We start from the raw sequence: 56,324 nt of genomic DNA on the forward strand, positions 1-56,324 counted from the left end.
CGGTACCGCAGGCTACCGCGTCGTCGACGGCAACGGGAACGAGTACATGGTCTCTGCGGCACACATCTTCGGCGACTGTGAGATCGAGTCCTTCGACGAAGCCTACCAACAGAACGAGGGGGTGGGGTCAATCGTCGGTGGCGTGTACGAGAAGGACTTCGTCGTGTTCGACGACAGCGCCGGGAACGCCGACATCGAGAACGCCATCCGGGAGCCCGACGGGACGGAGCGACCGATTGCCGGGTGTGCGAGCCGTGAAGAGATCAGTAACCGTGTCTCCAACCCAGTCGACGGGTACAGTAAGGTCGGAGTCTAGCGGTAAAGAGACCGGGGAGATCGGCACGAACCTGACTGTCGACCGTCTCTGTGAAAGCACGAGGGACACCACAATCGAGGGGAGTAGCAACACGGTTGCGGGCGACTCGGGTGGGCCGTACTACTCGACCGAGAACGGAGATGCGTACCTTCTCGGGCACCACTCGGTCGGTGCCACCATCGGTTCCTCGGGATTCCAGTGCGGAGAGGAGGTAACTGTCAGACTACGGAGTATCGGACTACCCTGTCACTGGGTGGCAGCGAAGACACAGTACTCTATCGTCTCCAACTGAGCCTACTGTTGGACGACTGTTCCGTCGGAGATCGCAACCGGGAGACGGGTCGAGTGCTCTCTTCTGTTCGTCTCCACCGTCACGGTGATGCTACTGGGACAGTTCCCGACCAGTTCAGAGAGCGAAACCGACGGCTCTCCGACGACGTTACCCTCTTCGTCGTACGTCGTGTCGTGAGAGACACCGACAACTTTCCCGAACGGAAGACCGACAATACCTCTCGTCGGGCCAGGGTCCGCCTCCTCGACAGGACGCTCGAGTACGTAGTTCACTGCTGCGGGTGTGGAGAACTCTGCTGTGCTCTCCCAGGATTCACTCCCGTACCGCTCAAACGATATCTCGTCTGCTCGCTCTCCACCGGGGGAAACGACGACTTCTGCCGAGTTGCCGCGTGCCCGTGTCCAGTTGGGATCGAGTAGAGTGTCTACTCGCCAGTGGTAACCCAAAATTCCAACGGGAATCGAACCGATACCACCGAGCACCAACTCCCGTCTGTTCACGAGCTACGTAGTGTCTAATATAGTAAAAGAATTTGTTAATTCGTCTCGAAGCTCTACTGTCACTGCTACTATCCGATCCCTCCCGATCGCAGTAGAGATCTGAGTAGACACGACGCCCACCGCGGTATTGAAGACGACCGGCCCACTCCCCTCCGAGCGTGAGCGACGACGACGCGCCGGCGCGGTACGACAGACTGGAGCGACACGAGACGGCGGGCGACCGCAACTCGCTGTGGCACTGGCGAGAGGCCAAGAGCCTGTTCGAGGTGGCGCGCAACTACGTGGTGACGTGGCTCGTCAGGGTGTCGCCGAGCCTGACGCTGAAGAACAGACTGCTGTTGGCGCTGGGGGTCACCGTCGGCGAGGGGGTGTCGTGGGGGTTGGAGGCGACGCCAGACGTGTTCTGGCCCGAACGGATCACGCTGGGCGACGACGTGATCGTGGGGTACGACGCGACGATCCTCTGTCACGAGTTCCTCCAGTCGGAGTACCGCGTCGGCGACGTGGTCGTGGGCGACCGGGCGATGATCGGCGCCGGTGCGGTGATCCTGCCCGGCGTCGAGATCGGCGCGGACGCGCAGGTGGCGGCCAACTCGTTGGTGACGGAGGACGTGCCGCCGGAGACGACCGTCGCGGGGGTGCCGGCGGAGCCGGTCGGCCGCGACGAGGACGGCGAGGGCGGCGGCGCGGAGTAGCCCGCCTGCTCACTGCCGGACGCGAGCGACGCCGTCGCGCACGGCCCGACGGTTGGGGACGAGGTACACCATCTCGTCCGTCTCGACGTGGGTGACGAACACGTCGATCTCCTGGACGACCCCCTCCACGTCGCCGATCTGGACCCGGTCGCCGATTCCGTACGGCTGGGTCAACAGGAGGTACAGCCCGGCGGAGCCGGACGCGAGGAGGTCACGGAGGGCGACGGCGGACAACACGACGGCGGCCGCGAGGTAGCCGCCCAACAGGACGATCAGCGCGGTCGTGGCGACGCCGATCTGCGCGAGCGCGATCAGGGCGGCGACGTAGACGACGCTCCACTTCGTCAACAACGGGAGCAGCCCCACCTCCGGGATCTTGACACCCCGGAGTCGTTCGTCGACGAGCAGTCCGGTCTTGTCGCCGACGATCAGCCCGGCGACGAGCACGAGCACGGCGACGAACACCCGCGGGAGGAAGGCGACGGCGACGCCCCAGAGGGCGGTGACGGACTCGACGCCGGCGGTCGTGAGCCCGACGACGACGAACACCAGGAACACGAAGTACCCGCTGAGACGCGCGAGGATCGTCACGGTGGAGACGCCGAACCCGCGGACGGTGCGTTCGAACGCCGTCCCCTCGATGCTCTCGGAGACCCCCAGCCGTTCGAGCAGTCTGCGGTTGAACGAGACGACGGCGTAGCTCACGACCGCCCCGACGGCGAGGACCACCGCCAACACGACGACCTGGAACGGGAGCAGCCGGAGGATTCGATCGATCGTCTCCAACTGAGCCGGGGCGGCCGCCGTGGCCGCGGCGGTGTGTGTCGCCATCTGTCAGTACTCCTCCGGATCCAGCTCCAACACGAGTTCACCGCTCTTGAACGCTCGCACGAGCCCGTCAGACTCCGACAGAGCGATCGAGACGGCGTTCGTGTCGCGGGTGATCGCGGCCGCGGCCATGTGGCGCGCGCCCAGCCCCTTCGGGATGTCGACCCCCTCGGCGGCGGGTTCGAGGTAGCGGTACGAGGAGACGATCTTGCCGGAGTCGGAGATGACGAACGCGCCGTCCAGCCGGGAGAACTCCTTGAGCATCACGTCCACGATGGGGTCGCCGACGTGGACGTGGCTCTTCTCGAAGGGGTTGTACGACAACGGCCGGGACTTGTTCATCGCCTTGCCGGCGTCGCCGACGACGAACAACGCCCCGACGGGCTTGCCCTTCTGACCCTTCTTTCCGAGCTCGATCGCCACCTCGAACACGTCGCGGATCACCTCCGACTCCGCCCGCGAGTTGACGAACAGATCGTAGATTCCGGACTGCATCGACTCCTCGACGGTGACACGGACGGTCGCGTCCGGGCTGTCGGTGAACACGCCCAGCACGCAGAGGATCGTCTGGCCGGTGGAGACGAGTCCGCGGTTCATCGCGCCCTCGATTCCGAAGCGGATCCGGTCGCGCACGTCCCGGAATCGGAGCGGCAGCTCGACGAACGACTCCGCACCGACATCGTCCGACGGGGCGACGACGACCGGCTCCTCGTCGGCGTCCCGGAAGTCGTCGTACAGCGACTGTGCCGGCGAGAAGAGGAACACCTCGTCGACATCGGTGAGGATGTCCGCGAGGAGGTCCGGAGAATTCATCATACCACACCCTCCGGGGCGGCCGACAAATCGTTTGCGGGAGCGTCAGACGCTTGTGGGGCGATCACACGCCACACTCGACACGATCGAGGGCAGACGAGCGGCCGTCCGGGACGACCGACCGAGCGCCCCCCGTCGGTCGTTAGACGAGCGAGCCGGGCAGACGAACGAGTCGGACGGGCGGGCGAGACCGGAAACCTTCTTGTCACCGAGTCACCTACGGACTGACAGAATGAGCACACCGACGCAGCGACGGGTGGAGTCGCTCGTCTCCGGCGACCCGGAGATGCGCGACGCCGTCCAGACGGTGTTGGACGCCGCCGCCAACGGCGAGGTCCAGTGGGTGGAGGTGCGCGACGACATCTCCAGTGGCCAGTGGGGCCGTCTGATCGAGAAAGGGGTCTTGGAAGACGGGGAGTCCGGGTTCACCCTCGCCGACCGTGACGCCGTCGAGGAGGCGCTGTCGGACGACGACGACGGGGCGGAGATCGACGGCGAGGCTGCCTCCTGGACCACCTACGACAAGCTCGCGGCCGTCGGCACCGGCGCCTTCTTCGTCGGCTACGCGTACGCGCCAGTCCGGAACGTCGTCGGCGGCGCGATGGACACGGTGTTGGGACCGCTCCAGGCGACGCTCCCCTTCTACGCCGTGGTGATGGTGATCGCGGTGTTCACCGGGCTGTACTCCACGCTCCTGCGGGCGAACCTGATGGACATGGACCGGATGTCCGCCTACCAGGAGAAGATGCAGGAGATCCAAGACCGCCGGAAGGCCGCCAAGGAACGCGGCGACGACGAGGCGCTCCAACAGATCCAGGAAGAACAGATGGACGCGATGGGCGACCAGCTCGGGATGTTCAAAGAACAGTTCCGCCCGATGGTGTGGATCATGTTCCTGACCATCCCGGCGTTCCTGTGGATGTACTGGAAGGTCGGCATCCGCGGGGCCGCCTCCCACGGGGAGTTCTCGGCGGTGGTCATGCCGCTCGTCGGCGAGGTGACGTGGACCGCGTCCGTCGTCGGCCCGATCCAGACGTGGATCGTCTGGTACTTCCTGTGTTCGATGGCGTTCACCCAGCTGGTCCAGAAGGGCCTGAACGTCCAGATGTCGCCGACCTGATCGGCGGTCTCGCCGTCGTCTCCGTCGCCGCAGTTCGGGTTCACTCGCGCTTCGAGTCGGGCACTACCGACGACGATCACACGGGCGAGCCACAGCTCTCCGGACGCGTCTCGGTTCGGGTCGGCCGCCGACGAGAGACGGCGGCGGCGGCACAGAACTCGGGTGGGTCTCGTGGCGGTCCGGCGCCACCGTCAGTTTCACCTTACCGAGTCACCAGACACGGACGATGACCGACCGCAGCGGCACGGACGCGGCGACGGAGCGGCGGAAGCTCCGCCCGGACCGGGAGACGGCCGACGACGGGCCGGTGGGCGAGGCGCTCGTCGACGGCTTCGACGCCGCCTCGGAGACGCTGCTCGCGTCGATTCCGTTCCTCACCGCGACGGCGATCCGCGACGACGCGGCCTACTCCTTCCTCGTCGTGTTCGCGCTCGCGGGACTCGCCGTCGGGCTGGCGACCGTCCGCGGGGACAGAGTCGAGCGACTCCCGCCGTGGCCGCCCAACACGGCCCGGAGTCTGGTCGTTCGGGTGGGGTGGTACAACCTCGCGCTCCCAGTGACAGTCTGGATCGCCGGCAACGCCGCAGTCGGCCCCGGCGAGGTGGCCTGGGCCGACGGGCCAGTGTTCGTGCCCGCGGCCGTCGCGGCGGTCGTCGCCGCGCTCGCGGGACTGGCGGTGCCGTCGTTGGTCGCGCGTGTTCGGTGAGACCGGACGGCAACGCTTTTCGCTCGGCCGGCCCGCCGGTGGTGTATGCCAGATTCGCCGACGGACGAGGTCTCGGCGTTGTTCGACCCGGATCGGTGGGAGGCGGTCGCGCCCGGCGAGTTCGACGACGTGACCTACCACCGCGGGACGGACACGGACGCCGTCAGAGTCGCCTTCGACCGCCCGGAGGTCCGCAACGCCTTCCGTCCGGGGACGGTCGACGAACTGTACGCCGCCCTGGACCACGCTCGCAAACAGGCAGACGTGGGCTGTGTGCTCCTGACCGGCAACGGGCCGTCGCCCGACGACGGCGGCTGGGCGTTCTGTGCCGGCGGCGACCAGTCCGTCCGCGGGGAGTCCGGCTACGAGTACCGTGGCGACGACGAGGCCGAGGACACGGACGACGAACTCGTCCGGGAGGCGAAGGCGGGGCGGCTCCACGTCCTGGAGATCCAACGGCTGATCCGGTTCATGCCGAAGCCGGTGATCGCGGTCGTGCCGGGGTGGGCCGTCGGCGGCGGCCACTCGCTGCACGTCGTCTGTGACATGACACTCGCCAGCGACGAGCACGCGAAGTTCCTCCAGACGGACCCGGACGTCGCCAGCTTCGACGGCGGCTTCGGCTCCGCGTACCTCGCGCGTCAGGTGGGCCAGAAGAAGGCCAGAGAGATCTTCTTCCGCGGGAAGACCTACTCCGCCGCCGAGGCCGCAGACATGGGGATGGTCAACGAGGCGATCCCCCACGAGGAGCTGGAGGACGTGGCCCTGGAGTGGGCCGACGAGGTGGCGAGCAAGTCTCCGACCGCGATCCGGATGCTGAAGTACGCCTTCAACATGGCCGACGACGGCATGGTCGGTCAACAGCTGTTCGCCGGCGAGGCGACCCGGCTCGCGTACGACACCGCCGAGGCGCGCGAGGGCCGTGACGCCTTCCTGGAGGGCCGCGACCCGGACTTCTCACAGTTCCCGTGGCACTACTGAGAGGAAGGGTCAACGGAGTAGAGAGACGCAGCAAACGTGACTGAACTCTTCACGGACGGGTCCGCCGACCTCGGTCACCTCGACGGAGAAGCGGTCGAGGACTCGGCGGGCGTCGGCGGCGAGCTTCGCTCCACCGTCGCGGTCGTCGACGACGCCGACGCTTCGCCGTTCGAGGGGTAGCCGTCGCAGCCCGTTCTCGCTTCGTTGGAACCCCCGCCAGCGTCAGATCCCTCCAGCGTCGCATCTGGCGACGCCGGAGCACTCTCGATTTTGGCCAACCAAAAAATATCTTACGTAGACCACAAACATCTTTGCCGAGACTCGTCTACGTCGAGACATGACTCGAGAGACGGAGGCTCGGTGCCGTGTGCTCGGAGGTGGTTCGGCGTGGTGACGGCCGCGGAGCTCACGTTCGTCGGTGTCGCGGGGCTCGTGACGGCGCTGGCGACGGGCATCGGCGCGGTGCCGTTCTTCCTGTTCGACGAGATCGGTGACCGGTGGAACGTGGCCCTGTGGGGGTTGGCGTCCGGGATCATGCTCGCCGCCTCCGGGTTCGGACTGGTCGTCGAGGGGCTGGCTGCCTCGAACGGGTTCCCGACGCTGTTGCTCGCCGGCCTCGGGGCGGGCGTGGTGCTCGTGGTCGTCGCCGACGCCGTGCTCGAACGGGTCGAGATCGGCGACGACACGGGTGAGCCGTCGGGTGCGCCCGCGACGGAGGCGGACACGGCCGAGCGCACCGACGGCGGACAGCCGAACGCAGACGTGCCGCTGGCGTCACGGGCCGTCGCCGACGGTGACGCCCGCAAGCTCCTGTTGATCCTGGGCATCCTGACGGTCCACTCCTTCCCGGAGGGGGTCGCGGTCGGCGTCTCCTTCGCCGACGTGGGGTTGGAGGGCGGCGTGCCGATCCTCGGCGTCACCGTCCCGTTGCTGGCGGTGTTCATGACCGTCGCCATCTCGATCCACAACGTCCCCGAGGGGGTGGCGGTGTCGATCCCGCTGCGGTCGATGGGCGTCGGGGAGACGCGGATGGTCGGCGCCGCAGTGTTGTCCTCGTTGCCACAGCCGATCGGCGCCGTGATCGCGTTCCTGTTCGTCTCCTGGGCGCGGGCGTTCCTCCCGTTCGGGTTCGGGTTCGCCGCCGGCGCGATGGTGTTCCTCGTCCTGACGGAGTTCCTGCCGGAGGCGCTGGAGATCGGCGCGGATCTGGAGGGCGACGGGTACCGCGAGCTCGTCGCCGGGCTCGTCGCCGGCGTGGCTTCGATGCTGCCGTTGCTGTTGTACTGACTGGAGCCGAAAGGACGCGGTTTATCACCGCGCCGGTCCGACCGCCAGGCATGAGCCAACGCAACGACATCCCGCCGAAGACCGTCGGCGTGGAGCTCCGCGAGGAGGGGGTCGCCGTGGAGTACCTCGACGGGCGGGTGACCCTGTACCGGGGTGTCCCCGAGACCGTCACCGGGCGGCTCACCGCCGGCCCGGGGAGGGACGTCCACGTCCTCGTCACGGACCCGACGGAGACGGAGGGGGTGATGCTGTACGTGAACGACCTGAAGACGGCCGGCGAGATTCTGGCCGACACCGGCGTCGGCCGAGTGATCCTCGCCGAAGACGAGACGGAGAGTCTGTTCCCGGGCGTCACCGCGACCCGGCTGTCCGGCCAGCGGACCGCGATCTCCGCCGACCCCGAGGTCGCTCGCGGTCGCGTGTTCGTCTTCCTGGAAGACCAGTGGTCGGAGGACAGCTACGAGTTCGTCGCCGACGCCGACACGGAGACGGACACCGAGCCGTCGCCGGCGGAGACCGACCCCGACGACGACGAGACCGACGACGGCTGGATCGACGACCCCGTCGTCGACTGACCTTACTGGAGGTAGGAGGGGTCGTCGTTGCTCGTGCAGTTCGACTCGTGTCGCTCGGCGTCGTCCGCGTTGTCGAACAGGAGGCCACACTCCTCACACTGGAACCAGGTCATGTCCTCCCGTTCCGTCTCTGTCACCATGTTTGGCCGTGAAGACGCCCAGAGTAAAGACGTTCCGGGCAGTCGGAAACTCGGCGCTTATCACCGTGGGTCACGGAGTCGTCGTATGGCAGTTTACCGGAAGGAGACGCGGATCGCGGCCCCGTTGTCCGAGGTGTGGGAGTTCCACTCACAGATCTCCGGGTTGGAGGCGCTCACGCCCGGGTTCCTCGGGCTCACGGTCGACCGTATCCTCGGCCCGGACGGGGAGCCGAACCCGGCGGTGTTGGAGACCGGCTCCCGGATCGAGATGGCGCTCCAGCCGCTCGGCGTCGGGCCGCGCCAGCGTTGGATCGCCGAGATCTCCAGCCGCGACCACGACGGCGACACCGCACAGTTCGTCGACACGATGGCCGAGGGCCCGTTGCCGACCTGGCGTCACAGCCACAGCTTCCGCGCGGACGGCGACGAGACGGTGATGCTAGACGAAGTGACGTACGAACTGCCGGGCGGCCGCGTCGGGGCGGCGCTGGGGCCGCTCGGCGGCGTCGGCTTCGAGCCGATGTTCCAGTACCGCCACTGGAAGACCAGACGACTGTTGGAGTGAGCTACGTCTCGAACTCGAAGCGGGCGCCGCCGTCGGCCGACTCCGTCGCCTCCACCTGCCAGCCGTGTGCCTCCGCGACCGTCGAGACGATGGCCAGGCCGAGCCCGGCGCCGTCGTCTTCGGTCGTGTTGCCCCACTCGAACAGCTCCGGCGAGCCGCCGTCGGGCAGTCCCGGCCCGTCGTCGGCGACGTAGAAGCCGGCGTCGTGGTCGTCGACGGTGATCTCGACGCCGGAGCCGCCGTGTTCGACGGCGTTGCGGAACAGGTTCTCGAACACGGACGCCAGTCGTCCCTCGTCGGCCGACACCTCGCCGCCGGACTCGACAGCGAGGGCCGCGTCTCTGGTGTCGACACGCGACCACGCCTCTCTGGCGACCTGTTCGACCGCGACCGGCTCCGTGTCGCCGATGTCGCTGCCGTCGCGGGCGAGGGTCAACACGTCGTCGATCAGCTGCTCCATCCGGTCTAAGGCGTCGGCGACCCGGTCGAACCCCTCTTCGTGGCCGTCGCGGGCGAGGTCGAGCCAGCCGTCCGCGACCGCCAACGGGTTGCGGAGGTCGTGGCTGACGACGGAGGCGAACTGCTCTAATCGCTCGTTCTGGCGGCGGAGCTGTCGTTGCTGGCGACGGCGCTCCACCGCACGGGTGACCAGCTCCGACACCGTCTCGATCAGATCCACCTCCTCGTCGGACCACACCCGGCCGGCCGGGTCGTCGAACACCGTGACGCCGATCACTCGGAACCCAGAAGAGAGCATCGGCGCGACGACACCGGAACGGCCCCGAGGCTCGACCACCTCGCGCGCGCTGGGGTGGGTGCCGGGGTCGCCGTACTGGACGGTCTCGAACCGGCTCGTCCGCTCCAGCCACTCCGCGTGGTGGTCCTCGTCGAGCCGCGTCGGCAACGGGTCGTCGACGTCGTCGGCCGTCCAGTCGTGTGCGCGTTCGTACGCCGTCTCCTCGCCGATGTACGTCGCCGCCCGGCCGACGTCCATGAACTCCGCGACCGTCTGGAGCGTGAACGTCACCTTCGTGTCCAACTCGTCGGGCGTCGCGGACATCAGGTTCGTCGCCGCGTCCAGGGCGATCTCGCGGAGCCCGGCGCGGTACTGGAGGTGGCCGTCCGTGTCGCCGGCGGCCGAGCGGCGCCCTTGGACGGCGTTGCGTACCCGCTCTGCCAGCAGCCGGATCGTCTCCGGGTCCCCCTCCTTGGCCATGTAGTCCGTCACCCCCGCTCGGAACGCGTCGCGGGCGGTCTCCTCGCCGCCGCGGGCGGTGAACAGGACGAACGGCAGCGCGGAGTGGCGCTCCCGAATCTCGTCCAACAGGTCCAGCCCGTCCCGCCCGGGCATGTCGTAGTCGGAGACGACACAGTCGACGGACTCCGTCGCCAACACGTCCAACGCCTCCGTCACCCCCTCCGCGAGAGTGACGGACAACGCCGGCTCTCCGTCGTCACCCTCCAGCCAGTACTGCACGAGGTCGGCGAACTCCGGTTCGTCGTCCACGTAGAGAACACTCACCGCCCCCGTGCCGGCCATATCAACATTCGTGTGACAGCCGAACAAAAACACACCGACTCGCCTATCGTCCGTGATACCGGTGGATCGTCGACCCACGCCGTCCGACGGGAGCCACAGATCAGTCGGGGTCGTCCGCAGCGGCGCGTTCCCGGGCAGTGACGGCGATCCCGGCGAGCACGATCACGCCGCCGACGGCCGTCACCGGGGTCGGCACCTCCGCCAGCAACAACGCCGCCAACACCGTGCTGCCGACCGGTTCGCCGACCAACGAGACGGACACCACGCTCGACTCGACGTGTGCCAGCGCCCAGTTGACCACCGTGTGGCCGACGAGCCCCGGCCCGACGGCCATCCCGACGAACAACAGCCACTCCCGACGGGCGTACCCCAGCAGGGGGTGGCCGCGGGCGACGGCGGCGCCGAGCAGCACCACCGTACAGACGCCGTAGACGACGACCACGTACGGCACGACGGGGAACCGTTGACGCAGCGACCGCCCGGCCAACACGTACACCGTGTAACAGACGGCGCCGACGAGCGCCAGCGCGTTGCCGAACGTCGGTCGCGGGCCGACGGCCGTCCCGCCGACGAGCGCGTCGCCCCCGGCCAACAACACGGTCCCGACGAGCGCGACGACGATCCCGGCGACCGTCCGGGCGGTCACCCGTTCGTCCAACAACGCCCACGCGCCGACGGCGACGAAGATCGGCTGCGACTGGACGAGCGTGACGCTCGCGGCGACGCTCGTCCACCGCAGGCTCTCGAACCAGGCGGCGAAGTGGAGCGCCAACGCCGCCCCGGAGACGACCGCGACCGCCAGATCGCGGCCCCGGAGCCGCCGGAACGCCCGGCGGTCGGCAGACCGACCGACCGCCAACGGAACGAGCAGGAGTGTCGTGAACAACACGCGGTAGAACGCTTTCACCAGACTCGGCGCCCGGCTCCACTCCACGAGGATGGCGCTCGTCGACACCGCGAGCACGGCGACCGAAAGCGCCGTAAGCGGCGGCACCCGCTCGGCGACGGCCGCGAGACGCCCCTCCGAGGCGGTGGTCACGGTCACCGTCGGGCGGGCGGCGACAAAACTCCGACGGAGCCGGCGGACTACTCTGCCGGGTGGCCCGCGTCAGGTGGCGTCACTCGCGTCGGGTAGCGTCGCTCGCGCCGGGTAGCGTCGCTCGCGTCGGGTCGTCCAGTCCGTGTCGTCTGCGACGGCCTGCGTCGTCTGGGTCGGGTCGCACCGTCTGCGTCGAGCCGCACCACCTGCGTCGAGCCGCACCACCTGCGTCGAGCCGCACCGTCCGCGTCAGTCTACGCCGTCTGCGTCGGTCCGCGCCATCTAGGTCGGGTCCCGCTGTCCGGCCGGTCTGCCCCGTCCGCACCAGCCCACCTCGTCTCCGTCAGTCGGCGTCGTCCGTCTCCGCCTCGTCGACGACGGCCGCCATCGCCGCCTCGGCGTCCGCCGGCGTGTCGAAGTCGTGGAAGTGCTCCCCCTTCTCCCGGGTGAGCACGTTCAGCGCGGCCGCGGCGCCGTCGCCGGCGGAGATCACCGCCTGCCACTCCTCGGCCCGCACCATCGCCCCGGTGGCGTACGCCCCCGAGACGGAGGTCTCCATCGTCACGTCCACCGTCACGACCCCGTCGTCGTCCGTCTCACACCCCAACGCCGTCGCCAGGTCGCGGTCGGCACCGGTCGCCAGGATCACGTAGTCCGCGACGTGTGTCTCCTCGTCGGTCGTTACCTCGAACGCGCCGTCCGTCTCCGTCACGTCCGTCACCTCGGCCTCGCGGCGCTCGGCCCCGACGTCGTCCACTTGGTCGCGGGCGACCGACAGGAAGCTCTCACCGTCGACGGAGTTCACCCCGAGGTAGTTGAACAGGTGTGCGCTGTGCAGCCAGGTGCCGTCCGTGTCGAAGACGGTGGTCGCCAGGCCGTTCTTGGCCGTGAACAACGCCGCCGACAGTCCGGCCGGTCCGCCGCCGACAACCGCGACGTGTGTCATGTGTCGCTGTGACGCGACCCGGCGGCATAAGCCCGACGACGGCCCCGCCGTCACTTCCCGTCCAGCTCTCGGGCGACGACGTTCTCCTGAATCTCGCTGGTGGTTGGGTGATCTGGCGTCGCGGTAGAACCGTTCGACTTCGTGGTCGTTCACCGAGTCCACGCCGCCGTGGAGTCGGACAGCGGTGTCGGTCACGTCGGCGGTCACGCGGGGGTTCTCGGGGGTGAGCCCCCGTGACTCGACTCCGAACGCTTCTTCGCCGGCCCCGTGCAACGCCCGACGTGAACTACCTTCCGTACGCCGTGGTCGCGCTGTTGGCGTACTCGTTCGTGCCCCCGTTGATGCGGCAGGGCACCGCCGGGGCGGGCGCGGTGCCGAGCAACGTCGCAGTCTTGGTGTCGAACGGGATCTTGATCGTCGTCGCGCTCGGGCTGATGGCCGTCCAGGGTGAGTCCGTGGGGCCACACCTCCGGAAGCCGGAGATGCGGTACGTCCTCGCGGGCGGCGCGTTCCTGGCGGTCGGGATCCTCGCGTACTACCGGGCGCTGTCGCTCGGCCCCGTCTCCGTCGTCACCCCGGTGTTCGGGACGTTCCTCGTCCTGTCGTCCGTCGTCGGGATCACCATCCTCCAGGAGTCGTTCACGCCGCGGAAGGCGCTGGGAATCGCGCTCGCGGCGGTCGCGGTCGTGCTCGTCGCCGGCGAGTGAGCTCCGGCGACGAACGGCACAGACCCCCGGAGCGACCCCGCACGGGAGCCGACGGCACAACAGTACGGGAGACGGAGAGAAAGGGTGAAACCTCGACTCCCACTACATCGGGGTATGAGTGCCGAGACGATCGAGATGACCGTCCGCGACGCGGAAAAGCGGGACGCGAGCCGAGGAATCGCCCGCGTCCCGCCGGCGACGATGTCACGGTTGGGCGTGCTCTCCGGTGAGACGGCGATCATCGAGGGGGACCGCGAGACGGTCGTGAAAGTGTGGCCGGGTGGCACCGGCGTCGACGACGGAGAGATCAGGATCGACGGCGACACCCGGACGAACGCGGGCGTCCGGATCGGGGAACGGGTCACCGTCAGGCCACAGTCCGTCAGCGACGCCGAGGCGGTGGCCCTGGAGGCGCCGGCCACGCTCGCGAACGTCGACATCGACGAGGAGACGCTCCGGCGGGCCGCCAAACGCGACCTGGAGGGCAGGCCCGTCACTGCGGGCGAGCAGATCCGACTCCAACACCTCGGCGGCAACGTGTTCGTCGTGGAGGACACGGTGCCGGAGGGTGCCGTCCGGGTGACGGAGTCGACGGAAGTCCGTATCCACCGCTCCGACGGCGAGGAGACGGCGACGGCCGCCGACACGGAGTCGGGCGACCGGCGTCCGGAGCCGACGACCCAGACCGGCAGGGAGGCGGCCGACCACCGCCGGACGGTCACCTACGAGGACATCGGTGGGTTAGACGAGGAACTGGATCTCGTCCGAGAGACGATCGAACTGCCGTTGGCGGAGCCGGAGGTGTTCGCCCGGCTCGGGATCGAGCCGCCGAAGGGGGTACTCCTCTTCGGCCCGCCCGGCACCGGGAAGACGCTGATCGCCGAGGCGGTCGCCAACGAGGTGGACGCGGAGTTCATCTCCGTCTCCGGGCCGGAGATCACCTCGAAGTACAAAGGCGAGAGCGAGGAACGCCTCCGGGAGCTGTTCCGGGAGGCCGACGAGAACGCCCCGAGTATCGTCTTCTTCGACGAGATCGACTCCATCGCCGGCCAACGCGACGACGGCGGCGACATGGAGAATCGGATGGTCGGCCAGCTGCTGTCGCTGATGGACGGGTTGGACGCCAGCGAGGACGTGATCGTCATCGGGGCGACGAACCGCGCGGACGCGCTAGATCCTGCACTGCGGCGTGGCGGCCGGTTCGACCGCGAGATCGAGATCGGTGTCCCGGGCGAGACGGGCCGTCGAGAGATCTTCGAGGTCCACACCCGCCGGATGCCGGTCGCGGACGACGTGGACCTAGACCGGCTGGCGGCCCGGACACACGGGTTCGTCGGCGCGGACGTGGACTCGCTGACGACGGAGGCGGCGCTGACGGCGCTGCGGCGCGCCCGCCGCGACGACAGCGACGTGGACCTGGGTGACGTGACAGTCACCCGGGCGGACTTCGAGTCGGCGATGGCGGAGGTGGAGCCGTCGGCGATGCGGGAGTACGTCGCCGAGCAGCCGACGACCACCTTCGACGACGTGGGCGGGCTGGCGGACGCGAAGCAGGCGTTAGAGCGGGCGGTCACCTGGCCGTTGGAGTACGGTCCGTTGTTCGAGACGGCCGGCGCCGACCCGCCGACCGGGGTGCTGCTCCACGGCCCGCCCGGCACCGGGAAGACGATGTTGGCTCGCGCCATCGCCGGCGAGTCAGAGGTGAACTTCATCCAGGTCGCGGGGCCGGAGCTGTTGGACCGCTACGTCGGCGAGTCGGAGAAGGCCGTCCGAGAGGTGTTCGAGCGCGCCCGCCAGGCCGCCCCGAGTATCGTCTTCTTCGACGAGATCGACGGGATCGCGGGCGACCGAGAGCTCGGCGGCGGCTCCGGCGTCGGCGAACGGGTGGTCTCACAGCTGTTGACCGAGCTGGACCGCGCCGGCGACGACCCCAACCTGGCCGTGCTCGCGGCCACCAACCGGAAGGAGTCGTTGGACGACGCACTCCTCCGGCCCGGGCGGCTGGAGCGACACGTCGAGGTGCCACGCCCGGACGAGGCCGCCCGCGAGGCGATCCTCCGGGTCCACACCGCCGACACGCCGATCGCCGACGACGTGGACGTGGCCGAGATCGCGGCCGCGACGGACGGCTACTCCGGCGCGGACCTCACGGCCGTCGCCCGCGAGGCGACGATGCGAGCGGTCGAACGGGTCGCCGGCGCCTACGCCGCCGACGCCAACGACCACGCCGACGAGATCTCCGTCACCCGCGAGGACTTCGAGACCGCCTTGGACGTGGTCTCCCCGTCCTGACAGCCGCCTGAAGAGAGTATTGGCTGTTAGTGATCTGGTTGTACCCCTCTCGATGCTGTTAGAACGTCGTGTAAGGTGGTACCACGACACACAGTGTTGTATGGACACGATGTCGGAGACGACGGCAGTCGCGTCGACGGTCGTCGGCGACGACGGTCACGACGGTGTCGCGCGCGAACGACTCCACGCGGCAGACGGGGTCGAGCTGTTCGCGGTCGGGCTGACGGGCGACCGAGGGTGGCGGCCGACCCGCGAGGCGCCGGCGTACGGCTACGTGCTGCGGGGGCCGGTGGCGCTCCGCTGGGAGTCGGCCTCGCGGACCGTCGCCGGCGACGAGTTCTTCCAGGTGCCGGCGGGGGCGCCGCCGGTCGTCACCGCGCCGACCGACCAGCCGGCGACGCTGCTCGTCGCCTTCGACCGGACGGAGACGGACGGGGCCCCGCCCGACCGGCCGCGACGGGCCGCTCGGAGCGACGTGGTCGCGTCGGCGGGCGGGCAGACGGTGTCGGCGAGGACTGCCGTCCCCGGCCACGAGCCGTCGGCACCGGCGGCCGGCGACTCACGAGCGCGGGCGGACGCCGTGTGTGTCGCCGGTCGGGACTCGTTCGCCTCCGCGGGCGAACTGTCGAACGTCCGCCGACACACGCCGTTCCCGGACCAGCCCGTGCGGATGGTGCGTGGCCACTCGGAGGGGGAGATCGTCTCCGAGTGGCACCACCACGCGGACAACCACGTGTTCGGGTTCGTCCTCGCGGGCGACGGCTACGTGGAGTGGGGTCGCGGCGAGGGTGAACGACTGTTCGTCGAGGCCGGCGAGTGTTTCCACGTCCCCGCCGGCTTCGTCCACCGCGACCGCAGCGACAGCCCCGACTCACAGGAGTTCGTGCTCTGGCTCACCGGCTCCGACCCCCGGACCGTCACCGACGGCGTCGACTGTCGAGACTGATCGTCCGACTCGCCGGACCCCGACCGTCCGGGTTACGCCTCTGCGTCTACGTCGCCGAAGGGGAGGAAGCTGCCGTTGATGTCCCACTCGTGAATACAGTACGCCACGCCGGACTCGTCTGCGACCCGCCAGGAGGTCGCCGCCTCGTCCCACCGCTCTCGTCGACCGCACCGTTCACAGTGTCGCTCGTCCGGGTGTCTGACGCTCGGTGACATTAGTTACCACGCCTATAGGACTACTTCGTGAATAAATCTTGCTAAGGAGTCGAGCCGGCACGGTCGCTCGCGGCTGTCGGACGATCACCGCAGACGACTGTTCGGTACGGCAGCCGGCGGCCGCGCTCGAACACTGTCGACGGTCCGTACGGCAGCTTCGGTCGGAGCCGGAGCCCGACTACACTGACGGTCGGCCGTCGGCCTCGACCAGCGCGAGGACGCGCCCGCCGGCGGCGCCGGCGAACAGCCAGCCGTCCGTCGCGGCGGGGTCGGTCGCCACGCGGCCGTCGTACCGCCACAGCGGGTCGCCGTCGTGAGAGAAGCCACGGAGCGACCGCGTGTCCAGTCCCCTGACGATCAGACACTCCGGGGTCGCCGTCACGCTCGTCGCGTTGCCGACGGTCCGTGACCACCGCCGGCGGCCGTCGGCGACGGAGACGGCGGTCAAGCGTCCGTCCGCGACCGTGTACGCGGTGCCGTCGTGGACCGCCGGCGCCACGTTCGTCGACCCGCTCGGGTGTCGCCACAGCTCCGTCCCGTCGGCGAGCCGGAACGCTCGCAGGCTCGACCCCAGCGAGAGGACGACCCGACCGTCGCCGACCGCGGCCGTCGACTGCACCCGGTAGTCGTCGCCGGTCACGCGCCACCGTTCGCTCCCGTCTGCCGTCTCGAAGGCGTACAGCTGGCCGTTGGCGCCGGCGACGACCGCGCCGTCCCCGACGGTCGGCACGCCGGGGAGGAACGGCTCCGGCCGGGTCGCGGTCCACAGCGTCTCGCCGGTCGTCGCCGACAGCACCGTCAGCGTCTCCGAGAAGGTGCCCAGGAACACCCGGCCGTCGGCGACGGTCGGCGAGCGGGGTGTCCCGCCGACCGACCGGCGCCAGACAACGCGTCCGGTGTCGGCCGCCAGCCCGACCGCCGAGCCGGCGCGCGTGCCGACGATCACGAGTCGTCTGCCGTCGTCGGCGGCCGTCACCGCGGGCGTCCCGCCGACCGCGCCGTCCAGTTGGGTCCGCCACTCGACGCGGCCGGTGTCGGCCGCGAGCGCGGACACGACCCCGTCGGCGCCGCCGACGTAGACGCGGTTGCCGACGACCGCCGGGGTCACCGCGACGCCGCCGGCGTCGCCGGTCGCCCGCCACCGCCGTTCGCCGTCCGCGAGCCCCACTGCGGTGTCACCGGCCGTGACGACACCGTCCGCGACCGCGGGCGTGCCGGCGACCGGGGCCGTCCACTGCCGTTCACCCCCTGGCCCGACGGCGTGGAGGGTCCCGTCGACGCCGAGCAACAGTCGGTCCGCCGTCGCTCGGAACGGCACGGTGCTCGGTGGCCCGCTCGTGAAGTTCCAGGTGCCGCGGTAGCGTCGCCGCCACCGTCGGCGGCCGTCGTCGGAGCGGTGGGCCGACAGCGTCACCCGGAGCCGGATCACGTCCGTCGGCGGCGGCGTCGGCGTGTCCGACCCCGCTGCGGTCCGGTCGCCGGGTGACGACGACAGGTCCGTCTCCAGGCTCGTGGCCGCGACGCCGAAGCGGCCGACCGCTGGCGGCGCGGCGACCGGCGCCGGGGTCGTCGTCTGCCACTCCAGACGCCCGTCTGTGGCCGACAGCGACACCAGCGTGTCGCCGCCGGCGACGGCGACGGAGCCGTCGCCGACTGCCGGTCGCCACAGTCCGGACTGCCTGCCGTCGTCCGGCGCCGCCCCGGGGAACGGGCGTCGCCACGCCGTCCCCTCGCTCCCGACGGCGGCGACCGCCGGCTCACCCTCTCGGCGGACGCCGACCGCGACCGGGTCGCCCGGCGCCGCGGCCGTCTCGACGGTCCCCTCGGGTGCCGCCCGCCACCGTCGCTCCCCGGTCGCGGCCGTCAGGGCGAGTACGCCGTCGGCGGTGGCGACGAGGACGCGCTCGCCGACGGCCGTCAGTCCGACGACGGACGCCCCGAACCCGCGGCGCCACAGCGGGTCGCCGTCGTCGGGCGACAACGCCGTCACCCGGGATCCGTCGGTGACGACCGCCGCCGACGGCGTCGCCGCCGGACACACCGCGGGGTCGACCGGGGCGGAATCGATCCACGCCAGCCGGCCGTCCGACAGTCGTCGGGCGTACACCGTGTCTGCCGCCGCTGGGACGACGGCGATTCCGCCCCCAGCCGCCGATGGCCCGCCGGTCGTCACCGCCGTCGGCCGGCTCCAGGCGACGGTCGGCGCCGTCGTCGGCCCGCTGTCGCCCGTACCGGTGTTTCCCGCGTCCCCGCGGTAGCTCTGCCAGTCGCCGTCGCGTGGCGTCGGGGTCGGCTCCGGCGTCGGCTCGCCCGTCGGCGAGTAGGGCTCGTCGACGGCGGTCGTCCCCTCGCGGGCCTCACAGCCGGCGAGCCCGGCCAGCGCCGCGGCCGCCCCCAGCCGCAGAAGCGCGCGTCGACTCCGTGTCACGCCCGAGTCGTCCAACGTCACCGGCGTAAGCCTTGTGTGGTCGGGGGTGTCGGCTCACCCGCCGAGGGCGATCCGCTCGCCCGTCTCGATCCCGGAGGCGAGCGCGGCGTGGACGCGCGCCTCGCCGGCGACCCAGTCGCCGGCAGGGTAGAGCCCGGCCTCGGCGGCGGCCCGGCGGGGTCCGGGCAGCAGTTGGTCCTCCACGAGTGCGTGTTCCCAGCAGACGGCGTCCGCCCACGCCGGCGCCGCCAGCCACGGCTCGCCGATCACCTCGCTCGCGGCGTCCGCGAGCCGTCCGGCCGCCCACGCCGGGTCTGCGTCGGCGTGTGTCGCCGACCACTCGTGGCCGCCCTGGGCGATCACCACCTCACCGTCCGGGACGTGGCCGGGCTTGCACGACTCTCGGGAGAACCACGAGGCTCTGGTGCCGTCCGCGGTGCAGACGAGCGCGTAGTAGGGTCGGTCCAGCTCGCGGTCGTACCCCAGCGCGGCGCTCCAGACGGTCGCGTACGACACGTCGCGGGCGGCCGCGACCAACTGCTCGCGGGCGGGGTCGTCCCAGTCGGAGCGGGCCAGCAGTTCCGCGGTGGTCGGCGCCGGCGGCGTCACGACGACGGCGTCGAACCGGCCGGTCGCGGGGTCGGCGTCGGCGCGCCACCCGTCGGCCGTCCGGACGAGTCGCCGGACCGGCGCGCCCGTGTGGACGGTCGCGTCGGCGGCGTCCAACAGCCGGCCGACGAGCGCCTGGACCCCCTCCGGTGTCGACCACTTCGCCTCGTCGTCGTCTCGGCCGGGTGACACCGTCCCGGTCTCGTCGAAGGTGTCCACCGGCGGCGGCGTGTCCGTCGGCGACGCGGCCTCTCGGAGGAACGTCGCCGGGCGCTCTGCCGTGTCTCTGACGTAGTTCGCGCCGTAGTCGTACACGACGCCGTCGTGCGTCGCGGACGCGGCACGACCGCCGACTCGGTCGCGCGCCTCGAACACGACCGTCTCCGCGTCCGTCGCCGCCAGCGTGTAGGCGGCGCCGGCGGCCGCCGCACCGGCGCCGACGACTGCGACTCGTGTCACAGGGTCGACAGGGTCGTCTCGGGGGTAAACGACGGTGGCCGTCCCGGCGCGTGGGAACGCCGCCAGCCCCTTCCGGACGCGCCCCCAGAAACGGACGTGAGCGAGCGACAGACGCGACGGCTCCGCGACCGGGGCCACGAAGCGGCCGGCGACTGTCAGTTCTGTGGCCAACGGGTCGGTCCCGACGAGACTGTCCCGGTAACTGTCGACCGCGACGGCGACAGACGCCAGGAGACGTTCTGTCGGTACTGCGCCGAGTCCGTGTTCGGCGACGCCGACGCCGTCAGCCTCGGCGACGACTCGCGTGCGGCCGGCGACGCCACGGACGGTGTGACAGTCCGCCGAACGGACACGGACGGTGCGACAGTCCGCCGAACGGACACGGACGGTGCGACAGTCCGCCGAACGGACACGGACGGTGCGACAGTCCGCCGAACGGACACGGGCGACGACGGGCTCGTCCCGCCCGCGCCGGACCTCGGGGAGGGCACGGGCCGGGGTGTCGGTGGGACGATTCTGGCGTACCACCGGGCCAGCCTGGCGTTCCTCTGGCGGATCCACGAGAGTCAACTCCGGATCACCGAGCGGGTGTTCGAGGAGGTAGACGTTGAGACGCTGCTCCTAGTCGGGTTCGTCCTGACGGCGGTGACGGCCTGGATCGGTATCGGCGCCGCGGCGTTGGTCGCGCTGGCGTAGCTACTCCGTCTCCGACAGCGCCTCCCGCAGTCGGTCTTGGACGGTCGGCGGCTGGGCGGCGATCCGGTCGCGGGCGTCCGCGAGCACGGTCGTCGACAGCGCGAGGATACCCAGGGCGGGGTCGTCCTCGCGGAACGCCGACGGCGCGGCGTCACGCACTCTGATCCACCCTCGGCCGGCAGTCTCCGTCTGGAGGTACGCCGCCCGCGACCGCGCGGTCAGTGCCGCCGCCCGGTCGAACGACGTGACGACGGGCGTCACCCCGTCGAGGTGTGGCGCCGCGATGGCGCCCAAGTCCGTCTCGAGGGCGTCTTCCGTCTCGCCGAGGAACTGCTCTAAGTCACCTCGTGCGGCCGCGACGGCCGTCAACAGTCCCACCGGGACGCCGTCGGCGTCGTCGTCACAGGCGACGACGGTGATCCCCTCGTCGACCAACACTCCGCCGTAGGTGACCCGTGCGGTCCGGAGGTCGTCGGCGACCGCGGCGCGGTCCGTCCAGTCGTCGGTCACGACGGGTGCCCGTCACAGCAGACAGTGTAGCCGACCCGTTCTGCCGCGAGTTCCGTCGCACGGTCGGTGACGGCCGCGGCCGACGCGAACGGGCCGTGTTTCCCGACGGTGTCGCCGTCGACGACGACCGCGAGCGTCCACCGGCGGTCGCCGTCCGGCCCCTCGCGCGGCTCGACGCGGAGCCGCCGGTCCGACAGGACGGCGACGACCGCGGTCCCGTCGCGTCGGAGTGTCGCGTCCAGTCGGTCGCCGAGTGTGTCGGCGACCCCGGTAGCGGCCGCCGTCACGGTGTCGGTGGTCACGACTACACTCCGGGCGCGAGACTGGTAGCGGTTTCGGCGAAGCCGGCCGGCGGCTCCGGACTCGTGACTCTGCTGTCCGCCCGCCAGACGACCGCGTACCCGTGCGAGACGGCACCACGACCCGTGCATCGGCAGGTTTACCCTCGGAGATGCCCACAATTCGAACGCACTATGACCGACATCGAATCCACCACCGTGAACGAGGCGGGGTTCAGCGCGACGAGTCAGGCCGGCGACTTCAACATCGACACGGACGCGACCGGGGAGACCGGGCCGGACCCGAACGCAGTGTTAGTGTCGGACTACGCCGCGTGCTTCACGTACGCCTTCCGTGCGGGCGCCCAGCGTAACGGCTTCGACGACCTGGGCAAGCTCCAGACGGACGCGGAGGCCGACCTGAACGACGAGGACGACCTCACGGGGATCCGGTTCACACTCCACGCCGAGGCCGACCTGACGGACGACGAGGCAGAGGAGCTGCTCGGCTACGCCGAGGAGATCTGCCACGTCCACGCCGCGCTGAAGGAGTCGCTGTACGCCGACGTGACCGTCAACGCCGGCGCCTTCTGAGCGACAGACGACGACGCCGCACGGCTTCCGTTTCTTTCGGGCACGCCACCTCGGTAGCGGCGGGTGCGAGGGGCTTAACCGCTCGGCTCTCCTACCCTGAGACGTGACAGAGACCGAGACCGCCACCCTCGCCGGTGGCTGCTTCTGGTGTGTCGAGGCGGCGTTCAAGGAGCTCGCGGGCGTCCACGAGGCGGAGTCCGGCTACACCGGCGGCCACGCCACGGACCCGAGCTACGAGGCGGTCTGCCGGGAGGAGACCGGCCACGCCGAGGCCGTCCAGGTGACGTACGACCCCGACGAGATCGCGTACCCGGAGATCCTGCGGGTGTTCTTCACGATCCACAACCCGACGACGGTGAACCGACAGGGGCCGGACGTGGGTGAGCAGTACCGCTCTGCCGTCTTCTACCACGACGACGAGCAACGCGAGATCGTCGAGTCGTTCGTCGAGGAGCTGGAGGCCGAAGGAGCGTACGAGGACCCGATCGTCACGGAGATCGAGCCGTTGGAGGAGTGGTACACCGCGGAGCCGTACCACCAGGACTACTACGAGAACAACCCGAACGACCGGTACTGCCAGTTCAACGCCGACCCGAAGATCCGGAAGGTGCGCGAGAAGTTCGGCGAGCAGTTGGCGACGAACTGAGAGCGATCTGACGGTCAGTCTGGTTCGTCTCGGAACCGTCCGGCTCCCGGCTCTGCCGGGGGCCAGGTCGACGGGTTCGAAGTCGTCGTCTGCCCCGACGATCAGTTTCGCTCCCGCCTCGCTGGCCGTCGGACAGCCTCCCGGCGGCGCGGACTGACCGCCGCGGCACGATCCGGTGCCCGACCTCTCTCGGACGAATCGCGGCGCGACAGCCGAAACGGTGGTAACTTGTACGGCTCGGCACAGGCGTAATCGAGTGCAACCACGAGTGACCGACTCGCCCGTCGCGTTCGGGACGACGGTCCTGGCGAACCTCTCGCCGCTCGCGGGCGTGGCGTTCCTCGGGTGGGACGCAGACACACTCGCGTTCGTGTACACGGTCGAGGTGGTGTTCGCGGTGTCGTTCGCCGGGGTGAAGGCCCTGTTCGCCCGGCAGCCGCCGGCGTACGACGACTCGGAGTCGGACGAACGGACGCTCGACGACACGGGTGAGGGGGGTCCGACCGGCCCGGGTGATCTGGTCCGGAGACGCGGGAGCGTGCGGGTCGCCGCGTGGCTCCCACCCGTGTACCCCCGGAACGTGCCGTTCGTCGCCGACTGGTTCCTGGTGACACTGGTGTTCGCGGCGCTCCTGCCCGCGTTCCTGGCGCGGGTGGTCGACCCGCTCGGGGAGTTCGTCGGTCCGGCGACGGCGCTGTGTGTGGTCTCGCTGGTCGTCTCGCACGTCCTCGCGGCCAGACAGCGGTACTTCCGGCGGCGGCAGTACGAGACTGTCTCTGCCCGGGGTGTCGTCAGGGTGCCGGTACAGGAGGCCGCGGTCGTGCTCGGCGTGGTGGCGGTCGCCGGGGTCGAACTGACCGCGACCGGGTTCGTCGTCGTCGCCGTCGCGGTCAAGACCCTCGTCGACTGTGGGCAGTACCGCGACGGCGGGCTGTTCGGCTACTTCACGACGCCGTCGGCGGACAGGTCACTCCGGACGGTCGACGATCCGGACGCGCCCGCGACCGAGGAGATCCGTCCGGATCGGCGGGCCGTGCTGACGAACGGCCTCCTCGCGGGCGCGTCGAAGGCGCTCGGGGTCGCGCCGCTGTACCTGTTCTTCTGGCTGGGGGTCCTGCTCCTCTCGGACGGCGGTCCCGTCGACGTGACCGCCGTGACCGTGCTCTCGTTCGTGATCGCGCCGGTGATCGTCGCCGGGCTGGAGACGACGGAGTACACCCTCACGCACGGGTGGCTGTCGTACCGACGGTGCGACGGGACGGTCGTCGCGCACGACGAACTCACGGACACGGCACAGTGGGCGACACCGGTCGGTGGGTTCCGGCGTGCGGAGTTGGCCGACGGCCGGCTCGCCGACCGGGTGTTCGACACGCAGACGCTCACGCTGGTGTCGACGGAGGTCGACGAGGAGCTGTGTCTCGCACACGTCCGGTCGGCGGCCCGAGCGGCCGTCGCCTTCGAACTGCCGTTGGCGACGACCGCGTACGAGCCGTTCCGGTCGCGGTTCGCCGCCGTGGTGGTGACGCTGGCGGTCGTCACCGTCGCCGCCGAGGTGGCGGTCGCGTTCACCGTCTCCGGAGAGGTGTGGGAGAGCCTCCTCGTGGTGTTGCTCCCGTTCGTCGTCCCGACGACGGTGTTCGGGTTCCAGCGACTGTGGGCGCGAGCGTACTGACGACGGCGTCGGTCGGTCGCGCACACTGGGGTCGCGGCGGGCGGCGTCCGTGCAGCGGGCCTCGTCGGGGCGTCGTGGTGGACGTCTGCAGAGTCCGTGACAAAAGTACTAAATCGACGCCCGAAGCAACGCTAGTAACCACGACGGGGGCCGTGGTGGCTCCCACCCGACCACAATGACACGGCAGTCACCATCTTACCGCACGAATCGGAACCTGTTCTCCAACCACTACCTCTCGAATCGGCTGCGGGAGACGGACCAGTGGACCGAGCCGGAGACCGCGGCGGTTCGGGACGCCTACGAGGAGATTCGCGGGCTGTACGAGGACCGTGCCCACCGCGTGGACGACTACAGCGAGGCACAGTTGGAAGAGGAGTTCATCAAGCCGGTGTTCGACGCGCTCGGAATCCAGTACAACGTCCAGCAGACGGTCAGCGACGTGAACCGGCGACCGGACTACGGCTTCTTCGAGACGGCAGCGGCGGCAGACGTGGCGTTCGACCGCGAGGACCCCTACGCGGAGGCGGTCGCGGTCGCGGACGCGAAGTTCTGGGGGCGGAAGCTGGACACCCGGGGGGACAAACTCCGGGAGTTCGAGAACCCCAGCTACCAGATCCACGTCTACCTCGAAGAGACGGCGGCGTCGTGGGCGGTGCTCACGAACGGGCGGCAGTGGCGGCTGTACTACGGCCCGACGAGCCACCGGCTGGACTCCTACTACGAGATCGACCTGCCGGAACTGCTGTCACGCGTCGCCGAGGGCGGGGAGGGGAGTCTGGAGGCGTTCCGGGAGTTCTACCTGTTCTTCCGACACGAGGCGTTCGTGCCGGACGAGCGTGGCGACTGCTTCCTGGACGACGTGTACGAGCAGTCGAACCGGTTCTCCGAGGAGTTGGGGGCGGACCTCCAGGACAACATCTACGAGGCGATTCGGGTGTTGGCGGCGGGGTTCCTCGACACGAACGACGATCTCGACAGAGACGATCTCGACGACGAGACGTTGGATCTGATCCACGACAGTTCGCTGATCTACCTCTACCGGCTGATCTTCGTCCTGTACGCGGAAAGCGAGGAACGGGATCTGCTCCCGACGGACAACGAGGTGTACGAGTCGCAGTTCAGCCTGAACAGTCGCAAGGAGACGGTCGCGGCGGAGTTGGACGCGACGGGGACGGCGTACCACGACTGGCAGACGCGGCTGTGGGAGGAGTTGGACGACCTGTTCACGCTGATCGACCAGGGGAGCGAGGCGATGGGGATCCCGCCCGAGAGTCTCCAGGTGCCGGCGTACAACGGCGGGCTGTTCGACACGGACCCGGGGGCCGACGCGGACGAGGAGTCGCGGTTCCTGGCGACCCACGAGGTGGACGACTCGCATCTGGCGCGGGTGATCGACCTGTTGAGCCGCCAGGAGACGGGTGACGGCGCGGGTGCGAGCCCAGGAGCGGGCACGGACGCGGAGGCGGGCGCAGTCGGCAGTCCGGAGAAGACGTTCGTCGACTACTCCTCGTTGGACGTGCGGCAGTTGGGGAGTATCTACGAGGGACTCCTGGAGTACGAGCTGAATCTGGCGAGCGAGCCGAAGACGCTCGACGACGACGGCGACAGCGAGACGTACGAGTCGGCCGGCGCGGACGCCGCGGACGAGGAGATCGTCGTGGAGCCGGGTGAGGTGTATCTCACGACGGACTCGGGCGAGCGGAAGTCGACGGGGTCGTACTACACGCCGGAGTACGTGGTGGAGTACATCGTCGAGGAGACGCTGGGGCCGCAGGTGGACGCGATCCGCGAGGAGCTGTTGGACGAGCACGTCGACGCGACGGGCGACCGGGGGTTCGCGGAGCGGTTCACCGAGGAGATCCTGGATCTGACCGTGCTCGATCCGGCGATGGGGAGCGGCCACTTCCTGGTGAACGCGGTGGACTACCTCGCGCGGGAGATCATCGACGCCCGCGAGAAGCAGGATCGGCAGGCGGTCGACGACGACCGCGCCGAGGACATCGAGATCACGACCGACGACGGTGAGCGCCGCGACATCAACTGGGCGCGTCGCCAGGTGGCCAAGCAGTGTCTGTACGGCGTGGACGTGAACCCGTTGGCGACGGAGTTGGCGAAGGTGTCGCTGTGGCTCCGCACGCTCGCGGCCGGCAAGCCGCTCGCGTTCCTGGACCACCACCTGAAGACGGGCAACTCCCTCGTCGGGTCGAACATCTACGAGGTGTTGTCGAACGGGGACAGTGGGCAGGCGACGCTGGACGACTTCCGGGCGGCGCGGACGCGGACGCTGTCGCACGTCCAGGGGCTGATGGCGGATCTCGTCGACATCGAGAACGACGATCTGGCGAGCATCAAGCAGATGCAGGCGACGTACGAGGAGATGCGCTCGGACCCCCTGTACCGCCGGTTGTTCGAGCTGGCGAACGTCCACACCGCCGAGCGGTTCGGCCTGGACGTGCCCGACGACGCCTACCGGAGGATGGCCGGCGCGATCGAGTCCGAAGCCGAGTGGAACGAGACTGTGACCGGTGAGGACTGGTTCGTCTCCGCGCAGGCGATGGCCGACGAGGAACTGTTCTTCCACTGGGAACTGGAGTTCCCCGAGGTGTTCGTGAACGGTGACGGACGGGCTGGGGGGTTCGACGCCGTGATCGGGAATCCGCCGTGGGGTGCATCCATCTCTAAGCCCACGAAGGATTACATAGCCGAACAACTCAGCCTGAACCCATCTGCGAGTGATACATTCGCTGCGTTCACGAAGCTGTCTGGAAATCTCGACTGTGAAGACGCTCGGTTTGGAATGATCCTGCCGAGTGGGTGGCAGACCTCTGATAAATACGCAGAGTTCAGAGAGTGGACGGTCGAGAACTACAGTCTGTCAAAGATCGTGAACTTACCGTACGACGTGTTCAGCGAAGCGTACGTAGACACTTCGATATTTGTTCTCGACAGACAGGCCAGCAGAAAAACCGAAGGTGAAGTCGGAGTAATAAATTACGGAAGGAAAGAACGGGTGAACGAGATTGACAACGACGAGGACGGCTTGGAAGCTGTCGACTACAGTCGTTGGTTCGCGGAGGCACTAGATCCAGAAGACGAGTTCGAGTTTATATCGTATCTGCCGCCGAGAGAGCTGAGTGTAGAAGAAAAAGTAGCAGAACGTGGAGTCCCCCTGAGAGAGATCGCCGACGTGCAGCGTGGCATCACGCCGTTCGATCTCGCTAAAGAACCCGGACAAAATCGTTCCCCAGCGCTTGACGGCGATCTTCGTCGATACAGATACACGTTCACCGGGAACAGCTACGTTGAGTATCACGAAGACATTGCAGAGTACAAGCCAGAGCGGTATTTCCAGGGAGACCGGCTCATTCTTCGAGAACTGATTAGCCGACAGTTCCGGCTACAGCTTGCTCGCACCGATCAGGACTTTGTGACGAACAAGTCCTATCAGAGTATTCTACTCGAAGACGAGAGTTACCGCCTGGGCTATCTGCTCGGTGTGTTGAACTCGAAGCTCTTGTCGTTTTACCACATCAAACAGTCTGCTGTTGCCCTCAGAGACGACTTCCCGAAGATCGTTCTGTCAGAGACGAGGAGCCTGCCAATCCCCGAAATTACAGACGAAGAATCGAGTGAAATCTCTGTGGACCCGTCTCAGGTGCAGTTTGACTCCGAAACGGAAGAGATCAAGCTGAACGGAGACACGACGGTGAGTGTCGGCACAACGCAGGAGACACAGAGAGTGATCTCCGAACTGACGACTCACCTGATGGATTTGAGATCCAACTACGAGGCGCTGAATCTCGATCTGGAGTCGTATCTCGGTGAGTACCGAACTGGGCCTACTGTAGACGATCTCGGCTTCGTACAGATCTGCGAGGGGAAGTCATTAATCAAGGAGACGACGGAGCAACGGCCGAATCTCATGGCAGGGAGAGCCGTAGTTAATGTCGAGAGCGACAACTCTGTCGAAATTAAAATCTCTGGAAGATTCAAGCCAGACGACGACCGCGACGTGGAGACTGACCAGTGGGGGTACACGGAGTCTAAGCCAATTCCCGCCCTACGAATCACTGACCTGACCCAGAACGAGGCTCTGCTGTTGAAGAATTTCGTCCCGGTGGCGGTCGACAGAGGACTATCGAACTTCCGGAAGGAGGCAGCTAAGTCGATCTCTCTCGTGGACCGACTACTGAGACTAGAACTGCCGGAGATGAATGATGTCCGTGAGAGAGTAGAGCGCTACTCCGAGGTCGCTGCCCGGGGGGAAGAACTGAAGACACAAATCGTAGGAATTGACGATCTGTTGGATCAGATCGTCTACAGGCTGTTTGGGTTGTCCGCTGACGAGATCGCGGTCGTCGAAGACAGCATAGTGACCAGAAAGCTCACAGAGTGAGTACCTCAGAACGGATAGTTCACTACATAAATATAGCAGGTAGACTGCTGTCCACCTGTCCGTTCGCGCAACACGCGACTCACCAATTCTTTCGAATATAGCCTAAACTCTCTAAAACGGTAAGATATAAAAGCCAACGAGACCACAGTCTAAGTACGACACGCGGGCGTCGTCACTGCAAAAGTGGCGAGGGTGCCCTTAACACCCTCACCCTGCGTGTCGTGCGCGGCTCACACGACATGTGTTCGAACGATTCTCCGTCACAAAAGCGTGACGGCACGGCCGAGCCCGACGTATCGACCGACATCTCCCGGCAGCGACTGCAGTCCGACTACGGCGCGTCCATCGACAGCCTGCGCGACACCCGCCTCCCGGAGACCAGGATCGAGGAGTTGGTGACACTCTGTGTCGAGACCCAACAGCGACTCGACCACGGCCGGGGCGACGGCGAGCAGACGCTGACGCTCGTCGCGGCCGTCGGGGAGGCGATGGCGGACCTGGAGGCAGCGACCGTCGTCGACGAGTCGGAACTGCCGGAGTCGCGGGCGCTGGAGACCGGCGTCCCCGCAGAGGAGTACGTCCTCACCCCGACCGAGCGCGACGAGGCACTCGCCGCCCTCTCGTCGCTGCTGCACACGGCCGTCGAGACCCCGCCGGCGTCGCCGGCGACGACCGCCGGCGCGGCGGACTGACCGCCGCGCGGCTCGCGGTCCCGCGCTCCTCCCTCGCGGTTTCTCTTCGCACCGACGCTGACGCTCGACCGACGCGACGGTAGTGAGTGACACGGTGTTCGGCGGGGGTCGCCTGCCCGACGATCAGAAAAAGATTTATAACCTTTGGCGTCTTATCGTCATATCCGAGCGCTGGTGCGGGCGTTGAGAGCCCGTCTCATCGTCCCTGCCGAGAGGTAAGACGCGAGACCGAACGAAGCTTTGAAATTCGACTCACACGCTTGCCCTTCCGGGTGAGCACAAGGGTTTGCGACGCCGCACTGGATAGGTCTCGCGGGAAAACGGGGACGAGGGCGGGAACACGCACACCTTGCTGTCTACGAAATCCGCTCAGCGGCAGCAGCGTATTCGTTCCGCCACAACCAGTTCTTAACCCGCCGCGTGCTGTTTGTCTGTAGCAATTCTCCGCTATTGCTCCCGAAGCAGCCATTAAACCAGGCTTTTGCCCGCGTTGACTGTTTATTTGCCAGTCTCTCTTCACGAGTGGGAACCTGGTAGCTGTGCCGACCGGCTCCAACTTTGTTGTACACTTCCCAAAACCGATCTCCGTTGTCACTGGCTGCTGTCCACAGCTCGCACTCCTCTTGTAGGTCGCTGCTAGTGATCTCGCAATCTCTGGCAATTGCAGCCGCGAGTAGATCCGCAAAGTACGACTGTGGGTAATAAGACTCGGACCTGTGGCAGGGAACCGCGGGCGTGTCCCTGATACGCAGTGTCTTCAGTGCCCTTCCAAGCCGTTCTGCCTGTCTCTCGTCACCATCGGCAATCACCGCGGTTGCCGACTCGAACGGATTGAGTTTGTTGTATAGGACTGCTGAGTGCGCAGCCTCCGCCTGTAAGTCCTGATTGGGGGGCTCTGTGCAGCGACCGATAGCAATTCTTCCCGGGAATCGCCTGATCAGCTCACCCACAGGGACCTCGTTCAGGTTGAGTTGACGGGACTTCGTGGCGAACGGCTTGTACTGCTCGTTTTGTTCGTCACAACAGATGTTGAGCAGTTGCGCTTCCTGCTCTCGTGTCACCGCAACACCGACTGTGACCAAGGTTCCGCTTTCTTCTGTCGCGTCGAAGGCAACCGACCTCTTGTACTCGTCACCGCCGATCAGCAACGAATTCATCTGAATACGATGTAAGTACGTCTCCAAACACAAGACATCTTTCAACTGGGGAGAGGGCCGCCCAGAAAGCTGTTCTACGACCGTAGAATCAAGCCGACGCTCGTCGCCGGTCCAACTGCTGTCCCCATCGGTTGAACGGTGTCAACAGCCGCGCTACTTGTCCCGCTCACTCGTACGTGTTCACCATCCCGTCGTCGTGCAGCAGGTCCGCGCCGTTCAGGTGAGCGGCGTGCTCGGAGAAGCCGTACACGAACTGGTTGGCCACCTCCACCGGTTCCATCAGCTCCGACGCGCGGGCCTGCCCGAGCATCACGTCCTCCACGACCTCGTCGACGGAGATGCCGCGTTGTTCGGCGGTGTCGGGGATCTGGTCGGTGACGAGCGGCGTCTTCACGTAGCCGGTGGACACGGAGAAGGCGCGGAAGTCGCCGTCGCTCTCGGCCGCCAGCGAGTTCGTCAGCCCGCGGACGCCGAACTTGGCGACGTTGTACGCCACCTTGTCGGCAGTGACGTAGTGGCCGTGGACGGACGCCATGTTCCCGACCGCGCAGTCGTGGTCGTGTTCGCGGAAGTCGGGGACACACAGCTTCGCCAGCAGCGTCGGCGCCCGGACCATGACCGCCTGGAGCAGGTCGTAGTCGTCCATCGGGAACGACTCCACGGGCGCGACGTGTTGGAGCCCGGCGACGTTCGCCAGGAACGTCACCTCGCCGTGGTCGCGGGCGGTCTCGACGGCCGCGCGTACGGCGTCGTCGTCCGTCAGGTCCGTCTCGACGGCGTGGAACGGCCCGGGGAACGAACAGTCGGCGACGCGGTCGGCCGTCTCGGCGAGCCCGTCGGCGTCCACGTCGACGCCGACGACGCCGAGCCCGTTCGCGGCCGCGGCGAGCGCGACCGCCCGGCCGATCCCGGAGGCCGCCCCGGTGACGAGACAGACGTTGCCGTCGTGGAAACGGTCGTCGTCCAACACGAGCGGGTCCTCCGGGCCGATCTCCGGCGGCGTCACACGGTCGTCGGTGTCAGGTTCGGTCACGCCTCTCGGTGGGGGAGACCGGGAGTAATAACCGGTGGTTAACGTGTGAACACGCGCGGCGTCACGCCCGGCTGCCGACGATCGCGACCCGGTCCGTCCCCGGGACTGGCTCGTGGTCGACGGTGTCGAACCCCGCCGCCCGGAGCCAGTCGCCGACCGTCTCCGGCGCGGGCACGTCCCCGTTGCCGGCCGCCAGACTCCGGACGGCGGCGGCGGTCGCGGCCGGCCCCTCGAACCGGTCGACGACGACCAGCCGTCCGTCGTCGGCGACGTACTCCGCGAGCGCCTCGACGGTCGCGGCCGCCTCCGTCTCCCGCATCGCCGTCACGTCGTCCGCGAGGAAGCCGATGTCGAACGTCCAGTTGAGCTCCGACACCGGCCCGGCGAACACGTCCAGCCCGCGGCTCTCCGCCAACGGCCGGACGGCCTCGATCACCTCGCTGGACTCGACGAGGGTGGCCTCCAGCCCGCGCTCGCGGAACTCGGCGGCGTACGCCCCCGCGCCGCCACACACGTCGACCACCGACGCCGCCTCCGGGTGGCTCCGCAGCGCCGCCGTGACGACCGCCCGCCGTGTCGCCTCCGACACCGTCTCGCCGGCCCCCACCTGGTTGTCGTTCCAGTCGTCCGGCAGCGTCGGCGGGACGCCCGTCTCCATCGTCTCCGGCAGCGCGACGAGCGTGTCGAGCACGTCGAGTCTGTGCGGGAGGTCGCCGACGGACCGTGGGTCGCGCTTCGTCAACAGTCCGAGCGCGCCGTTCGTCGGCTCGTACTCCCCGTCGATCCGACGGAGCACACCCATCTCGGCGAGCACGCGCCCGGTGACGCGAGCGCTGGGCTCCGTCACGTCTGCGGCTGCCGCCGCCTCCGCCGGCGTGCCGGCCGACTCCAGGTACGCCGCGAGCAGGCCCGTCTCCCGGGCGGCCCGGACACACAGCAGTCGTGCCAGTTCCGTGTCGTCTGCGAGTGACACGTCCGATCTCAGCGAGTCGAGAGACATAACGTTGCTCACTCGTCGCCGGCCATCGTCACGAACCGGACGTCGCCGTGTTCCTCCCGGCGGACGCCGCCCGACTCGACGTGGAGCCGGACGAGCTGCTGTGAGCCGGTGCCGACCGGAGCGACGACCCGACCGCCGGGTCGAACTTGGTCGATCACCGCCTGCGGGACGACCGGCGGCGCACACGTCAGGTAGGCGGCGTCGTACGGGGCGTGCTCCGCCCACCCCTCGTGACCGTCGCCCACCCGGACCCGCACGTCACGGCCGACTCTGTCGAACCGCTCGCGGGCGGCCCGCGCCAGCTCCTCGCGGTACTCCACGGAGTAGACGGGCCCACGGTCGACGACCGCAGCCGTCACGGCAGCGTGGTAGCCGCAGCCGGTGCCGATCTCCAACACCCGGTCGCCGGCCGACAGCCCCAACAGGTCCGTGATCCACGCGACGGCGTGGGGCGCACTGATCGTCTGACCGGCGTCGATGGGACGCGGGCGGTCGGCGTACGCCGCCGCGACGGACTCGTCGGGGAGGAACTCGTGGCGCGGCACGGACCGCAACGCCGTGACCGTCTCCGGTCGCTCCACCCGATCCAGCCGCTGGAGCCGCGCGACCATCCGTTCCCGCGCGACATCCGGGTCCACGCGCTCGCGTACGTCGCCCCGGCCGAAAAACTCCACCCCCTGGCTCGTCGCGTCACCGTACGCCTGCCGCGCCCGCACGTCTCCGTCCGCGTCCCGGACGATCACTACGTCACCCCCGTTGTTCCACACGGGGGTCGACCGGTTCCAGTACCGGTGTCTGGGGCCGTCGCGTCCCCGCCCGGTGTGGAGGGTGACGGTCTCGCCGCCGGCGACGACTGCACGCGACGGGAACCGGTAGCGGTGACCGTCCGCGTCCGCGACCGTCCAGTTGCCGACCTGGAGCGGCCGTCGACCGGGGTTGTGGAAGACGACGAACTCCCGACCGAGGTTCTCGCGTTCCGTCCCCGGGGCGTCCGCCTGGATCGTGAGGATCACCACCCCAGGGCCGCGGTCGGGTGTCGGTGTCGCCGACGAGGTGGACCGAGGCGGAGGCGTCGTCGACGGCGTGAACCGGGGCGGAGGCGTCGTCGACGAGGCGGGTGTCGCGGTCGTCGGCGTGGCCGTCGCGGTCGCAGTGACCGTCGGCCGTCTCGTCTGTGTCGGTGACAGTGTCGCCACTGTGGGGAGTGGGGTGTCCGTCCCGCCGACGGTCGCGGCGGTCGCGCTCGGCGACACCGGGGTCGGGGTCCGGGCGTCCAACACGTCCGCAGAGACGGTCGTCGTGTCCGGCGTGTCGGCCGAGACGGGGGGTGGCTCTGGGGTCAGCAGTTGCGTGCCGGCGACACCGACGAGCGTGGCGACGACGGCGACGAGGAAGAGTCGTCGCCACTCGGGGGCGAGCGCGTCCGGGAGCCGGTCTGTGCTGTCTGGCACGCCCTCCACTGGTTCCGTTCCGGTACTTGAACGTCGGGGTCGCTACGACTGCCGGTAGATCAGGTTGCGTTGGATCTCGTTGGCGCCCTCGTAGATCACCGGGATCCGAACGTCACGGTACACCCGTGAAATACGGTTCTCCAACAGGATCGACCGGCCGCCGTGGAGCTGCATCCCCCGCTCGGCGCAGTCGACGGCCGTCTCCGTCGACTTCATCTTCGCCATCGCGGCCCACAGCCCGGACTGCTCCCCGTGTTCCACCTTCTCGGCGGCCCGCCAGTTGAGCGAGCGGGCGGCCTCGAACTCCGTCCGCATGTCCGCGAGGTCGTGTTGGACCGCCTGGAACTCGGAGACGTTGCGGCCGAAGGCGTTGCGCCCGTGGACGAAGTCCCACGCCTCCTCGACGGCAGCCGCGGCGAGCCCGATTCCGTGGCCGCCGACGACGACGCGCCCGTGGTTGAAGAAGTCCGCGAGCGCGTAGAAGCCGGAGCCCTCCGGCCCTACCCGATTCTCCTCGGGGACGAAACAGTCGTCGAAGACGATGTGGGCCTGCTTCGACGCGCGCATCCCCATCTTCTCCGGGATGTGTTCGGCCTCGTAGCCGTCGCGGTCCGTCTCCACGACGAACAACGAGTAGTTGCCGTAGCGGTCCTCGGAGTCGCCGGTCTTGGCGTAGACGGTGAGCCAGTCCGCCTCGACGCCGTTGCCGACCCAGTACTTCTCGCCGGTGATCTCGTAGCCGCCCTCCACCTTCTCCGCCGCCGTCGTCATCCCGGCCAGGTCCGAGCCGGTCTCCGGCTCGGAGACGGCCAGCCCCGACAGCTGCTCGCCGGCCGCGACCGGCGGGAGGTACTCCTGTTTGAGCTCCTCGGAGCCGTACGTCTCGACGAGCTCCGTCCCGAACGACGCCAGCATCAGCGTCAGCCCGATGCCGGCGTCCGCGCGGTAGAACTCCTCGGCCATCGCCAGGATCTGTTCCAGGTCGAACCCGCGACCGCCGTACTCCTCGGGGATGTCCGCGGCGACGAGTCCGGCCTCCTGCCCCGCCTCCAACACCTCCCAGGGGTAGTCACCGGCGTCGTAGTAGTCGGCGGCGACCGGGGCGATCTCCTCGTCTGCGAACTCGCGGGCCTCTCGCTTCACGCCGCGGGCGTGTTCGGGGACGACCGACTCGTCTAACAGATTCAGTTCCGTGTCTGGCATACGTTCACAGACGCACGCGGGGCTCTTGAACTGTCTGGAACCCCCGACGACGGACTCGGAGTTTCCGCAGTGCGGGACTACCCCTCCGCCTGGAGGATGTAGTCGCCGTCCGTCTCCTCGCGGAGTTCGTCCAGGTAGTCGTGGGCCTCGTCGAGAATGTCGCGTGGCCCGTCCTGGGTGATCGTGTTGACCGCCTGGTCGTAGTCGCGCCACTGGAGGTCGCGGTGTTCGTTCGACAGCTCCGCCGACGCCTCGTACGAGTGGGCGATGAACAGGTGGACGGTCTTGTGGATCGTGTTGCCGCCCGCCTCGAACACGTAGTCGTACTCCTCGCGGAACCCGTCGATCAGACGGAAGTTCTCGATGCCGGCCTCCTCTTTCACCTCCCGAATCGCAGTCTGCTGGAGCTCCTCTTCCCCCTCGACCCCGCCCTTCGGGAACTCCCAGTCCCCGGGCCGGCTCTTCAGGAGGAGGTACTCCCGGCGGCCGCGAGTGTCGCGGAAGAGGATGGCTCCAGCGCTCGTCGCTTCGACTGACATTACCCCACGGTACGGAACAGCCTGTTAAATGAATGTCGGAGGCGAGAGGTGTCCATCGCCACGACGACGGCTCACACGGCCGGCCCGGGTAGGTGTGCTTTTCCCCTCGCACGACTTCGCTCCTGTCAGATGACGTTCGTCACCAAGCTCCGCTTCCAGAGCGGGGACCGCGACGCGCTGGACGACACCGTCGACGAGTTGGTCGAGATGCTCCGCCGGAAGGGTGTCAAGTGCAAGGGGCCACACACTCACCCTTCGGACCTCGTCCGGGTGCCGCTCCACGGTGATCTCGCGCCCGACAGCGAGGTCGACACCTGGGCCTACGAGGTGTACCGACGCGAACTGGAGATCCACGGCAGCGACGACATCGCCGGCCAGGTCGGCCACATGGACTTCCACGACGCGGTCCACGTCGAGATCGAGATCGACCAGAAGACACCGATGGGAACCTGAGGCGTGTACGTCCACGTCAACGCCGCCGTCTCCGTCGACGGGAAGCTGTCGACGCCGCGCCGCGAACAGGTCCGGATCTCCGGCCCCGAGGACTTCGACCGCGTGGACGAGATCCGGGCGGAGGCTGACGCCGTCGCGGTCGGTGTCGGCACCGTCCTCGCGGACGACCCGCGGCTCGGGTTAGACGACAGCGACCGTGCCGCCGCGCGCCGCGAAGCCGGCCGACCGCCGGCGCCCGCCCGGGTCGTGTTCGACTCTCGCGCCCGGACGCCGTCGGACGCCAGGCTGCTCGCGGGCGACGCCGAGACGTACGTCCTGGCGAGCGAGGCGGCCCCGACGGCCGACCGAGAGCGACTCCGGGCGGCGGGGGCGACGGTGCTCGTCGCCGGCGAAGAACAGACGGCACCGCAGCCCGCACTCGCCGCGCTGGCCGATCACGGCGTCGACCGTCTGATGGTCGAGGGCGGCGGGGAGCTGATCTTCTCGTTGTTCGACGCCGGCGTCGTCGACGAGCTGACCGTGTACGTCGGGTCGCTCGTGATCGGCGGCCGAGACGCCCCCACACTCGCCGACGGCGAGGGGTTCGTCGACCGGGCGTCGTTCCCCGAGCTCGCGCTCCAGGCGGTCGACCGACTGGACGACGGGGTCGTCCTCTCGTACGCCGTCGAGTAGTCGCTCGTGTACGGCCGGCTCACACACCGTCGCCTGTTAATACCCTCCCTCACGTAGCGGCAGTATGAGCAGCGTAGCCGACACGAGTGAGCCGATTCACGTCGACACGACCGACCAGTTCCACGATCTGATCGCCGAGCACCCGACGGTCGTGGTCGACTACTACGCCGACTGGTGTGGCCCGTGCAAGATGCTGGAGCCGACGGTCGCCGAACTGGCGGCGGAGACGGACGCGGTCGTCCTGAAGCTGGACATCGAGGCCCACCAGGAGCTGGCCAGCGAGGCGAGCGTGCGGTCGATCCCGACGATCCAGTTCCTGGCCGACGGCGAGGAGTCCGAGCGGCTCGTCGGCGTCCACGACAAGTCCGAGCTCGTCGAGGCGGTCGAGTCGCTGTAGTCGCGTTCGAGGTGCCGTCGTCGTTCTCCCCGTCTCTCACTCCCGAGTGACGGCGAGCAGTTCCTCGTGTGCTCGCCCGTTCGAGGCGACGAGCCCGGTCGCGCCCGGCGTCCAGCGGTCGCCGCCGGCGTCGGTGACGCGCCCGCCGGCGAGCCGGACGAGGTGGACGCCCGCGACCGTGTCCCAGTCGTTCAGTTCGACGGTGGAGACGGCAGCGTGGAGCTGTCCCGACGCGACGCCCGCGAGCACGAGCTGTGCACACCCCAGCCGCCGGAGGTCGCCGAACCGTGTGAGCAACGGCTCCGCGACGGCCGCGAACGCGGCGCGATCGCTCGCGCTCGGGCCGAACAACGGGTTGACGAGGAACTGTCCCGGGTCAGACTCCGCCGTGACGGACAGTCTCGTTCGGTCGGTGTCGCCCGCGGCGTCGCTGGTGTCGCCCGCGGCGTCGCTGGTGTCGCTGACGGCGCTGTGAGCGCCGCCGGGAGCGTCGCCGTCGTCACCTTCGACGGCAGTGACACCGGCGGGCTCGCGCCAGGCGGTCGTCTCGTCGGCGACGTAGGCGTCGTTCAGCGCGGGGGCGACGGTGGCGGCAGCGACCGGCTCCCCGTCGACGACGCGCGCGACGCTCGTCGCCCAGACGGGGTGGCCGCCGACGAAGTTGACCGTGCCGTCGATGGGGTCGACGACCCACGCCGGGCTGGACGCCGGAACCCGGTCGGGCGCCGAGCCCTCCTCGCCGACCACCGGCTCTGCGGGGTAGTCGGCGGCGAGTCGGTCGGTCACGACACGCTGGGCGGCACGGTCGGCAGCGGTGACGCTGTCGACGCCGTCGCCTTTGCGCTCGGCGTCCAGGTCGGCACGGAACCCAGCCGAGGCTCGGGCGGCGCCGGCCCGGGCGGCGGCCAGACAGTCGCGGGTGTGGTCGTCCATCGGGTCGTCCGTGTGTCGGCTGTGGGGTAGCTCCGTCGGTCCCGGCGTGTCGGGGGAGTTTTGTTCACGGGGCATCTACCGAAGACCCGTGACACGAGACGCTCCATCTACGACACGGCGTGACTGGCTCGCTGCGGTCGCGGCCGGTGGCACGCTGGCGACGGCCGGCTGTCTCGGCGGTGGCGGCGGCAGTGCCGGCGGTAGTACCTCGTACGGCTGTGGAGACGGCGGCGAGACGGTGTCCGAGGCCGGACAGCCGGCGCTGGGGCCGACGGACGCCGCCGTGACGGTCCAGGTGTGGGAGGACTTCTCCTGTCCCCACTGTGCCACTTGGAGCACGGAGCACTTCCCGCAGCTGCGCGAGGAGTACCTGGGCGACGGCCAGGTACGGTACGAACACCACGATTTCCCGATTCCGGTGCGCGACTGGGCGTGGGGGACGGCGAGTGCCAGCCGCGCGGTGTACGAGGCGACCGACGGGGCGACCTTCTTCGACTTCGTGAAGCGAGTGTACGAGCAACAGAGCGACTACAGTCTCCAGGTGGTCGGCGACGCCGCAGACGCCGCCGGCGTGGATCCGTGTACGGCAGTCGAGGCCGCCCGCGGGGACACCTACCGGCCAGTGATCGAGGCCGACAAACAGACCGGGCTCGACACCGGAGTGGAGGGGACGCCGGCCGTGTTCGTGAACGGGCAGGCCGTCTCCGGCGAACGGACGTTCGAGAACGTGGCGCCGGTGATCGACGACGCGCTGTAGTCGACGCCGGTGGTCGACGGCCCGACACGGCCGTGTCGACCCCCGAACGCGCGAGGTTTTTGTCTGCGGAGTCGTGATTCCGGGGTGAGGGTATGACCGACGATCAGTCGGAGACGACCGAGGGGGAAGGGGGGCACGACGACGGCGACACAGAGCCCGACGGCGGGCCGCGCGAGGGGCTCCGAGACGCCGCAGAGCGGTTCGGCGAGACGGCTACGTCGGCCGCCGACGGCTTCGACGAACGGCTCGTCGACCTCCTGGCGTGGGTGTTGGACACGGAGACACGGGCGCGGATCTACGCGTTCCTGCGACAGTCGCCGGGGTCGACCAGCGACGAGGTGGCAGACGGGACGGATCTGTACCCCAGCACCGTCCGAGAGGCGTTGGCGGAGCTACACGACGACGGGTTCGTCACTCGGGGGAAACGGGCGTCGACGGGCGCGGGCAACAACCCGTACGAGTACGAGGCGATCCCCCCGGCGGAACTCGTCGACAGCGTCGTCGACGAGGTGCAGTCGGGGCTGAACACGGTGTTCAACCTGGACGAGCGGCTGTCGCGCGGCGACACGAACGGGGTGTCGGAGCCGGTGCGGATCACGGTCGAGACGGACCGCGACGGGGGCGTCGACCGCGTCGGGACGGACCCGCCGGAGGGAGACGACGACGAGGGCCGAACGTGACGGAACGCCCGTTTTAAGTTCGACCGTCACATCCCGCGAGTATGGACGTGGCGCTGGGTGGGACGTTCGATCCGATCCACGACGGTCACCGTGCGTTGTTCGCTCGGGCGTTCGAGCTCGGGGACGTGACTGTCGGGCTCACCGCCGACGAGTTGGCGCCGGAGACGCGTCACACGGAACGGTACGTCGAGCCGTTCGCGGAGCGGCGCCGCGCGTTGGACGCGGAGCTGTCGTCGTTCGCGGCCGACCACGACCGGGAGTACACGGTCCGAGAGCTGACGGAGCCGACGGGAATCGCGGTCGAGCCGCAGTTCGACGTGCTCGTGGTGTCGCCGGAGACGGCAGACGGCGGCGAACGGATCAACGAGATCCGGGAGTCACGCGGGCTGGACCCGCTCCGAATCGAGGTGGTGGATCACGTTCCTGCCGAAGACGGCGACCGGATCTCTTCGACTCGGGTCGTCCGCGGCGAGATCGACGAACACGGCAACCTCACGCCCGACCGCGAGGGTCGGTCGGCGACACGAGAGTAACTCACCACTCCGGCGGCTCGAACCCGGCGTCGTCGAGCAGTTCCTTCCAGTGTTGTTGGACGGACAGCCGTGTCACCCCCATCGCGTCGGCGACGGCGGTCTGGGGTCGCTGAGCGCCGGCGACGAGCGCGCCGGCGTACAACGCGGCCGCGGCGACGGCGGGCTTCGACCGCTCGGCGTCGGGGACGTTCGTGAGGAACAGCTCCGTCGCGTTCGACCGCGCCGTCGCCGGCAGGTCCAACGACTCTGCCGCCTGGCGCAGTCTGGCGAGGTGTTCCTCCTCGTCCACCTCGTCTCTGGCTCGGTACACAGCTACACGTACGGGCGAACTCGGGAAGAACTGTCGGCTGCCGAGGCAGAAACGGTGCGGACCTACAGAAGAAGAAATAAGTGTGGCGAAGGTGCACACACGGGCTACGGGGAGCACGACAGTAGATGGCACACGGCGCAGACGGCACGACACGAGACTGGCGACAGACAGCACTGGTAGTGTTAGTGGCGCTCGGCTTCACCGTCTCCTTCGGCGGTGCGGGACTGGCGTTCGCGAGCGGCGGCGCGGGGGTCTGGCTGCCGTTACTGGGCGCCTGACGACGCCCGTCTGGTTCTCGGAGTCGGTGAGCCCCGAACCCGGAGTCCCCTCGTCCGACGTGCGCGGTGTGACGGCAGTCGGTCCAGTCGGAGACGACCTGCCACGTCGTCCACTCTGTCGCGCACCCGCGTGGGGGCGTGGCCGCTTCGAGGCGACCTGCCGGGAGACGTTCGCCGCCGCCGACGCGGACGAACGCCTCACGCGCCACAGTCTGGCCACCGAGACACAGACGACGTCGACGACTCTCTGAGGGGCCCGACCAGGTGACGCCCCACCGTCACACACTGCCCGATTCGTTTCGATGTTTCCAACTGATCGTGCGCGGACTCACTCGTGACGCTCCGTAACGGAAACCGCCCGGTACGTCCCGCCGGCGTCTCCGTCCCGTGGCTCGATTATCTTCGCCGGCAGGGCGGTCGACCACGTCTCCGTCGAAGAGAATACTGTGAGAAAAGGCGAAAGAAAAGCTATCGAGAATTCTTTGTCCTAATCTATAACACGTCTATTCCACACAGAAATAGCCGTAACTAATATATGCTGACGCGTATATCTCCGAGTGCATGTCGGAAGACAACAGCAGCGGTCGGAAGCGCAGAGACATCCTGAAGGCACTGCCCGTGGCGACAGTCGGCGTCCCCATGGCCTCCGGCGTCGGTGCGGCACTGCCGGACACCAGCGAGACGTCCGACGAACGGCTGACGCGGGAAGAGAAGGCCCGACAGGAGGGGTACGACTGGAACGAGGACTGGATCAACCAGGACATGATCGGCGAGAGCTCGGTCGAGACCACCGAGACGTTCACCAAAGACCAGACGAACTGTCTGGGCATCGACGCGACCATCGCCGGCATCGACTTCACGCTGGAGGTGTGCTTCTCGCCGTGTGAAGCCGAGCTCACCGTGACGGTGTTCGGTCAGTCGGAGTCGACGACGGTGACCTGCTCGGAGTACTGCAGGAGCCTCTCGCTCAACGGCGGGGCGGCGTACATCGACATCGAGGTCTGCTTCAACTGGGACCGGAACTGTGTGGACCTCGAGGCCGAGGGCTGTGTCTGGGAGATCACCAGCTGGAACTGCGACACGACGAACATCTCCGCCTGCGCCTAACCGAGCAGCCTCCTGCTCGGGTCGGCCGGCAGAGTTCAGTCCGTTCGACCACGGCAGCCCGGGCCGGCCGGTGCGGCCGCCCGACGTTTTTTTCTCTCGACGAGCAGACCGTTCTTCTGTCTCTGCAACAAGCAAGAATGCTTATATGGATGAATGATAAACAGCTATGGCATGGACCCAAGCGAATCGACACAGCAGAGTGGAGATCAGAGATGGCGGTACGGTGTCGTCGGCGGACTGCTCGCCGCCCCGTCGGTGGCTCTCAGCTACTGGCAGACGGGGTCGGAGGTGTCGGTCGTCTCGGTCGCGCTCGTCGCCCTCCTCGTCGGGTACGTGGCGAAACGTCGCTCGGCGTACGGTGACGGAATCGGGGCTCGCGTCGGTGTGGTCGGTGGACTGCCGATCCTCTGGGCGAGCTACGACTTCGCGGTGTCCAGCGTCGGGCTGTCGAACCCGTCGTGGTTCACGGGGGCGAGCCTCGTGCTCCTCGGCGGCTTCACGATCGTCGGGTTCGGAATGGCCGGGTTGCTCGGAGAAGTCGGCGCGAGAGTCGGCGGGTGGCTGGCCGATCGGACCAGTCGGAGCCGTCGTGTCGCTCACAGCTAACCGAGTAGACGATACGTTCGACGACGTGTCGCCCGCCGGTGTCCGGCGACTCGGGCCAACGGCCGGCGCTTACGACGCCGTCTCGGAGGAGTCCGACGCGCCGAACTCCTCCCGACCGACCGTGCGCGGACTCGCTCGTGACCCACAGCACTCGATCGGACACCGAGCCGCTCGGTGCCCTGTTCGGAGGCGTGTGAAAGTTGCTCAGTCGACGTCGGTGCGGCTACCCTCGACATCCAGCTGTGCCTAAGCCGGGACAAACGATGTCTGGAGTACGAAGCCGAGGGACGTGTGTGGTCTGTTGGTAGCGGGGGCTGTGAAACAGTGGGCGCTGCTGTCTGTATCCGACTGAGCCTCTATCACGGATTTGCCTCCGCTAGGATGTGGTGGAAAAATGCAAAATAACTTGTACAGGGGACTGAGAGTTCACGCACGATGGAACCGTACGAGTCAGAACAGCCGAGGAGAAGCCACGTCGGCAAGTACAGCGTCGTCGGGGGTGTACTCTCTGCCGTGCTCGTAGCGACTAGCTACTGGGAGACCGGATCTGAGGTGTCTGTCACCCCAATTCTCTTCGTCACGCTCGCACTGGGGTACGTGGCAGAGCACCGATCGAGTTACACACGTGAGGTCGGTGCCCGCGCCGGGTTGATCGGGGGAACTCCGATCCTCTGGGGGAGTTACGACCTCGCGGTGTCTATCGTCGAGTTCTCGAACCCGACGTGGTTCACACCGGTGAGTCTCGCCTCTCTCGCTGGGTTCGTGCTTCTTATCTTCGGAGCGACGGCGTTGCTCGGGGAGCTCGGCGGGAGGACCGGGCGCTGGTTGGCCGAACACCGTGGCACCGAGTCGCGTACAGCCCACGGTCACCAGTAGCGTACAGCCTCGTCCCAGGGGGGCGTGTGGTTCGAGCCTACGACAGTTCACCGGGTCGTCACCACCGATCCCGTTCGTCGAACTGTAAGTACTTCTCTCTGACTGCTGTGATTTCCTCGTAACGTTACTTCGCACTGTCACGTAGTACTTTTGTACCTCTGGCCGTTTCTCCGGCGTGTAGACGGCACACAGTTACCTGTGACCAGCCGGAGCGCGGGTAGCCAAGCTAGGCCAACGGCGCAGCGCTTAGGACGCTGTCTCGTAGGAGTCCGCCGGTTCGAATCCGGTCCCGCGCAGTGAGGAGCGAAGCGACGAACGAGCAGGAGCCGATTCGAACCAGGGAGCGAACGAAGTGAGCGACCGTGGTTCGAATCCGGTCCCGCGCAGTGAACGAACGCAGCGACGAACGAGCAGGAGCCGATTCGAACCTGGGAACGAACGAAGTGAGCGACCGTGGTTCGAATCCGGTCCCGCGCAGTGAACAAACGCAGCGACAAACGACAGGAACGAATCCGAACCGGGGAACGGACGAAGTGAGCGACCGTGGTTCGAATCCGGTCCCGCGCAGTGAACGAACGCAGCGACAAACGGACAGGAACGAATCCGAACCAGGGAGCGAACGAAGTGAGCGACCGTGGTTCGAATCCGATCCCACACGATCTCCGAGGAGCTACGGGCAGGAGCGGACTCGCACCGACTGTTCTCACTCCCCGGACTGTCTCCACTCGACCGAGCACCCAGCGAGAGGCTCGGCCGGGGAGTGCGAGACTCGGGGTGAACGGGAGTGAGACGGTCCGTGGGCACCCGTTCGCTCGGTCCTCCGGAACTCGCTCGCGTCCACTCTGCTGTATCCGCCCCGCCTGGTTCCCGTCGCTCGCGTCCGCGCTCTCGCACCACACGACGACACGCCCGGCGAACACACCCCTGGCGACCCTGCCACCCCCGACGTTTTATACACGAGAGCGACACAGGGGGCGTGTGACGACGGCGCCAGGGTTACGACGAGCGCTCGCGGCGACCGAACGCGACGTGGGGTGTCGCGTCCTCGCGGCCAGGGACACGGGGAGTCGGTCGCGGGGGCTCGCGGGGCCGGACAGCGACCACGACGTGCAGGTGGTGTACGTCCAGCCGTCGGTACGGTACGTCACCCTGGCGGGGTACGTGGAGTCGGTGGAGCCGGCGACGGAGCCGCCGTTGGAGCTGTCGGGGTGGAACGTGCGCCGGTTCGCGGAGCTGTTGTCGTCGTCGAACCCGGCGGCGGTAGCGTTCCTGACGAGCCCGGTGCGACACCGGACGTACGAGCCGCTCGCGGCGTTGGAGACGGCGGTCGCGGAGGGTGTGGACCCAGTGGGGTTGTACCACCACTACCGCTCACTGGCGCGCAACCAGTACCGGAAGTACCTCCAGCGGACGCTCCTCGACGGCGACGACCCGGTGTGGGTAATCGAGGACGAAGACGCAGACGGCTACACGGTGCGACCGTACGACCCGGACGGGAACGGGGCGAAGGGTGGTGGCGGAGGCGACGCCGAGAACGGCGACGCGGACGGCCCCGGGGGCGACACCCCCACCCCGGCGACGGAACGACTGTCGAAGCCGACGCGCTACCGGGAGTCGACTGTCGACCGGAGCGTCAAGCGAACGCTCCACGTCCTGCGGGCCGGGCTGGCAGCGCGGTATGTGCTCGCACACCACGCGCCGTCACCGGCGTCGTTCGCGGCGCTCGTGGACGCGGCGGCGACGCTGCCGACTCCGAGCGCGGCGGAGGCTGGAGCGGCCGTCGGCGAACAGACGCCCGAGGATCCGCCGGGGGCGCGAGGCGTCGACCGGGAGTGGGTCGCGGCCGCGCGACGGCTGGCGGAGCGCAAACGGGCAGGCGAGGGGTCGGCGACGGTGACGGGCGTCGTCGGGCCGGCGATCGTCCCGCCGGAGCGGGTGGACTACGCGGCCCACGGTGGTGACAGACCGGAGGTGGCGGCGATCGACCGGTTCCTAGAGCGGGCGGTCGCGGACGCGCCGCGGGGGACCACGACAGACGCGACAGACGCACCGGACACGACACACCCGACCGACGGGCGACAGCAGTGACCGGGCCGTACACGACCGGCGGAGTCGGGGGGTTCTCACCGCGAGTGGAGTAGAGGGACACACCAGTGGCGACCGAGTCGGCCGGTCGGCGACGACAGGCGAAGCGGTCGTGACCGTCGTCGAGGCGGACGAGCGACTCTACGATCGTCTCGGCGATCGGTGGCACGGACGACGAGGGCCGCGGAGAGACTGTGACGGCCGCCCGCGACGGACTCGGTCACGCGTTCGCCGCCGCCGCCGCCCACCTGGCCGGCGACCGCGAACTAGAGCCTGTGGCGCCGGTGGGCGACGCCACCGACGGCTCGCCGGCCGACCCAGACAGTCCAGCGGCGTGGCGAGGCCGTGAGCCGGGCGAGAGGTGGTCGAACCGCACGTTTATGCAGTTCGGACCGGGACGGGAGTGCGTATGGCAGAATCCGGGTCCGGCACGGACGAGGGGCGCGTGCCGACCGACAGCCTCGACGACGCCGTCGACCGGGAGTTCTTCCGTTCGCTCGTGGAGAACGGTTCCGACGCCATCGTGACCGTCGACGCGGACAGTCAGATCAGGTACGCCAACGACTCCGTCGAACGGATCTTCGGCTACGAGCCCGAGGAGCTGATCGGCGAGCCGCTGACGACGATCATGCCCGAGCGGTTCCGCGACAGCCACTTCGCGGCGATGGGGGCGTACCTCGACACCGGCGACCGGACGATAGACTGGAACGGGATCGAACTCCCGGCACGTCACCGCGACGGCCACGAGGTCCCCCTGTCGATCACGTTCGAGGAACACACCCACCACGGTGAGCAGTTGTTCTCCGGGATCATGCGGGACGTGTCCGAGCGGGTCGAACGCGAGCGGAAGCTGGAGCGGCAGAACGAGCGGTTAGAACGGTTCGCCGGGATCGTCAGCCACGACCTCCGGAGCCCGCTACAAGAGGCACGGGCCGCCACCGTGATCGCTCGGAACGGCGACGAGTCCGCTCTCGAGGAGTTAGACGACATCTACGACCGGATGGCGGAGCTGATCGACGACGTGTTGACGCTGGCGAAACAGGGCCGGACGGTCGGGGAGACGGAGTCGGTGTCGCTGTCGACGGTGGCGACGAGCGCCTGGCGGACGGCCGGCACCGAGACGGCGACACTGTCCGTCACGGACACGAGACTGGAGGCCGACCCCGAGCGACTCCGGACACTGTTGGAGAACCTGTTTCGCAACGCCGTCGAACACGGCGGCGAGACGGTGACGGTGACGGTGGAGCCGACGGCGGAGGGGTTCGCCGTGGCAGACGACGGCACGGGCTTCGACGACCCGCCCGACGAGGCGTTGTTCGACTACGGCCACACGGCCTCGGAGGACGGCACTGGGTTCGGGCTCAGCATCGTCCGGGACGTAGCGGAGGCACACGGCTGGAGCGTTCGGGTGGAGTCGTCGGCAGCCGGCGGCGCGCGGGTCGTGATCGAAACGGAGGACCGATGACTGACACCGACACGGAGACTGACGGACGCACAGGCGACGAGCGACCGAGCGTGCTGGCGGTCGACGACCGAGAGCGGGTGGCCCGGTCGTTCGAGATCTGGCTCGGCGACAGCTACGACGTGGCGACCGCGCTGGACGGAGAGACCGCCCTCGAACTGGTCGACGGGACGACGGACGTGGTCCTGTTGGACCGACACATGCCGGGGCTGTCCGGCGACGAGGTGTTGACCACGATCCGCGAGCGAGGGTTCGGCTGCCGGGTGGCGATGGTCACTGGAGTGAACCCGGACTTCGACATCCTGGAGATGCCGTTCGACGAGTACCTCCAGAAGCCGTTAGACGAGACGGAGCTCCGCGAGACGGTGGCACGGCTGGTGAGGCTCCGGGCGTTCGACGACGAGGTCGAGGAACTGTACGCGCTGAGCCGCAAGCGGGCGACGCTGGAGGCGGCCAAGAGCTCCGCGACGCTCGAGGCCAACCCGGAGTACGTCGCTCTCTGCGAGCGCCAGACGGAGTTGGCGGCAGAGTTGGACGACGCCGTGGCGGCCGCGGACACGGAGACGCTCGGGACGCTGCTCCCGGACGGATCGGAGCGTCCCGACGAGCGCCGAGACGACTCCGGTGGATCGGGCCCAGACGGGCTCTCGGGATAGTGTACGTCGGACCTGGGGACTCGGAGTTCACCTTCGAACTCCTGGTCTCGCGGTGGGCAGAACTCGACTGGCACCCGACGGGTGGCGACCGGCCGGTCCTGGTCGCCCGCCAGCTCGGGACGGACAGCCGACGGTGGGACACGGTCGTCGTGGAGGTCGATCCGGCGGCGTTCGCCCGCCGCCGACAGTTCGGCGACCGCGGGCTGGACCGGGACCTCCTGCGGGTGGTGGAACACGCGCCGGCAGAGTGGGCCTGGTACCGCGACGCTCTCCCGGACCCGGGGTTCCCCTGGCGGTACGTCCGAGCGGCGATCCACCGCGCCGCCGACCGCGGGCTCGTCGAGACCCGCGAGGGTGCCCGCGGTCGGGTGGAGTTCCGCCGCGTCCGGCCGTACCCCGACTGGGTGCGCCGGCTGATCGCAGTCGAGAACAAGCCGGATCTCGACGCTCGCGCCGCCGACGCCCTGTCGGGACAGCTCGAACACGACGTGTCGGTCGGACTGTTAGACGAGGTGTGGGTGGCGACGGACGACGCCGACGAGCGGGTCCTGTTGGAGGAGTTCCCCCACGAGGCCGGGGTGTTGTCGTGTGACTTCGGTGCGGGCGTGACCGGCGACGCCGTCTCGGCGGTGTGGCACCCGACGCGACTGGAGCCGGACGAGACGATCACCTCCGCCGACCGCGAGGAGTCGCCGGAGGCGCACCCCAGCTACCGGCTCGAGCTGGCGGAACGCGCCTACGACGCCGGCGTTCGGTCGTACGAGGAGACGACGCGTCCGGACTGTCGTGGGTTCGAACTCCGGCGGCACGGCCGCGCGCTCGTCCCGTACTGCACCGCGAAGGGCTGTCACCAGACGGCGGCGGAGTGTTCCGGCTCCTGTGAGTCGTTCGCGCCTGAGCCGCCACAGTCACGAACCGGCGGGTGGCCGGTCGACGGCGGCCCGGGGAAGGCCGTCCGGCGACTGCTGGCGCGTCGCCGGAAGCGCGCCCGCGACCGGGCCGCCGACGGGGAGTGAGACGGAACTGACGGGAGGCTCAGTCCGTGCTCTCGACTTCGACGGCGTCGCGTTCCACCGTCCGGCGGAACGTCGGCACGGTGCGGTAGATCACCTCGACGACGTTCTTCCGGCGCAGCGCCTGGAGTGCGCTCCGGACGTCTTCCGCCTCCGGGTCGACGTCGAACTCTGCGCGCACGTCCTGGAGCGTGGAGACGACGGACTGTGACCGTTCGTCGGGCCCGGCGAGCACGGCGAACACCTGCGCCTGTCGCTCCGGCACCCTGATCCGGGTCGGGCCGTCGCCGTCTTCGTCACCCTCGACGCCCGGCTCCGCGCCCGTCAGCTCGGCCGCCTCCGGCGTCGCCCGGATCAGACTGTCGTCGTCGCGGTAGTAGTAGTCGCCCAGGTGGTCTTCGAGGTAGCTGTGGACCTCGCTGCCGGAGTCGAGCCCCCACTGTTCTTCTAGCTCGCCGTTTTTCGTCGGCTGGAGCCGGACCACGTCTGCCAGCCGTTCCGTCTCCTCGTCGGTGAGGCTCACGAGCGTGGGGTTCGCGGGCCGGCAGTTGTGTGTTGTGGTCTGTGGTTCGTTGGGTGGGTGTGGGTGCGCGGTGGAGTCACCGAAGAAGTGAAATCCGTGACCGCGCGAGTGTGGGGTAACTGAATGACCCGCGTCACCGAACTCTCCGTCCGCGATTTCAAGGCCGTCGACGAGGCCGAAGTTCACCCCGGTGGTGTCAACCTGATCGTCGGACGGAACAACGTGGGGAAGACTTCGCTGTTGGAGGCGTTGCACCTGGCGCTGGATCCGAGTTCGATCTCGCGGTTCGACGGGAATTTGGATAAGGTCGTGCGGGAGGGGGCCGAGGAAGCGACAGTTAATATAGAAGTCGGTGGTGATGTGGAAGTAGCGAATAGACCAGTAACTGTTGAACGCTACGACGAAGACGCGGCCTTTGACCTGTTCAGGAGAGATCTTGAGGCAGAAGTTCGCAAGGTTCTAGACGAAATTAGCGATTATACTGCAGAGACTGCATCCATAGACAAACAAGAAGCAATAAAAAGTGCAAAAAACAGAAAACAATACAAAAGATTAAACAGACTTCTGTCTATCGTAAATGGGGATACATACCATTCCACTGAGTATATCAAGCTTATTAAAGAAACAGCAGTGAACAGAGACATCTTGGAAAGAACACTAAATAATGAGGAAAGCCTAAGCAACCCTATCGGGGTTAGCGGAGATTATATATACAACCTCGAAGGTACAAGATTTGAATTTGGCTGGTCAGAATCAGAAGAGTTGATGTCCACTCGTTTTGTGGTAAGCCCGGGAATTACAAACGACACCCCCGATCCGAACACAGACGGTGCCGCTATCCGCCGCAGCCGAATCGAGGACTTCCTGATCGACAACGACATCGTCGACGGCTTGGTGGACTTCTCGTTCGGCAGACTCGTCTTCGAGGAGGGCGACGAGCGCGAGGAGGTCCCCTACGACTTCATGGGCTCGGGATTCAAGACGCTCGTCGGCATTCTCTGGGAACTGTACGACCAGGACGCGGACACCGAAGTGATGCTGATCGAGGAGCCGGCGGTCCACATGCACCCCGGCTACGTGAACGAGTTCACACAGCAGTTGCTCCAGGTGGCCCGCCAGGAGGACGTGCAGTTGTTCCTCACGACCCACCGCGAGGACCTGATCGAGTCGTTCTTCGCCCCGCCGACAGAGCGAGAACACGGCGATTTCCTCCGCGAGGAGTTCCGGGTAATCCAGATGACGGATCTGCTGGCGAAGGAACTCGACTACGAGCAGGCCGAAGCGGAGTTAGAGGAGCTGAACACGGACTTACGGGGGATCTGAATGTCGTCGGTCGTCGTCATGACGGAGGGTCGTCACGACGTGGAGTTCCTGCGGGTGCTCCACCGTCGCGTGACGGACCGACGCGACTACGACACGTTCCTGGCAGACGAGACGGACGACACCCAGGAGAAGCGCATCCGGCAACACCGCGTCGACGACGCGACCCGGTGGCTGTACAAGGCCGAAGGCGGTCGGTCGCGGGTGCTGAAGAAGTTCCGCTCGAACGCGCTGCGGCTGGCGGCGGTCGAGCTCGTCCTCCTGGTCGACCTCGACGGCGAGGCGTACGGGACGTTCGAGGAACAGTTCAACGACACGCTCGACGAGCACTACGACGGCAAACTCCGGGTGACGAGCCGTGGCCGACGCGCGACCGACCACCTCCAAGCCCACGACTGTGGAGTGATCGTCGGCGGGACCGAGGAGTACCGGTTCGACCTGCTCGCCTTCCACGACGACCTAGAGACCGTCACCGGGGTCGAACGCGGTGAGGATCGGTCCACGTACCGCGAGAAGCTGGCACAGTACGTCGCCGACAACGAGGTAGTCCGAGAGACAGTCCGCGAGACAGTACTCTGATACGTACAGCTATATACGGCGCGGGACGGAACCTCCGACCGTGCCCGACACAGACACGGTCTCACTCGACACAGAAGACGACGTAGCCACGCTCACCGTCTCGCGGCCTGAACGACTGAACGCGCTGAACGTCGAAGTGCTCGAAGGCCTCCAGACGGGAATCGCGGAGGCGGAGGCGGCCGACGCGCGCACAGTCGTTCTGCGCGGTGCCGGCGACGAGGCGTTCGTCGCCGGGGCGGATATCGGCTACATGCAGGACCTCACCACGCCGGAGGCGCAGGCGTACGCGGAGTTGGGTCACGACGTGGCGCGGTCACTGGAGACGTTCCCGGCGCCGGTCGTCGCGGCGGTGGACGGCTACGCCTTCGGCGGCGGCTGTGAGCTCGCGTTGGCGTGTGATCTCCGCGTGGCGAGCGAGGACGCGGTGCTCGGTCAGACGGAGACGGATCTGGGAATCGTCCCGGGCTGGGGCGGGACACAGCGGCTCCCGCGGCTCGTCGGCGACGAGACGGCCAGACGGATGATCTTCCTGGGCGAACGGCTGGACGCCGAGGCGGCCGCCGACGCCGACTTAGTCGGCGAGGTGGTCGCCGCCGAGGCGTTCGACGACCGGATCGACGACCTCGCGGGCGAGCTGGCCGCTCGGCCGGGGTTCGCAGTCGCCGCCGCCAAGGAGGCCGTCAACGCCGCCCACGAGGAGCCGCTGACGGCGGGGCTGGCGACGGAGCGACGGCTCTGGAGCGGACTGTTCGGGACCCACGACCAGCGCGAGGGGATGGCGGCGTTCCTGGAGAACCGCGAGCCGGAGTTCCAGTGAGGCGGGCGGTTCGGACGGTCCGAGCGACTGGAGCGAGCTACCCCTCGTGTTCGACGGCGCCGAACACGGTCTCCAACCGCGGGCGTTCGTCGGCCGCCAGCGTCTGCGGGTAGGCGCCGGCCACGAGCACGAAGTCGCCGTCGTGTTTCACCCGGGTGACGTGGATCCGCAACACCACCTCGACCCCCTGGACGGTGGTCGTGCCGGAGAACACGCCGACGGTGGTCTCTCTCCCGAGGACGGTCGCCGAGCGGTTCTCCACGAACGACACGTCACGAATGCGGTTGCCGTCGATCCGGCCTTGGACGCGGTTGCGGGCCCGTTGGACGAGCTGTCGGTTGGACTGGTCCGCGATGGGGTTGAACTCCTGGCCGACGAGGGAGATGGACGGCGTCGTGAACACGGCTGCACCCGCCAGCGTGCGCTGCTGGCCGCCGATCTGGACGCTCCGAGTGTACGCCGTGACGTAGTTGGTCACCGTCACGTCGCGTTGTTGGCCGCCGGCGTCGACCGTCCGGTTGACCGTCAGCGTCTCCGGTCCGCCCGTGGACTCGTAGCCTGCCTCCGACACTGCGTCGTCCGCCACCGTCGCCGGCGCCGACTCGAAGCTGAACTCCTCCTGTGTCGCTGCACAGCCGGTCAGTAACAACATCGCCACTACGCCGACTGTCAGCACCGTCCGTCGAGCGAGCATAGCCACACAGACGCGGCGACAGACAATAAGCTGTACCCTCGACCCGGCGCGGGGCTCACCCGCGCAGGAGGTGGACGACCTCGTCGGCCACCTCCGACTCGGCGGCGACGATGTACCGGCGTCCGGGAGTGAGTGTCGTCTCCGGGCGGGCGATCTGGCCGCCGTCCTCGCCGGAGATGACGAGCGTGCCGGCGGGGAATCGAACGGCAGACAGCGTCCGGCCGGCCGCGGGGGCGCCCTCTGCCACCTCGATCTCCATGATGTCGAGTTCACCGGTCACGTCGGCGAGCGTCTCGACGCCGCCCGCCAACACCTCGTTCGCGGCCGCGCGGCCGCCGGACAGCTCCGGGAACACGACGGCGTCGACGAACTCCCCGTACCGCTCCTGACTCGGGCTGTCGATGCGTGCGACCGTCCGAACCTCCGGGTTCATCTCGCGGGCGATCACGCAGACGGCGAGGTTGACGCCGCTGTCGCCCGTGAGGGCGGCGACGGCGTCGGCGTCGCCGACCCCGGCCTGTTCCAACACGTCTGGGTCGCTGGCGTCACCCCGGATCACGGTGGCGACGTACTCGTCGGCGATCGCGTCACAACGGTCGCCGTCCGATTCGACGACGGTCAGGTCGTGGCCGTAGCCGCGGAGCCGTTGGACGGTCTCGAATCCGACCCGTCCGGCGCCGGCGACGACGACGTTCAGTTTTCCAGTCATCAGTCTGGCGTTTCAGACCCCGACGGGTTGACGCTTTCGGGCGTCGTCGGCTCCTGACTGGACCCTTCGGCGCCCGGCGCTTCGACCCCCCCTCCGCGGTTCCGGAACGCACGGAGCGAGTAGAAGGTGACGATGCCGAGAGCGATCCAGCCGCTGCCCAGCAGCCACGTCTCCAGGTCGATGTAGAGTCCGAGCACGAGGTTGAGGACGATCCCGGCGACCGGAGCGACCGGGTACAACGGCATCTCGAACGGTCGGTTCAGATTCGGCCGCTGACGTCGCAGCCGAATCACGCTGGCGTTCACGACGACGAACGACAGCAGGAAGAACAACGACGAGAGGTTGCCCACCTGACGGATCGGCACGAACGCGACGGAGCCGACCATCACGACGGCGCTGGCGAGGATGGCGACCGCGGGCGTGCCGAACCGGTGGTGAATCTGGCCGAACCGTGGGAGCAGCCGTCCGTCCCGTCCCATCGAGAACGCGACACGGCTGGACGCGATCACGACGGCGTTGAGCGCGGTCAGCGTGGAGAACACGGCGCCGAACACGATCAGCGCCTCACCGCCGCCGATCACCGGGAGCGACGGCATGAAGTTGCCCGCCGCCTCGGCGATGCCGGTCTCGCCGGCTGCGCCCAACTCCTCTGCCCCCAGCGTCCCATCGCCACCCCGACGACGGCGAGGTAGACGATCACGGTCGCGCCCAGCGACAGGAAGATCGCCCGCGGGATGTTCTCGCGGGGGTTCTCCACCTCCTCCGTGACGGTCGTGATGAGGTCGTACCCCTCGAACGCGATGAAGGTGAGCCCCATCGCCGGCAGTATGTCTGTCGGCGTCTTCTCTCCCGGGAACAACGGCTGGAACTCCGCAGTCGAGAACTGGGCCGCCTGGACGCCGAAGTAGACGAACACGACCAGGATTGCGACCTTCGTGATCGTGAACACGGTCTCGGCGGAGCCGGCGGCGGCCGTCGAGGCCGTGTTCAGCAACACGAGCAACACGACGGCCCCGAGCGCGAGCCCGGTGATCGTCGTCGCCCCCACCGTCTCCGGCGCCGGCACCGACCCGGAGAGGTAGATGTGGAGCAGCTCCACGAAGTTGGGCGCGAACCCGAGCGCGTACAGCGCTCCGGCGATCATGTACGCGAACCACAGCATCCACCCCATCAGGAAGGAGACGAGGTCGCCGAACACCTCGTTGACGAAGGCGTACCCGCCGCCGCTCTTCGGAATGGCGCTCGCGAGCTCTGCGTACGAGAGCCCGGTGAAAGTGGTTACGACACCGTTCAGCAGAAACACCAGGATGGCAGCCGGACCGGCCGTCTTCGCGGCCAGCCCCGTGAGAACGAAGATGCCTGCACCGATCATTGCACCCATCCCGATCATCGTCGCGTCCAAGAGGCCCAGTTCGGCCTCGGGCGACCGATCACCGCCTGAACTCATCGTCTCGGAATCCCCATCTATGCGTTACTGTAACTCCTCGAACTTAGCTCGTTGGTCCGTTACTACGAGAAATCACTACTCGACTGTCGGGCCGTCGACTACTCGCGGGTGATCGGGCTGTTAGCTACTCTCGAGGGGCCGGGCCGTCGACTACTCGCGTGGGGTCGGCTCGCCGCCGGGGCCGGGAGTGTCGTCCGTCTCGGGGTCGTACACCTGTGTGGTGACGAGCAACAACGCGAGCACACCGAGTCCGGCGACGAACGCGAACGGGGCGACGTAGTCGACCCCTCCCAACACGCCGGAGACGAGCGGGCCGATGGCGGTGCCGAGCCCGAACCCGGTCGTCAGCACCGACAGCGTGGAGCCGGACTGCCCCTCGCCCGCGATGTCGCCCGCGAGCGCCAGCGACACCGGGAACACGAGCGCGACCGCCAGTCCCTGGACTGCGCGGGCGACGATCATCGTCGCCGACGTGGTCACGAACCCTTGGACGAGCGTGGACGGCACCAGGATCACGAGCCCCGCGAGCAGGAACGGCCGCCGGCCGTAGCGGTCGGAGGCCTCCCCGATGGGGATCTGGAACACCACGTTCGCCAGGACGGCGACGCCGAACTGGGTGCCGAACAGGAACGCGCCCTGGTCCAGCCGCTCGTTGATCGGCGCCTCAAGCGTGGCGAACAACGAGATCCCCATCGCCATGACGACCGTGGCGACACCGAGCGTGAACACGGGGTCCAACAGCGTCGACTCCCCGCGCACGGCCAGCGACACGTCGTCCCCGGCCGCGGCGCCGGTCTCCTCCGGGTCGTCGACGAGCGCCCACACGAGCAGGAAGCCGACGGCGGCGCCCACGACGGCGACGGCGAAGGCGGCGTCGAAGCCGTAGAACTGCTGGATCGCGCCGGCCGCCAACGGCCCGAACCCGAAGCCGATCAGCCGGAACGTGTTGTACACGCCGAAGTTGCCGCCCCGGGTGTCCGGGTCGCCCAGTTCGTTGACGAGCGCCACCGTCGCGGGGATCGTCAGCGCGGCGCCGACCCCCTGGAGCGCCCGGAGCGCGACGAGCGCGGGGTAGCTGTCCGTGAAGGGGTAGCCCGCCGACCCGATCCCGAGCAACAGGAGTCCCGAGAGGATGAACCCCGTTCGCGTGCCGAAGCGGTCGGAGAGCCGCCCGGTGAGCGGCTGGAGGCCGCTGTTGAGGAGGCCGAACACCGACAGCGCGATCCCGACGAGCAACGTCGTCGACAGCGAGACGCCGGCGACGGCCGCGCCGGCGTCACCGACGATGCTCCCGACGTACGCCGGCAGCACGACGATGAGGAACGAGTTGCCCAGCGAGTCTGCCATCCGAGCGAACGCGAGTGCGAACACCCGGCGGTCGGTGTCGAGAACGCCCATCTGTCCCGACAAGGAGAGCCAGCGGCATACACGTTCGGGAACCGTACGCCGTCGATTATCCGTCAGGCCCTTGAGCGTCCGTGTGCTAGCGGGCCGGCATGAAGTTCTGCGACGACTGCGGCTCGATGATGAAGGCGAACGACGATGTCTGGG

General features: G+C 68.2%; 60 protein-coding genes, 1 tRNA gene and 2 pseudogenes (2 of these 63 only partly in view). 37 read left to right on the plus strand and 26 right to left on the minus strand.

The genetic code is table 11. The annotated features are described in order from the left end of the window. A protein-coding gene (locus RYH79_RS05575; protein ID WP_370897052.1) for a hypothetical protein crosses the window boundary here: on the plus strand, positions 1-316 show its 3' portion. Its footprint begins 173 nt before the window's first position; only the last 316 of its 489 coding nucleotides appear in the window; its start codon lies off the left edge, out of view; the stop codon is at positions 314-316. Positions 317-610: 294 nt separating this feature from the next. On the opposite strand, the gene RYH79_RS05580 is transcribed toward RYH79_RS05575, so the two are convergent. Beyond that, on the minus strand, positions 611-1,108 hold the full coding sequence (locus RYH79_RS05580) for a hypothetical protein (protein ID WP_370897054.1): 498 nt from the start codon (positions 1,106-1,108) through the stop codon (positions 611-613). A 158-nt stretch (positions 1,109-1,266) separates the two neighbouring features. Here RYH79_RS05580 and RYH79_RS05585 point away from each other — a divergent pair, with 158 nt between their 5' ends. After that, positions 1,267-1,803: an acyltransferase gene (locus RYH79_RS05585; protein WP_370897057.1), complete on the plus strand. Its 537-nt coding sequence runs from the start codon at positions 1,267-1,269 to the stop codon at positions 1,801-1,803. Between the two features lie 9 nt (positions 1,804-1,812). On the opposite strand, the gene RYH79_RS05590 is transcribed toward RYH79_RS05585, so the two are convergent. Together RYH79_RS05590 and dacZ are read right to left on the minus strand one after the other, a co-directional pair. Further along, the gene (locus tag RYH79_RS05590) at positions 1,813-2,634 is read right to left on the minus strand and encodes a mechanosensitive ion channel domain-containing protein (protein ID WP_370897059.1); all 822 of its coding nucleotides are present in this window, start codon (positions 2,632-2,634) and stop codon (positions 1,813-1,815) included. Between the two features lie 3 nt (positions 2,635-2,637). Beyond that, positions 2,638-3,447, minus strand: coding sequence for a diadenylate cyclase DacZ (gene dacZ, locus RYH79_RS05595; protein ID WP_370897060.1), 810 nt, complete (start codon positions 3,445-3,447; stop codon positions 2,638-2,640). A 229-nt stretch (positions 3,448-3,676) separates the two neighbouring features. Here dacZ and RYH79_RS05600 point away from each other — a divergent pair, with 229 nt between their 5' ends. The 6 genes and pseudogenes from RYH79_RS05600 to RYH79_RS05625 form a co-directional block, all read left to right on the plus strand. Continuing rightward, positions 3,677-4,564 (plus strand): DUF106 domain-containing protein, encoded by an 888-nt coding sequence (locus RYH79_RS05600; RefSeq protein WP_370897062.1) that lies wholly within the window; start codon positions 3,677-3,679, stop codon positions 4,562-4,564. 226 nt (positions 4,565-4,790) lie between these two features. Continuing rightward, a complete protein-coding gene (locus RYH79_RS05605) occupies positions 4,791-5,270 on the plus strand; it encodes a DUF8215 family protein (RefSeq protein ID WP_370897064.1) in 480 nt (159 codons plus the stop codon). Positions 5,271-5,315: 45 nt separating this feature from the next. Beyond that, on the plus strand, positions 5,316-6,251 hold the full coding sequence (locus RYH79_RS05610) for a 1,4-dihydroxy-2-naphthoyl-CoA synthase (protein ID WP_370897066.1): 936 nt from the start codon (positions 5,316-5,318) through the stop codon (positions 6,249-6,251). A 36-nt stretch (positions 6,252-6,287) separates the two neighbouring features. Next, positions 6,288-6,431 carry a hypothetical protein gene (locus RYH79_RS05615; RefSeq protein WP_370897068.1) on the plus strand — a complete coding sequence of 48 codons (144 nt, stop codon included), beginning with the start codon at positions 6,288-6,290 and terminating at the stop codon, positions 6,429-6,431. Positions 6,432-6,638: 207 nt separating this feature from the next. Next, a complete protein-coding gene (locus tag RYH79_RS05620) occupies positions 6,639-7,538 on the plus strand; it encodes a ZIP family metal transporter (protein ID WP_370897070.1) in 900 nt (299 codons plus the stop codon). Positions 7,539-7,588: 50 nt separating this feature from the next. Continuing rightward, a pseudogene (locus RYH79_RS05625) lies at positions 7,589-8,014 on the plus strand (DUF5796 family protein); the annotation flags it as partial. Between the two features lie 101 nt (positions 8,015-8,115). Here the strand turns inward: RYH79_RS05625 and RYH79_RS05630 are convergent. Next, positions 8,116-8,253, minus strand: coding sequence for a DUF7128 family protein (locus tag RYH79_RS05630; RefSeq protein WP_370897072.1), 138 nt, complete (start codon positions 8,251-8,253; stop codon positions 8,116-8,118). Between the two features lie 85 nt (positions 8,254-8,338). Here RYH79_RS05630 and RYH79_RS05635 point away from each other — a divergent pair, with 85 nt between their 5' ends. Then, a complete protein-coding gene (locus RYH79_RS05635; RefSeq protein WP_370897074.1) occupies positions 8,339-8,818 on the plus strand; it encodes an SRPBCC family protein in 480 nt (159 codons plus the stop codon). A 1-nt stretch (position 8,819) separates the two neighbouring features. Here RYH79_RS05635 and RYH79_RS05640 read toward each other — a convergent pair whose 3' ends face one another. The 4 genes from RYH79_RS05640 to RYH79_RS05655 form a co-directional block, all read right to left on the minus strand. Next, positions 8,820-10,358: a response regulator gene (locus tag RYH79_RS05640; RefSeq protein WP_370897076.1), complete on the minus strand. Its 1,539-nt coding sequence runs from the start codon at positions 10,356-10,358 to the stop codon at positions 8,820-8,822. A gap of 100 nt (positions 10,359-10,458) precedes the next feature. Continuing rightward, positions 10,459-11,397 (minus strand): DMT family transporter, encoded by a 939-nt coding sequence (locus tag RYH79_RS05645; protein ID WP_370897078.1) that lies wholly within the window; start codon positions 11,395-11,397, stop codon positions 10,459-10,461. Positions 11,398-11,466: 69 nt separating this feature from the next. After that, positions 11,467-11,619: a hypothetical protein gene (locus RYH79_RS05650; protein ID WP_370897080.1), complete on the minus strand. Its 153-nt coding sequence runs from the start codon at positions 11,617-11,619 to the stop codon at positions 11,467-11,469. Positions 11,620-11,740: 121 nt separating this feature from the next. Beyond that, complete coding sequence (locus RYH79_RS05655; protein WP_370897082.1) at positions 11,741-12,343, minus strand: FAD-dependent oxidoreductase; 603 nt, start codon at positions 12,341-12,343, stop codon at positions 11,741-11,743. 281 nt (positions 12,344-12,624) lie between these two features. Between RYH79_RS05655 and RYH79_RS05660 the strand changes: the two genes are divergently transcribed. The 3 genes from RYH79_RS05660 to RYH79_RS05670 all read left to right on the plus strand — a co-directional run bounded on the left by RYH79_RS05660 (position 12,625) and on the right by RYH79_RS05670 (position 16,288). Further along, a complete protein-coding gene (locus RYH79_RS05660) occupies positions 12,625-13,050 on the plus strand; it encodes an EamA family transporter (RefSeq protein ID WP_370897084.1) in 426 nt (141 codons plus the stop codon). 114 nt (positions 13,051-13,164) lie between these two features. Then, the gene (locus tag RYH79_RS05665) at positions 13,165-15,342 is read left to right on the plus strand and encodes an AAA family ATPase (protein ID WP_370897086.1); all 2,178 of its coding nucleotides are present in this window, start codon (positions 13,165-13,167) and stop codon (positions 15,340-15,342) included. Between the two features lie 100 nt (positions 15,343-15,442). After that, positions 15,443-16,288 (plus strand): cupin domain-containing protein, encoded by an 846-nt coding sequence (locus tag RYH79_RS05670; RefSeq protein WP_370897088.1) that lies wholly within the window; start codon positions 15,443-15,445, stop codon positions 16,286-16,288. A gap of 32 nt (positions 16,289-16,320) precedes the next feature. On the opposite strand, the gene RYH79_RS05675 is transcribed toward RYH79_RS05670, so the two are convergent. From RYH79_RS05675 to RYH79_RS05685, 3 genes are all read right to left on the minus strand, one after another. Beyond that, complete coding sequence (locus RYH79_RS05675) at positions 16,321-16,503, minus strand: HEWD family protein (RefSeq protein WP_370897090.1); 183 nt, start codon at positions 16,501-16,503, stop codon at positions 16,321-16,323. Positions 16,504-16,681: 178 nt separating this feature from the next. Then, positions 16,682-18,931 (minus strand): outer membrane protein assembly factor BamB family protein, encoded by a 2,250-nt coding sequence (locus RYH79_RS05680; RefSeq protein ID WP_370897092.1) that lies wholly within the window; start codon positions 18,929-18,931, stop codon positions 16,682-16,684. Positions 18,932-18,985: 54 nt separating this feature from the next. Continuing rightward, entirely contained in the window at positions 18,986-19,999 is a 1,014-nt protein-coding gene (locus tag RYH79_RS05685; protein WP_370897094.1) for an NAD(P)/FAD-dependent oxidoreductase, read from the minus strand. A gap of 96 nt (positions 20,000-20,095) precedes the next feature. Between RYH79_RS05685 and RYH79_RS05690 the strand changes: the two genes are divergently transcribed. After that, on the plus strand, positions 20,096-20,695 hold the full coding sequence (locus RYH79_RS05690; protein ID WP_370897096.1) for a hypothetical protein: 600 nt from the start codon (positions 20,096-20,098) through the stop codon (positions 20,693-20,695). Here RYH79_RS05690 and RYH79_RS05695 read toward each other — a convergent pair whose 3' ends face one another. Next, entirely contained in the window at positions 20,696-21,205 is a 510-nt protein-coding gene (locus RYH79_RS05695; protein ID WP_370897098.1) for a hypothetical protein, read from the minus strand. Beyond that, entirely contained in the window at positions 21,202-21,507 is a 306-nt protein-coding gene (locus tag RYH79_RS05700; protein ID WP_370897100.1) for a hypothetical protein, read from the minus strand. Before RYH79_RS05700 ends, RYH79_RS05695 begins: the two co-directional genes overlap by 4 nt. A gap of 171 nt (positions 21,508-21,678) precedes the next feature. Between RYH79_RS05700 and RYH79_RS05705 the strand changes: the two genes are divergently transcribed. The 5 genes from RYH79_RS05705 to RYH79_RS05725 all read left to right on the plus strand — a co-directional run bounded on the left by RYH79_RS05705 (position 21,679) and on the right by RYH79_RS05725 (position 29,483). Next, entirely contained in the window at positions 21,679-22,077 is a 399-nt protein-coding gene (locus RYH79_RS05705; RefSeq protein WP_370897102.1) for an OsmC family protein, read from the plus strand. A 103-nt stretch (positions 22,078-22,180) separates the two neighbouring features. After that, entirely contained in the window at positions 22,181-22,723 is a 543-nt protein-coding gene (msrA, locus tag RYH79_RS05710; protein ID WP_370897104.1) for a peptide-methionine (S)-S-oxide reductase MsrA, read from the plus strand. Between the two features lie 268 nt (positions 22,724-22,991). Then, entirely contained in the window at positions 22,992-24,395 is a 1,404-nt protein-coding gene (locus RYH79_RS05715) for a DUF6498-containing protein (RefSeq protein ID WP_370897106.1), read from the plus strand. 175 nt (positions 24,396-24,570) lie between these two features. Then, positions 24,571-28,791, plus strand: coding sequence for an Eco57I restriction-modification methylase domain-containing protein (locus tag RYH79_RS05720; protein ID WP_370897108.1), 4,221 nt, complete (start codon positions 24,571-24,573; stop codon positions 28,789-28,791). A 239-nt stretch (positions 28,792-29,030) separates the two neighbouring features. Then, positions 29,031-29,483: a hypothetical protein gene (locus RYH79_RS05725; protein ID WP_370897110.1), complete on the plus strand. Its 453-nt coding sequence runs from the start codon at positions 29,031-29,033 to the stop codon at positions 29,481-29,483. 356 nt (positions 29,484-29,839) lie between these two features. On the opposite strand, the gene RYH79_RS05730 is transcribed toward RYH79_RS05725, so the two are convergent. The 6 genes from RYH79_RS05730 to RYH79_RS05755 all read right to left on the minus strand — a co-directional run bounded on the left by RYH79_RS05730 (position 29,840) and on the right by RYH79_RS05755 (position 35,866). Continuing rightward, positions 29,840-30,640, minus strand: a complete 801-nt coding sequence (locus tag RYH79_RS05730) for a hypothetical protein (RefSeq protein ID WP_370897112.1) — start codon at positions 30,638-30,640, stop codon at positions 29,840-29,842. 166 nt (positions 30,641-30,806) lie between these two features. Then, complete coding sequence (locus tag RYH79_RS05735) at positions 30,807-31,673, minus strand: SDR family oxidoreductase (protein ID WP_370897114.1); 867 nt, start codon at positions 31,671-31,673, stop codon at positions 30,807-30,809. Between the two features lie 61 nt (positions 31,674-31,734). Then, positions 31,735-32,646 carry a class I SAM-dependent methyltransferase gene (locus tag RYH79_RS05740; protein ID WP_370897116.1) on the minus strand — a complete coding sequence of 304 codons (912 nt, stop codon included), beginning with the start codon at positions 32,644-32,646 and terminating at the stop codon, positions 31,735-31,737. A 35-nt stretch (positions 32,647-32,681) separates the two neighbouring features. Further along, on the minus strand, positions 32,682-34,124 hold the full coding sequence (pcm, locus tag RYH79_RS05745; protein WP_370897118.1) for a protein-L-isoaspartate O-methyltransferase: 1,443 nt from the start codon (positions 34,122-34,124) through the stop codon (positions 32,682-32,684). Positions 34,125-34,166: 42 nt separating this feature from the next. Next, positions 34,167-35,312: an acyl-CoA dehydrogenase family protein gene (locus RYH79_RS05750; RefSeq protein WP_370900783.1), complete on the minus strand. Its 1,146-nt coding sequence runs from the start codon at positions 35,310-35,312 to the stop codon at positions 34,167-34,169. A 92-nt stretch (positions 35,313-35,404) separates the two neighbouring features. Further along, a complete protein-coding gene (locus RYH79_RS05755; protein WP_370897120.1) occupies positions 35,405-35,866 on the minus strand; it encodes a bis(5'-nucleosyl)-tetraphosphatase in 462 nt (153 codons plus the stop codon). Positions 35,867-35,995: 129 nt separating this feature from the next. On the opposite strand from RYH79_RS05755, the gene RYH79_RS05760 reads away from it, so the two are divergent. From RYH79_RS05760 to trxA, 3 genes are all read left to right on the plus strand, one after another. After that, on the plus strand, positions 35,996-36,319 hold the full coding sequence (locus RYH79_RS05760) for a 30S ribosomal protein S10 (RefSeq protein ID WP_370897122.1): 324 nt from the start codon (positions 35,996-35,998) through the stop codon (positions 36,317-36,319). Positions 36,320-36,322: 3 nt separating this feature from the next. Beyond that, the gene (locus tag RYH79_RS05765) at positions 36,323-36,991 is read left to right on the plus strand and encodes a 2,5-diamino-6-(ribosylamino)-4(3H)-pyrimidinone 5'-phosphate reductase (protein WP_370897124.1); all 669 of its coding nucleotides are present in this window, start codon (positions 36,323-36,325) and stop codon (positions 36,989-36,991) included. Between the two features lie 64 nt (positions 36,992-37,055). Next, positions 37,056-37,388 carry a thioredoxin gene (gene trxA, locus RYH79_RS05770; RefSeq protein ID WP_370897126.1) on the plus strand — a complete coding sequence of 111 codons (333 nt, stop codon included), beginning with the start codon at positions 37,056-37,058 and terminating at the stop codon, positions 37,386-37,388. Between the two features lie 36 nt (positions 37,389-37,424). On the opposite strand, the gene RYH79_RS05775 is transcribed toward trxA, so the two are convergent. Further along, on the minus strand, positions 37,425-38,396 hold the full coding sequence (locus RYH79_RS05775; RefSeq protein WP_370897128.1) for an inositol monophosphatase family protein: 972 nt from the start codon (positions 38,394-38,396) through the stop codon (positions 37,425-37,427). Positions 38,397-38,409: 13 nt separating this feature from the next. Here RYH79_RS05775 and RYH79_RS05780 point away from each other — a divergent pair, with 13 nt between their 5' ends. The 3 genes from RYH79_RS05780 to RYH79_RS05790 all read left to right on the plus strand — a co-directional run bounded on the left by RYH79_RS05780 (position 38,410) and on the right by RYH79_RS05790 (position 40,291). After that, the gene (locus RYH79_RS05780) at positions 38,410-39,078 is read left to right on the plus strand and encodes a DsbA family protein (RefSeq protein ID WP_370897130.1); all 669 of its coding nucleotides are present in this window, start codon (positions 38,410-38,412) and stop codon (positions 39,076-39,078) included. A gap of 92 nt (positions 39,079-39,170) precedes the next feature. Continuing rightward, on the plus strand, positions 39,171-39,758 hold the full coding sequence (locus RYH79_RS05785) for a helix-turn-helix domain-containing protein (protein WP_370897132.1): 588 nt from the start codon (positions 39,171-39,173) through the stop codon (positions 39,756-39,758). 41 nt (positions 39,759-39,799) lie between these two features. After that, positions 39,800-40,291, plus strand: a complete 492-nt coding sequence (locus tag RYH79_RS05790) for a phosphopantetheine adenylyltransferase (RefSeq protein ID WP_370897134.1) — start codon at positions 39,800-39,802, stop codon at positions 40,289-40,291. Between the two features lies 1 nt (position 40,292). Here RYH79_RS05790 and RYH79_RS05795 read toward each other — a convergent pair whose 3' ends face one another. Further along, complete coding sequence (locus tag RYH79_RS05795) at positions 40,293-40,601, minus strand: transcription initiation factor IIB family protein (protein ID WP_370897136.1); 309 nt, start codon at positions 40,599-40,601, stop codon at positions 40,293-40,295. A 125-nt stretch (positions 40,602-40,726) separates the two neighbouring features. On the opposite strand from RYH79_RS05795, the gene RYH79_RS05800 reads away from it, so the two are divergent. From RYH79_RS05800 to RYH79_RS05840, 9 genes are all read left to right on the plus strand, one after another. After that, positions 40,727-40,879 (plus strand): hypothetical protein, encoded by a 153-nt coding sequence (locus RYH79_RS05800; protein WP_370897138.1) that lies wholly within the window; start codon positions 40,727-40,729, stop codon positions 40,877-40,879. A 561-nt stretch (positions 40,880-41,440) separates the two neighbouring features. Beyond that, complete coding sequence (locus RYH79_RS05805) at positions 41,441-41,986, plus strand: hypothetical protein (protein ID WP_370897139.1); 546 nt, start codon at positions 41,441-41,443, stop codon at positions 41,984-41,986. Positions 41,987-42,157: 171 nt separating this feature from the next. Then, positions 42,158-42,592 carry a DUF5518 domain-containing protein gene (locus RYH79_RS05810; protein ID WP_370897141.1) on the plus strand — a complete coding sequence of 145 codons (435 nt, stop codon included), beginning with the start codon at positions 42,158-42,160 and terminating at the stop codon, positions 42,590-42,592. 435 nt (positions 42,593-43,027) lie between these two features. After that, positions 43,028-43,468: a DUF5518 domain-containing protein gene (locus tag RYH79_RS05815; RefSeq protein WP_370897143.1), complete on the plus strand. Its 441-nt coding sequence runs from the start codon at positions 43,028-43,030 to the stop codon at positions 43,466-43,468. Between the two features lie 211 nt (positions 43,469-43,679). Then, positions 43,680-43,764, plus strand: a tRNA-Leu gene (locus RYH79_RS05820). 682 nt (positions 43,765-44,446) lie between these two features. Next, on the plus strand, positions 44,447-45,556 hold the full coding sequence (locus RYH79_RS05825; RefSeq protein ID WP_370897145.1) for a DNA polymerase beta superfamily protein: 1,110 nt from the start codon (positions 44,447-44,449) through the stop codon (positions 45,554-45,556). 406 nt (positions 45,557-45,962) lie between these two features. Further along, positions 45,963-47,018 carry a PAS domain S-box protein gene (locus RYH79_RS05830; RefSeq protein ID WP_370897147.1) on the plus strand — a complete coding sequence of 352 codons (1,056 nt, stop codon included), beginning with the start codon at positions 45,963-45,965 and terminating at the stop codon, positions 47,016-47,018. Next, positions 47,015-47,671, plus strand: coding sequence for a response regulator (locus RYH79_RS05835; protein WP_370897149.1), 657 nt, complete (start codon positions 47,015-47,017; stop codon positions 47,669-47,671). The genes RYH79_RS05830 and RYH79_RS05835 overlap by 4 nt, the downstream gene beginning before the upstream one ends. Then, entirely contained in the window at positions 47,671-48,687 is a 1,017-nt protein-coding gene (locus RYH79_RS05840; protein ID WP_370897151.1) for a DUF5787 family protein, read from the plus strand. Before RYH79_RS05835 ends, RYH79_RS05840 begins: the two co-directional genes overlap by 1 nt. 19 nt (positions 48,688-48,706) lie before the next feature. Here the strand turns inward: RYH79_RS05840 and RYH79_RS05845 are convergent, their stop codons facing one another. After that, positions 48,707-49,207, minus strand: coding sequence for a DUF5797 family protein (locus RYH79_RS05845; protein ID WP_370897153.1), 501 nt, complete (start codon positions 49,205-49,207; stop codon positions 48,707-48,709). A 123-nt stretch (positions 49,208-49,330) separates the two neighbouring features. Between RYH79_RS05845 and RYH79_RS05850 the strand changes: the two genes are divergently transcribed. The 3 genes from RYH79_RS05850 to RYH79_RS05860 are packed head-to-tail and all read left to right on the plus strand — an operon-like array spanning position 49,331 to position 51,923. Further along, entirely contained in the window at positions 49,331-50,530 is a 1,200-nt protein-coding gene (locus RYH79_RS05850; RefSeq protein ID WP_370897155.1) for an ATP-binding protein, read from the plus strand. Beyond that, positions 50,531-51,106 (plus strand): hypothetical protein, encoded by a 576-nt coding sequence (locus tag RYH79_RS05855; protein ID WP_370897157.1) that lies wholly within the window; start codon positions 50,531-50,533, stop codon positions 51,104-51,106. A gap of 40 nt (positions 51,107-51,146) precedes the next feature. Next, the gene (locus RYH79_RS05860) at positions 51,147-51,923 is read left to right on the plus strand and encodes an enoyl-CoA hydratase/isomerase family protein (protein ID WP_370897159.1); all 777 of its coding nucleotides are present in this window, start codon (positions 51,147-51,149) and stop codon (positions 51,921-51,923) included. Between the two features lie 37 nt (positions 51,924-51,960). On the opposite strand, the gene RYH79_RS05865 is transcribed toward RYH79_RS05860, so the two are convergent. From RYH79_RS05865 to RYH79_RS05880, 4 genes and pseudogenes are all read right to left on the minus strand, one after another. Further along, positions 51,961-52,617: a DUF6517 family protein gene (locus RYH79_RS05865; RefSeq protein WP_370897161.1), complete on the minus strand. Its 657-nt coding sequence runs from the start codon at positions 52,615-52,617 to the stop codon at positions 51,961-51,963. Between the two features lie 55 nt (positions 52,618-52,672). Continuing rightward, positions 52,673-53,326: a potassium channel family protein gene (locus RYH79_RS05870; protein WP_370897163.1), complete on the minus strand. Its 654-nt coding sequence runs from the start codon at positions 53,324-53,326 to the stop codon at positions 52,673-52,675. Then, a pseudogene (locus RYH79_RS05875) lies at positions 53,326-54,773 on the minus strand (APC family permease). The gene RYH79_RS05870 and the pseudogene RYH79_RS05875 overlap by 1 nt, the downstream one beginning before the upstream one ends. Positions 54,774-54,923: 150 nt before the next feature. Beyond that, positions 54,924-56,171 carry an MFS transporter gene (locus tag RYH79_RS05880; protein ID WP_370897165.1) on the minus strand — a complete coding sequence of 416 codons (1,248 nt, stop codon included), beginning with the start codon at positions 56,169-56,171 and terminating at the stop codon, positions 54,924-54,926. Between the two features lie 98 nt (positions 56,172-56,269). Between RYH79_RS05880 and RYH79_RS05885 the strand changes: the two genes are divergently transcribed. Beyond that, on the plus strand, positions 56,270-56,324 hold the 5' end (the start) of the coding sequence (locus RYH79_RS05885; protein WP_370897167.1) for a transcription factor S. Its footprint extends 269 nt past the window's final position; 55 of the gene's 324 nt are visible here — the first part of the coding sequence; the start codon lies at positions 56,270-56,272; its stop codon lies off the right edge, out of view.

The organism is Halobaculum sp. MBLA0143, from assembly GCF_041361465.1.
Lineage (GTDB): Archaea > Halobacteriota > Halobacteria > Halobacteriales > Haloferacaceae > JAHENP01.

Bases quoted from the DNA above. Each gene is read 5' to 3' on its own strand.
- RYH79_RS05590 (WP_370897059.1), bottom strand. From the start codon at position 2,634: ATGGCGACACACACCGCCGCGGCCACGGCGGCCGCCCCGGCTCAGTTG.
- dacZ (WP_370897060.1), bottom strand. From the start codon at position 3,447: ATGATGAATTCTCCGGACCTCCTCGCGGACATCCTCACCGATGTCGAC.
- RYH79_RS05600 (WP_370897062.1), top strand. From the start codon at position 3,677: ATGAGCACACCGACGCAGCGACGGGTGGAGTCGCTCGTCTCCGGCGAC.
- RYH79_RS05605 (WP_370897064.1), top strand. From the start codon at position 4,791: ATGACCGACCGCAGCGGCACGGACGCGGCGACGGAGCGGCGGAAGCTC.
- RYH79_RS05610 (WP_370897066.1), top strand. From the start codon at position 5,316: ATGCCAGATTCGCCGACGGACGAGGTCTCGGCGTTGTTCGACCCGGAT.
- RYH79_RS05630 (WP_370897072.1), bottom strand. From the start codon at position 8,253: ATGGTGACAGAGACGGAACGGGAGGACATGACCTGGTTCCAGTGTGAG.
- RYH79_RS05635 (WP_370897074.1), top strand. From the start codon at position 8,339: ATGGCAGTTTACCGGAAGGAGACGCGGATCGCGGCCCCGTTGTCCGAG.
- RYH79_RS05640 (WP_370897076.1), bottom strand. From the start codon at position 10,358: ATGGCCGGCACGGGGGCGGTGAGTGTTCTCTACGTGGACGACGAACCG.
- RYH79_RS05655 (WP_370897082.1), bottom strand. From the start codon at position 12,343: ATGACACACGTCGCGGTTGTCGGCGGCGGACCGGCCGGACTGTCGGCG.
- RYH79_RS05665 (WP_370897086.1), top strand. From the start codon at position 13,165: ATGAGTGCCGAGACGATCGAGATGACCGTCCGCGACGCGGAAAAGCGG.
- RYH79_RS05670 (WP_370897088.1), top strand. From the start codon at position 15,443: ATGGACACGATGTCGGAGACGACGGCAGTCGCGTCGACGGTCGTCGGC.
- RYH79_RS05675 (WP_370897090.1), bottom strand. From the start codon at position 16,503: ATGTCACCGAGCGTCAGACACCCGGACGAGCGACACTGTGAACGGTGC.
- RYH79_RS05705 (WP_370897102.1), top strand. From the start codon at position 21,679: ATGACCGACATCGAATCCACCACCGTGAACGAGGCGGGGTTCAGCGCG.
- RYH79_RS05720 (WP_370897108.1), top strand. From the start codon at position 24,571: ATGACACGGCAGTCACCATCTTACCGCACGAATCGGAACCTGTTCTCC.
- RYH79_RS05725 (WP_370897110.1), top strand. From the start codon at position 29,031: ATGTGTTCGAACGATTCTCCGTCACAAAAGCGTGACGGCACGGCCGAG.
- RYH79_RS05730 (WP_370897112.1), bottom strand. From the start codon at position 30,640: ATGAATTCGTTGCTGATCGGCGGTGACGAGTACAAGAGGTCGGTTGCC.
- RYH79_RS05755 (WP_370897120.1), bottom strand. From the start codon at position 35,866: ATGTCAGTCGAAGCGACGAGCGCTGGAGCCATCCTCTTCCGCGACACT.
- RYH79_RS05760 (WP_370897122.1), top strand. From the start codon at position 35,996: ATGACGTTCGTCACCAAGCTCCGCTTCCAGAGCGGGGACCGCGACGCG.
- trxA (WP_370897126.1), top strand. From the start codon at position 37,056: ATGAGCAGCGTAGCCGACACGAGTGAGCCGATTCACGTCGACACGACC.
- RYH79_RS05775 (WP_370897128.1), bottom strand. From the start codon at position 38,396: ATGCCCCGTGAACAAAACTCCCCCGACACGCCGGGACCGACGGAGCTA.
- RYH79_RS05785 (WP_370897132.1), top strand. From the start codon at position 39,171: ATGACCGACGATCAGTCGGAGACGACCGAGGGGGAAGGGGGGCACGAC.
- RYH79_RS05790 (WP_370897134.1), top strand. From the start codon at position 39,800: ATGGACGTGGCGCTGGGTGGGACGTTCGATCCGATCCACGACGGTCAC.
- RYH79_RS05800 (WP_370897138.1), top strand. From the start codon at position 40,727: ATGGCACACGGCGCAGACGGCACGACACGAGACTGGCGACAGACAGCA.
- RYH79_RS05805 (WP_370897139.1), top strand. From the start codon at position 41,441: ATGTCGGAAGACAACAGCAGCGGTCGGAAGCGCAGAGACATCCTGAAG.
- RYH79_RS05810 (WP_370897141.1), top strand. From the start codon at position 42,158: ATGGACCCAAGCGAATCGACACAGCAGAGTGGAGATCAGAGATGGCGG.
- RYH79_RS05815 (WP_370897143.1), top strand. From the start codon at position 43,028: ATGGAACCGTACGAGTCAGAACAGCCGAGGAGAAGCCACGTCGGCAAG.
- RYH79_RS05830 (WP_370897147.1), top strand. From the start codon at position 45,963: ATGGCAGAATCCGGGTCCGGCACGGACGAGGGGCGCGTGCCGACCGAC.
- RYH79_RS05835 (WP_370897149.1), top strand. From the start codon at position 47,015: ATGACTGACACCGACACGGAGACTGACGGACGCACAGGCGACGAGCGA.
- RYH79_RS05850 (WP_370897155.1), top strand. From the start codon at position 49,331: ATGACCCGCGTCACCGAACTCTCCGTCCGCGATTTCAAGGCCGTCGAC.
- RYH79_RS05855 (WP_370897157.1), top strand. From the start codon at position 50,531: ATGTCGTCGGTCGTCGTCATGACGGAGGGTCGTCACGACGTGGAGTTC.
- RYH79_RS05865 (WP_370897161.1), bottom strand. From the start codon at position 52,617: ATGCTCGCTCGACGGACGGTGCTGACAGTCGGCGTAGTGGCGATGTTG.
- RYH79_RS05870 (WP_370897163.1), bottom strand. From the start codon at position 53,326: ATGACTGGAAAACTGAACGTCGTCGTCGCCGGCGCCGGACGGGTCGGA.
- RYH79_RS05880 (WP_370897165.1), bottom strand. From the start codon at position 56,171: ATGGGCGTTCTCGACACCGACCGCCGGGTGTTCGCACTCGCGTTCGCT.